General features: G+C 73.3%; 53 protein-coding genes and 1 pseudogene (2 of these 54 only partly in view). 27 read left to right on the top strand and 27 right to left on the bottom strand.

Annotation, left to right across the window (positions count from 1 at the left end; translation table 11 throughout):
• Nucleotides 1-638, bottom strand: partial view of a threonine--tRNA ligase gene (thrS, locus tag HA073_RS05920; protein WP_166455845.1) — the 5' portion only. Its footprint begins 577 nt before the window's first position; 638 of the gene's 1,215 nt are visible here — the first part of the coding sequence; it begins with the start codon at nt 636-638; its stop codon lies off the left edge, out of view.
• Nucleotides 639-1,134: 496 nt separating this feature from the next.
• Here thrS and HA073_RS05915 point away from each other — a divergent pair, with 496 nt between their 5' ends.
• From HA073_RS05915 to HA073_RS05905, 3 genes are all read left to right on the top strand, one after another.
• Nucleotides 1,135-1,758, top strand: a complete 624-nt coding sequence (locus HA073_RS05915; protein ID WP_166455844.1) for a DedA family protein — start codon at nt 1,135-1,137, stop codon at nt 1,756-1,758.
• On the top strand, nt 1,686-1,979 hold the full coding sequence (locus HA073_RS05910; RefSeq protein ID WP_124778836.1) for a hypothetical protein: 294 nt from the start codon (nt 1,686-1,688) through the stop codon (nt 1,977-1,979). The genes HA073_RS05915 and HA073_RS05910 overlap by 73 nt, the downstream gene beginning before the upstream one ends.
• 96 nt (nt 1,980-2,075) lie before the next feature.
• Nucleotides 2,076-2,729 (top strand): DUF998 domain-containing protein, encoded by a 654-nt coding sequence (locus HA073_RS05905; protein WP_166455843.1) that lies wholly within the window; start codon nt 2,076-2,078, stop codon nt 2,727-2,729.
• A 17-nt stretch (nt 2,730-2,746) separates the two neighbouring features.
• Here the strand turns inward: HA073_RS05905 and HA073_RS05900 are convergent.
• A pseudogene (locus tag HA073_RS05900) lies at nt 2,747-3,067 on the bottom strand (NAD(P)H-quinone dehydrogenase); the annotation flags it as partial.
• Between the two features lie 350 nt (nt 3,068-3,417).
• Here HA073_RS05900 and HA073_RS05895 point away from each other — a divergent pair.
• The 4 genes from HA073_RS05895 to HA073_RS05880 all read left to right on the top strand — a co-directional run bounded on the left by HA073_RS05895 (nt 3,418) and on the right by HA073_RS05880 (nt 7,482).
• Complete coding sequence (locus HA073_RS05895; RefSeq protein WP_069087155.1) at nt 3,418-4,563, top strand: fructose-bisphosphatase class II; 1,146 nt, start codon at nt 3,418-3,420, stop codon at nt 4,561-4,563.
• A 41-nt stretch (nt 4,564-4,604) separates the two neighbouring features.
• Nucleotides 4,605-6,002 (top strand): hypothetical protein, encoded by a 1,398-nt coding sequence (locus HA073_RS05890; RefSeq protein ID WP_069087156.1) that lies wholly within the window; start codon nt 4,605-4,607, stop codon nt 6,000-6,002.
• Nucleotides 5,999-6,547, top strand: a complete 549-nt coding sequence (locus tag HA073_RS05885; RefSeq protein WP_199744086.1) for an NUDIX hydrolase — start codon at nt 5,999-6,001, stop codon at nt 6,545-6,547. Before HA073_RS05890 ends, HA073_RS05885 begins: the two co-directional genes overlap by 4 nt.
• 89 nt (nt 6,548-6,636) lie before the next feature.
• Complete coding sequence (locus tag HA073_RS05880) at nt 6,637-7,482, top strand: LLM class flavin-dependent oxidoreductase (protein ID WP_083296900.1); 846 nt, start codon at nt 6,637-6,639, stop codon at nt 7,480-7,482.
• Here the strand turns inward: HA073_RS05880 and HA073_RS05875 are convergent.
• The 3 genes from HA073_RS05875 to HA073_RS05865 all read right to left on the bottom strand — a co-directional run bounded on the left by HA073_RS05875 (nt 7,479) and on the right by HA073_RS05865 (nt 11,005).
• A complete protein-coding gene (locus tag HA073_RS05875; protein ID WP_069087158.1) occupies nt 7,479-8,573 on the bottom strand; it encodes a DegT/DnrJ/EryC1/StrS aminotransferase family protein in 1,095 nt (364 codons plus the stop codon). The two genes, HA073_RS05880 and HA073_RS05875, sit on opposite strands and share 4 nt — an antisense overlap.
• On the bottom strand, nt 8,570-9,508 hold the full coding sequence (locus HA073_RS05870; RefSeq protein WP_166455842.1) for a GDP-mannose 4,6-dehydratase: 939 nt from the start codon (nt 9,506-9,508) through the stop codon (nt 8,570-8,572). Before HA073_RS05870 ends, HA073_RS05875 begins: the two co-directional genes overlap by 4 nt.
• A gap of 93 nt (nt 9,509-9,601) precedes the next feature.
• Complete coding sequence (locus HA073_RS05865) at nt 9,602-11,005, bottom strand: NAD(P)H-quinone dehydrogenase (RefSeq protein WP_043326713.1); 1,404 nt, start codon at nt 11,003-11,005, stop codon at nt 9,602-9,604.
• A 106-nt stretch (nt 11,006-11,111) separates the two neighbouring features.
• Here HA073_RS05865 and HA073_RS05860 point away from each other — a divergent pair, with 106 nt between their 5' ends.
• Nucleotides 11,112-11,567: a gamma-glutamylcyclotransferase gene (locus tag HA073_RS05860; RefSeq protein ID WP_030501227.1), complete on the top strand. Its 456-nt coding sequence runs from the start codon at nt 11,112-11,114 to the stop codon at nt 11,565-11,567.
• Between the two features lie 75 nt (nt 11,568-11,642).
• Here the strand turns inward: HA073_RS05860 and HA073_RS05855 are convergent, their stop codons facing one another.
• The 4 genes from HA073_RS05855 to HA073_RS05840 are packed head-to-tail and all read right to left on the bottom strand — an operon-like array spanning nt 11,643 to nt 14,984.
• A complete protein-coding gene (locus tag HA073_RS05855; RefSeq protein ID WP_166455841.1) occupies nt 11,643-12,605 on the bottom strand; it encodes a GNAT family N-acetyltransferase in 963 nt (320 codons plus the stop codon).
• Between the two features lie 42 nt (nt 12,606-12,647).
• Nucleotides 12,648-13,388, bottom strand: coding sequence for a hypothetical protein (locus HA073_RS05850; RefSeq protein WP_043326717.1), 741 nt, complete (start codon nt 13,386-13,388; stop codon nt 12,648-12,650).
• A 37-nt stretch (nt 13,389-13,425) separates the two neighbouring features.
• The gene (locus tag HA073_RS05845) at nt 13,426-14,352 is read right to left on the bottom strand and encodes a hypothetical protein (protein WP_166455840.1); all 927 of its coding nucleotides are present in this window, start codon (nt 14,350-14,352) and stop codon (nt 13,426-13,428) included.
• A 2-nt stretch (nt 14,353-14,354) separates the two neighbouring features.
• Nucleotides 14,355-14,984, bottom strand: coding sequence for an MBL fold metallo-hydrolase (locus tag HA073_RS05840; protein ID WP_043326720.1), 630 nt, complete (start codon nt 14,982-14,984; stop codon nt 14,355-14,357).
• Nucleotides 14,985-15,108: 124 nt separating this feature from the next.
• On the opposite strand from HA073_RS05840, the gene HA073_RS05835 reads away from it, so the two are divergent.
• Nucleotides 15,109-16,110 carry a DUF4349 domain-containing protein gene (locus HA073_RS05835; protein ID WP_166455839.1) on the top strand — a complete coding sequence of 334 codons (1,002 nt, stop codon included), beginning with the start codon at nt 15,109-15,111 and terminating at the stop codon, nt 16,108-16,110.
• Here HA073_RS05835 and HA073_RS05830 read toward each other — a convergent pair.
• Nucleotides 16,067-17,326: an amidohydrolase gene (locus tag HA073_RS05830; RefSeq protein WP_043326724.1), complete on the bottom strand. Its 1,260-nt coding sequence runs from the start codon at nt 17,324-17,326 to the stop codon at nt 16,067-16,069. The genes HA073_RS05835 and HA073_RS05830 overlap by 44 nt on opposite strands.
• Before the next feature lie 595 nt (nt 17,327-17,921).
• Nucleotides 17,922-19,505, bottom strand: a complete 1,584-nt coding sequence (locus HA073_RS05825; RefSeq protein WP_043326726.1) for a methylmalonyl-CoA mutase — start codon at nt 19,503-19,505, stop codon at nt 17,922-17,924.
• A gap of 203 nt (nt 19,506-19,708) precedes the next feature.
• Between HA073_RS05825 and HA073_RS05820 the strand changes: the two genes are divergently transcribed.
• Nucleotides 19,709-21,730: a serine/threonine-protein kinase gene (locus HA073_RS05820; RefSeq protein ID WP_043326728.1), complete on the top strand. Its 2,022-nt coding sequence runs from the start codon at nt 19,709-19,711 to the stop codon at nt 21,728-21,730.
• 49 nt (nt 21,731-21,779) lie between these two features.
• A complete protein-coding gene (locus HA073_RS05815; RefSeq protein WP_064447632.1) occupies nt 21,780-23,444 on the top strand; it encodes a phospho-sugar mutase in 1,665 nt (554 codons plus the stop codon).
• Between the two features lie 86 nt (nt 23,445-23,530).
• On the opposite strand, the gene HA073_RS05810 is transcribed toward HA073_RS05815, so the two are convergent.
• Together HA073_RS05810 and upp are read right to left on the bottom strand one after the other, a co-directional pair.
• Nucleotides 23,531-24,205, bottom strand: coding sequence for a GPP34 family phosphoprotein (locus HA073_RS05810; protein WP_069087165.1), 675 nt, complete (start codon nt 24,203-24,205; stop codon nt 23,531-23,533).
• Nucleotides 24,206-24,305: 100 nt separating this feature from the next.
• Nucleotides 24,306-24,938, bottom strand: coding sequence for a uracil phosphoribosyltransferase (gene upp, locus HA073_RS05805; RefSeq protein ID WP_043326733.1), 633 nt, complete (start codon nt 24,936-24,938; stop codon nt 24,306-24,308).
• Nucleotides 24,939-25,074: 136 nt separating this feature from the next.
• Between upp and deoC the strand changes: the two genes are divergently transcribed.
• From deoC to HA073_RS05755, 10 genes are all read left to right on the top strand, one after another.
• On the top strand, nt 25,075-26,034 hold the full coding sequence (deoC, locus tag HA073_RS05800) for a deoxyribose-phosphate aldolase (RefSeq protein ID WP_030501215.1): 960 nt from the start codon (nt 25,075-25,077) through the stop codon (nt 26,032-26,034).
• A 5-nt stretch (nt 26,035-26,039) separates the two neighbouring features.
• A complete protein-coding gene (locus HA073_RS05795; protein ID WP_166455838.1) occupies nt 26,040-27,470 on the top strand; it encodes an aldehyde dehydrogenase family protein in 1,431 nt (476 codons plus the stop codon).
• Nucleotides 27,463-28,287: an aldehyde dehydrogenase family protein gene (locus HA073_RS05790; RefSeq protein WP_064447630.1), complete on the top strand. Its 825-nt coding sequence runs from the start codon at nt 27,463-27,465 to the stop codon at nt 28,285-28,287. The genes HA073_RS05795 and HA073_RS05790 overlap by 8 nt, the downstream gene beginning before the upstream one ends.
• 735 nt (nt 28,288-29,022) lie before the next feature.
• Nucleotides 29,023-29,559, top strand: coding sequence for a BlaI/MecI/CopY family transcriptional regulator (locus tag HA073_RS05785; RefSeq protein ID WP_166455837.1), 537 nt, complete (start codon nt 29,023-29,025; stop codon nt 29,557-29,559).
• 9 nt (nt 29,560-29,568) lie between these two features.
• On the top strand, nt 29,569-30,474 hold the full coding sequence (locus HA073_RS05780) for a M56 family metallopeptidase (RefSeq protein ID WP_043326742.1): 906 nt from the start codon (nt 29,569-29,571) through the stop codon (nt 30,472-30,474).
• Between the two features lie 106 nt (nt 30,475-30,580).
• Nucleotides 30,581-31,828: a cytochrome ubiquinol oxidase subunit I gene (locus HA073_RS05775; protein WP_166455836.1), complete on the top strand. Its 1,248-nt coding sequence runs from the start codon at nt 30,581-30,583 to the stop codon at nt 31,826-31,828.
• 11 nt (nt 31,829-31,839) lie between these two features.
• A complete protein-coding gene (locus HA073_RS05770; RefSeq protein WP_166455835.1) occupies nt 31,840-32,847 on the top strand; it encodes a cytochrome d ubiquinol oxidase subunit II in 1,008 nt (335 codons plus the stop codon).
• Nucleotides 32,844-34,523: a thiol reductant ABC exporter subunit CydD gene (cydD, locus tag HA073_RS05765; RefSeq protein WP_166455834.1), complete on the top strand. Its 1,680-nt coding sequence runs from the start codon at nt 32,844-32,846 to the stop codon at nt 34,521-34,523. Before HA073_RS05770 ends, cydD begins: the two co-directional genes overlap by 4 nt.
• Nucleotides 34,520-36,259, top strand: a complete 1,740-nt coding sequence (gene cydC, locus HA073_RS05760) for a thiol reductant ABC exporter subunit CydC (protein ID WP_375336221.1) — start codon at nt 34,520-34,522, stop codon at nt 36,257-36,259. Before cydD ends, cydC begins: the two co-directional genes overlap by 4 nt.
• Before the next feature lie 68 nt (nt 36,260-36,327).
• Nucleotides 36,328-37,011, top strand: a complete 684-nt coding sequence (locus HA073_RS05755; RefSeq protein WP_043326744.1) for a permease prefix domain 1-containing protein — start codon at nt 36,328-36,330, stop codon at nt 37,009-37,011.
• 48 nt (nt 37,012-37,059) lie between these two features.
• Here HA073_RS05755 and HA073_RS05750 read toward each other — a convergent pair whose 3' ends face one another.
• On the bottom strand, nt 37,060-37,401 hold the full coding sequence (locus HA073_RS05750; protein ID WP_043326746.1) for a PadR family transcriptional regulator: 342 nt from the start codon (nt 37,399-37,401) through the stop codon (nt 37,060-37,062).
• A gap of 115 nt (nt 37,402-37,516) precedes the next feature.
• On the opposite strand from HA073_RS05750, the gene HA073_RS05745 reads away from it, so the two are divergent.
• The 3 genes from HA073_RS05745 (at nt 37,517) to HA073_RS05735 (ending at nt 42,304) form a co-directional block, all read left to right on the top strand.
• Nucleotides 37,517-38,506, top strand: a complete 990-nt coding sequence (locus HA073_RS05745; protein ID WP_113972057.1) for a DNA primase — start codon at nt 37,517-37,519, stop codon at nt 38,504-38,506.
• A 40-nt stretch (nt 38,507-38,546) separates the two neighbouring features.
• Nucleotides 38,547-40,949 (top strand): hypothetical protein, encoded by a 2,403-nt coding sequence (locus tag HA073_RS05740; protein WP_043326750.1) that lies wholly within the window; start codon nt 38,547-38,549, stop codon nt 40,947-40,949.
• A gap of 134 nt (nt 40,950-41,083) precedes the next feature.
• A complete protein-coding gene (locus HA073_RS05735) occupies nt 41,084-42,304 on the top strand; it encodes an ABC transporter substrate-binding protein (protein ID WP_043326752.1) in 1,221 nt (406 codons plus the stop codon).
• Nucleotides 42,305-42,424: 120 nt separating this feature from the next.
• On the opposite strand, the gene HA073_RS05730 is transcribed toward HA073_RS05735, so the two are convergent.
• The 4 genes from HA073_RS05730 to HA073_RS05715 all read right to left on the bottom strand — a co-directional run bounded on the left by HA073_RS05730 (nt 42,425) and on the right by HA073_RS05715 (nt 47,564).
• The gene (locus HA073_RS05730; RefSeq protein ID WP_030501201.1) at nt 42,425-43,018 is read right to left on the bottom strand and encodes an ATP/GTP-binding protein; all 594 of its coding nucleotides are present in this window, start codon (nt 43,016-43,018) and stop codon (nt 42,425-42,427) included.
• Nucleotide 43,019: 1 nt separating this feature from the next.
• A complete protein-coding gene (locus tag HA073_RS05725) occupies nt 43,020-43,397 on the bottom strand; it encodes a DUF742 domain-containing protein (protein WP_030501200.1) in 378 nt (125 codons plus the stop codon).
• A gap of 100 nt (nt 43,398-43,497) precedes the next feature.
• On the bottom strand, nt 43,498-43,902 hold the full coding sequence (locus HA073_RS05720) for a roadblock/LC7 domain-containing protein (protein ID WP_013283992.1): 405 nt from the start codon (nt 43,900-43,902) through the stop codon (nt 43,498-43,500).
• The gene (locus HA073_RS05715; RefSeq protein WP_140946432.1) at nt 43,899-47,564 is read right to left on the bottom strand and encodes a sensor histidine kinase; all 3,666 of its coding nucleotides are present in this window, start codon (nt 47,562-47,564) and stop codon (nt 43,899-43,901) included. Before HA073_RS05715 ends, HA073_RS05720 begins: the two co-directional genes overlap by 4 nt.
• 459 nt (nt 47,565-48,023) lie before the next feature.
• Here HA073_RS05715 and HA073_RS30515 point away from each other — a divergent pair, with 459 nt between their 5' ends.
• The gene (locus tag HA073_RS30515; RefSeq protein ID WP_223201242.1) at nt 48,024-48,362 is read left to right on the top strand and encodes a hypothetical protein; all 339 of its coding nucleotides are present in this window, start codon (nt 48,024-48,026) and stop codon (nt 48,360-48,362) included.
• On the opposite strand, the gene HA073_RS05705 is transcribed toward HA073_RS30515, so the two are convergent.
• From HA073_RS05705 to HA073_RS05690, 4 genes are read right to left on the bottom strand one after another with little or no spacing between them, the layout of a single operon-like run.
• The gene (locus HA073_RS05705; protein ID WP_043326756.1) at nt 48,363-49,439 is read right to left on the bottom strand and encodes an adenosine deaminase; all 1,077 of its coding nucleotides are present in this window, start codon (nt 49,437-49,439) and stop codon (nt 48,363-48,365) included.
• A 51-nt stretch (nt 49,440-49,490) separates the two neighbouring features.
• On the bottom strand, nt 49,491-49,904 hold the full coding sequence (locus HA073_RS05700) for a PPOX class F420-dependent oxidoreductase (protein WP_166455833.1): 414 nt from the start codon (nt 49,902-49,904) through the stop codon (nt 49,491-49,493).
• Nucleotides 49,901-50,470: an NADPH-dependent FMN reductase gene (locus HA073_RS05695; protein WP_064447622.1), complete on the bottom strand. Its 570-nt coding sequence runs from the start codon at nt 50,468-50,470 to the stop codon at nt 49,901-49,903. The genes HA073_RS05700 and HA073_RS05695 overlap by 4 nt, the downstream gene beginning before the upstream one ends.
• A complete protein-coding gene (locus HA073_RS05690) occupies nt 50,458-51,084 on the bottom strand; it encodes a YitT family protein (protein WP_104113223.1) in 627 nt (208 codons plus the stop codon). The genes HA073_RS05695 and HA073_RS05690 overlap by 13 nt, the downstream gene beginning before the upstream one ends.
• Before the next feature lie 57 nt (nt 51,085-51,141).
• Here HA073_RS05690 and HA073_RS05685 point away from each other — a divergent pair, with 57 nt between their 5' ends.
• Both HA073_RS05685 and HA073_RS05680 read left to right on the top strand, forming a co-directional pair.
• Nucleotides 51,142-51,627 (top strand): MarR family winged helix-turn-helix transcriptional regulator, encoded by a 486-nt coding sequence (locus tag HA073_RS05685; protein ID WP_043326762.1) that lies wholly within the window; start codon nt 51,142-51,144, stop codon nt 51,625-51,627.
• 3 nt (nt 51,628-51,630) lie between these two features.
• A complete protein-coding gene (locus tag HA073_RS05680; RefSeq protein WP_064447620.1) occupies nt 51,631-52,482 on the top strand; it encodes a putative RNA methyltransferase in 852 nt (283 codons plus the stop codon).
• 6 nt (nt 52,483-52,488) lie between these two features.
• Here HA073_RS05680 and HA073_RS05675 read toward each other — a convergent pair whose 3' ends face one another.
• From HA073_RS05675 to HA073_RS05655, 5 genes are all read right to left on the bottom strand, one after another.
• On the bottom strand, nt 52,489-53,169 hold the full coding sequence (locus HA073_RS05675; protein ID WP_166455832.1) for a DUF4272 domain-containing protein: 681 nt from the start codon (nt 53,167-53,169) through the stop codon (nt 52,489-52,491).
• An 88-nt stretch (nt 53,170-53,257) separates the two neighbouring features.
• Nucleotides 53,258-54,538 carry a thymidine phosphorylase gene (locus tag HA073_RS05670; protein ID WP_043326767.1) on the bottom strand — a complete coding sequence of 427 codons (1,281 nt, stop codon included), beginning with the start codon at nt 54,536-54,538 and terminating at the stop codon, nt 53,258-53,260.
• 142 nt (nt 54,539-54,680) lie between these two features.
• Nucleotides 54,681-55,382 (bottom strand): cytidine deaminase, encoded by a 702-nt coding sequence (locus tag HA073_RS05665; RefSeq protein WP_166455874.1) that lies wholly within the window; start codon nt 55,380-55,382, stop codon nt 54,681-54,683.
• A gap of 103 nt (nt 55,383-55,485) precedes the next feature.
• A complete protein-coding gene (locus HA073_RS05660; RefSeq protein ID WP_043326769.1) occupies nt 55,486-56,766 on the bottom strand; it encodes an ABC transporter permease in 1,281 nt (426 codons plus the stop codon).
• Nucleotides 56,767-56,768: 2 nt separating this feature from the next.
• A protein-coding gene (locus tag HA073_RS05655) for an ABC transporter permease (protein WP_369830096.1) crosses the window boundary here: on the bottom strand, nt 56,769-56,988 show its 3' end. 968 nt of this gene lie beyond the right edge of the window; the window shows 220 of its 1,188 coding nt (coding positions 969-1,188); its start codon lies off the right edge, out of view — the gene reads right to left on this strand; its stop codon occupies nt 56,769-56,771.

Genomic DNA, 56,988 nt, shown 5'->3' with positions numbered 1-56,988 from the left:
ACCCCGTCGAGCGCCGCGCGGAGCAGGTCCTCGGCCCGCGCCCAGCTCGCGTCGTCGCCCACGTACCGCTGGCCCGGCCCGCGCAACGACAGCCGCAACCCGGCGGGGCGGACGCCGAGCGCGGCGTGCGCCTCGCCGATCAGCCGCAGGACCTCGCGGACCTCGTCCCCGACCTGGTCCAGCGCGCAGAAGGTGTGCGCGTCGTTGAGCGAGATGGCGCGCACCCGGGACAGCCCGCCGAGCACCCCGGAACGCTCCGCCCGGTACATACCGCCCAGCTCGGCGATCCGCAGCGGCAGCTCCCGGTAGGAGCGCCCACGGGCGCGGAACACCAGCGCGTGATGCGGGCACAGCGCCGGACGCAGCACGAACTCGTCGTCGGCGCTCAGCCGCATCGGCGGGAACATGTCGTCGGCGAAGTAGCCGAGGTGCCCGGACAGCTCGAACAGCTCCCGTTTGCCCAGCGGCGGCGAGTAGACGTGCCGGTAGCCGGCCCGCCGCTCCAGCTCCCGCACGTACTCTTCGACGGCGTGCCGGGCGGCGGCGCCGTCCGGCAGCCAGATCGGCAGCCCGGCGCCCGCGAGCGGGTCGGAGACGAACAGCTCCAGGTCCCGGCCGAGCCTGCGGTGGTCGATCATGTCGCTCTCCTTGATCGGGTACGACCCGGAGGCGAGCAGGACCGGAACGCCGCGAAGCCCCGGAGCGGATCGCCCCGGGGCCTCGTCGACGGAAACGTCAGTGCGGCGCGCCGGGAACACCCGGCGTCGTGGTCACTACCGCGCTGCGCATGCCCCGACCGTAGACGCGCGGACGGCACCGGCGCACCTGGATTTCGGAGAGAGGGTGCGGGTCGCCGACACGGGACCTGCCGGCGACCCGCGGCGGCCCGGACATCGGGAACGGGGGACCCGACGGCTCCGGTGCCGCGTCCCGCCAACGGTACGCCGCGATCCGTCGATCCGCCGCCCCGCTCCGCGGCCCCGCCCATCCGTCACTTCCGGCCGGGTCGGCTCGTTCCACACCTACGGCCCGTCGGTGTCGCTGGTCACCGCCAGGTGGGGCCGGTGGTGGTGACGCCGGACATGGCGTCACCCTCGATCCGGTCGAACGGAGAACTCCGGCGAGGTGGCGGTCGTGGCCGAGCTCATCTCTGACGTCGCGTCGCCCATGTGGGCGTACGCGCTGCTGCTGACCCTGCTGATCGCCGACGCCTTCGTCCCGGTGGTGCCGACCCAGCTCGTCATGATCACCAGTGGGGCGCTGACCGTCTACGGCGGGCTCAGCCTGCCGGTCACCATCACTGTCGGCGCGGCCGGCGTCTTCATCGGCGACCTGACCTGCTACCTGATCGGCCGCACCACGCCGACCCGCCGGCCGGCACGGGCCACGCCACGCGGACGGGCACGCCGCGCCGTCACCCGGGTCACCCGCGGGCTGCGCGAGCCGGGGCCGCTGGTGATCCTGCTCTGCCGGTTCGTGCCCGGCGGCCGGATGGCGGCCTGCTTCTCGGCCGGCCGCAGCCGCTACCCGTACCGCCTCTTCCTGCCCTACGAGGCGGCGGCGGCGCTCGCCTGGTCCAGTTACGGGGCGCTCGTCGGCCATCTGGGCGGTACGGCGCTGACCCACTCGGCGTGGCGGCTGCTGCTGATCGGTGGGGTGGCGGCGGCCGGGTTCGCGCTGGCCGGGTGGGCGATGACCTGGATCAGCAGCGCCCGGCAGACCCGCGCCGAGGCCACCGCCGACTCGACCGGCAGCTGACCCCCGAGCACCTGATCGACGTGAAGGAAGAACAGGCCATGAGCGACACGGCGGCGTGGCACGACGTCAAGGCCAGGGCTCGGCGAATCGATCCCTCATGGGATGACGCCGAGCGCGTGACCCGGCGCGGGCAGCTCAGAGAACAGATGCTGGCCTCGATCAACGGCGCGCAGTCGACGGGAGACCCGGCAGACGATGCGCCTTCACCCGACGGGACCTGACGCCGTTCTCGGGGGTCCGGTAGGGGACGACCCGGGTAGCGAAGTGGGTGGTGGTCCCGGATCCGTCTGGGGCGGTTCCGGCGACAGGCTGACCGTATGCCTGGAACGCGGAGCAGCGGCCTGTTGGCCCTCGGCGGGATCGTCCTGGCGGCGGTGCTCGCGGTGATGGGTCACGTCGGGGTGAGCGACGATCTGGATCCCTGGTCGCTGACCGTCAGCGACTTCGCCGTCTCCGATCGGGGCGGCGTCATCGACACCGCGATGGCGGTGCTCGCGGCGGCCAGCGTGGTGCTGCTGCCGGCGCTGCGCCGGGCCGGTGCGGGCCGGGTGCCGCTCGCGCTGCTCACCGCCTGGTCGGCCGGGTTGCTGGCCGCGGCGGTGGTGCCCACTAACGAGCCGGGTACGCCGATGGACACCGCCGCGTACGTGCACCGGTACGCCTCGGTGCTGTCGTTCCTGGCCCTACCGGTGGCCGGCTGGCTGCTGGCCCGCCATCCACCAGCCGGAGCCGCGGCCTGGCTGCGCGGCCTGACCGTGGCCAGCCTGCTGCTGGCGGGCGCGATGATCTGGTCCGCCTACCCCGGCGACCGGGCCCTGCTGGGCCTGATCGAGCGCGCGCTCATCCTCACGGAGACGGCAGTCATCACCACCCTGGCCCTGCACCTCACCCTGACCAAAGTCGTCGATCATGCAGTTGTGACCCCGCACAGACCGGGCATACCGGTCGGGTCGGGGGCCGCAACTCCATGATCGACGAAAGAAGGGGGCTACTCCAGCTCGTGGAGCATGAGCTGGCGGGCGGCCTCGGTGATGGAGCCGGACAGGCTCGGGTAGATGGTGATGGTGTGGGCCAGCTCGTTGACGGTGAGGTTGTTCTCCACCGCCATCGTGATCGGCAGGATCAGCTCGCTGGCCTTCGGCGCCACCACCACGCCGCCGATCACCTGGCCGCTCGCGGGCCGGCAGAACAGCTTGACGAAGCCGTCGGCCAGGTCGTCCATCTTCGCCCGCGCGTTGCCGGACAGCGGCAGCATCACCTGGCGGGCCGGGGTCTTGCCGGCGTCCACCTCGTCCTGAGACACGCCGATCGGCTGGCCCGCTCGTCGGCCAACTGGGCGGCACGGCGCTCAACCAGTCGGCGTGGCGGCTGCTGCTGATCGGCGGCGTGGCCGCGAGCGGGTTCGCGGCGGCAGGCTGGGCGATCACCTGGACCGACGCCCGATATTCCGCCGCCGAGGCCGAGGCGCGCGTCACGGCTGACTGAGCGGCGCCGGTCCGGCTTCCGCCGTCGCGCGCGTCGGGCGCGGGGCGCCGAAAGCCGACCGTCCTGTCGCCGGCGTCGAGCCGGCATGTCACTGTGGACGTTGTGTCCGCCCTCCGCCGGCCGTCGCGCGGGACGGGCTCACCTTCGCACGACCATGACGAAACGAGGACGCTGATGGCGGAACCGCGTGAGGAACTGGAGCGGGCGATGCGGGCCCTCGACGACCGGGTCGTAGCGGTAAGCGTCAGCCGGGTTCGAGAGGCGACGGACGGGGCGCCGTTGCCGACCCCCGAGCGGGCGACCCTGATCGCGGCGATGTCGGCGGCCGCGCTCGCGGCGGCCGGCGTCGACACCGACCGGGCGCCGCTGCCCGAGACGAAGACACTGGTCGACGGGGCCGCGACAGAGGCGGCCGAGGCCGTCTTCCAGCGGTCCCCCGCGCGGATCAGGGTCACAGGCGGAGAGGGACAGCGCGACAGCAGCCCTGGCGCGCACAGCGGGCAGGTGCTGGGGCGCGGGGCGGCCGGAGTGCCCGTCCTCGACGGCATCTTCGACTACGTGGACGGCACGACGTTGGCGGCGACCGGCGAGCCGGGAGCCCTGGCGCTGGGCGGACTCGGCATCGATCTTCGCCCGGTGCCCGACCTGTCGGCGTACCTCGTGCTCGCACCGGCCTCCCTGCTCGGTCGCATCGACATCATGTCGCCTCCGGAGAAGCACGCGGAGGCGGTGCTCGGACAGCTCGCCCGTTCGCTCGGAAAGCCGGTCCCGGAACTCACCGTCTTCACCCATTCCCTCTCCGGGAAGCCGCTGCACCAGACGCTGGTGGAGCTGCTCCGTTCCCGCGCCGGCACCGTGATCGTGCCGCCCCTCGTGACAATCGAGCCGCCATATCTGGTAAGCCTCGCAGGGCTGGCCGAGCCGCGCATCGACACGATGATCGGCAGCATCGGCCTGTCCGAGCTGGCCTTCGCGGCGCTCCTGCTCGACCTCGTCGCACCCGACCACGGCTTCGCGTTCCGAGCCGCATCGATCGACGGGCCTCGGTCCCGGCCGACCTCGGTGACGCTCGATCCGATCTTCGACTTTTCACCGGACGAGGAGCGGGAGTTCGCGCGGTACGGCTGGCATACCGACCGCCAGTACACCAACACGGACGTCGTCCGGCCGGGCGGTGGCCGAGCCGCCGTGGTCTTCGCGGTCACCGACGAACCGATGCTCGGGCTCGCCGGGCCGGATCCACGCACTCGGCGTCGCACCCAGGGGCTGCTGTTCGAACCGGGCGGGCAGGTGACCCGCCTCGAGGTGTTTTACGGCTGATCCAGCTCTCGTCCGCGCCGACCATCAGGAAGGCAGGTAGCGTGGAAAACGGCAGCGTCATCCTCTCGTCCCTCGACGACGTGCCCGCCCCACCCGTCACCGACCGCCTGCTCATCAGCGGTTGCAGCGTGGTTAGCTATCACGCCCACCGGCTGGCCTCCCCGACCCGCCTGGCGGAGGCGTTCGAACTCGGCACCCTCGCCTCGATCGACGACGACCGGTCGTACGCGAGCAAGGTCCGGCCCGGCTCCGGACTTGAGTACTCGGCGTTCGTCGACGCCGGTCCGGTGCCGGCAGCCCTGACCCGCATCGTGCACAGCAACCACGCCGCCCGGCTCCAGCAGTCCGTGCTGTGGCTCGGCGAGGAGTACGTTGTATCGGCGATCCCGTTCTTCCTCTCGGTACGCCGACCGGACCGCGCGGGCATCGAACTGACTGCCCCGTTGACCGTGGACGGCCTGCTGCGGTTCCTCGGTCTCCTCGCCGAGCCGGCCATAGCGCGTTCTGTCGGAGAGCAGGCCGCCGCAGCCCTGGCGCGCAGGCTGGGCCTGCGGGTGGACGAGATCGAGCGGACCTGGCCCGTCACCGGATCGTTCGGCATCCAGATTTGGAACCTCGACGGAACGACAGGGCGGGACACCGCGAAGCTGTACGAGGGAAGCAAGGAGTCCGCGGAGTACTCGTGGGAGATCTCGGCGATCCTCTCCTACAGTTCGGACCACTTCAAGGAAGACGGGCTGTGGCGGCGACGGAGCCGGCAGCAGATCTACAGCACGGTGCGGTCGGGGTCCGGCTTCTTTGACGACCACATGGTCTTCGTCAACGCCGACTGCTGTCTGGAGATGGCCCACCTTCCCGCCTGGCTCCGGGACCGGTCCGACTTCCGCCTGACCAACTACGGATACGACTCCTCATCGATCTTCGTTTGGTCCATCAGCATGCTGCGCACCGCGATCGCCGAGGATCTCAGCCAGCGATACCGGGAAGCGGTGGTGGACCTGATCGCCCGTCGTCAGATCACCGTGGTCGAGCAGGCGGAGATGACGCGCCTCCACGTGCGGCACTCTCGGCTGCTCGACCGGATCGTCACCTTCCGCGATCAATTCGTCGAGGCTCGCAACCGGGCGCTGGACGAGCAGATCACGACCTACCGTTCGGGCAGTCGCGCCACGAGTGCACTGCTGCGCCACATTGACCGGTATAGCGCGTTGGCGATGAGCCTGTACCGCGTACACGAGGAGACCGAACGCTCCCGAAGGGACGCCCTAATCGCGATGCTCGCGGTGGTCCTCGCCGTCGTGCAGGTGCCCGGTTTCGTGGAGCAAATCGCGGACTGGGCCGACGCCGGGACATGGGTACGACTCGGCATCTCGGCCACCCTCATCGTGCTACCTCTGGTCCTGCTCTGGCGGGTGCTCCGACGGACGGCGAGCGGTTGAACCCCCGGCAGGGCTTGGCGCCCGTCGCCTGGCAGGAACTCGGCAGGCGCACCGTCTACGAGCGGTTCGGTCGTGCGGTGGTCGAGGTCGACTTCCGCCTGCCCTCCGGGCGGGAGGACACCTTCACGCTCCGAGCCGAGCGCGACAACGTCGGCGTGCTGGCACTGACCCCGGCGCAGGAGGTGATCCTGACGCGCCAGTTCCGTCCCGGTCCCGGACGGTTCGTGTACGAACTGGCCGGTGGCTACCTAAAGGACGGAGAGAGCCCTGCCGTCGCCGCCGAGCGGGAACTGTTGGAGGAGACCGGCTTCGCGGGGGTGATGGAGATCGTCGGCCAATGCTACGGCGATTCGTACGCCACAGCCAGGAAATACTGTGGAGTGGCCCGCGACTGCATCGTGGCTCGGGCGCCACGTCCAGACCCGGAGGAATTCATCGAGGTGCTGGTGGTCAGCCCGACGGCCTTCCGGCGCCTGCTCCGGACCGGTGACTTCGTGGATGTGGACATTGGCTACCTGGGGCTCGACGCACTTGCCATGTTATAGCGTTTCAGCAGGTTAGCACCTCACCGGTGGTGTCAGGAGGACCTATGCCGCCCAGGCACACGCCACTGCGGGGGCGATCGATCGGCGTCATGTTCGACCGCTCGCACCGACCCACCGCGCTGCCCGAGTTCGTCCGTGCCCTCGACAGGATGCCGGTCGACGACTGCTGGATCGTCGAGGACATCGGATGGGCGGGTTCGGTGGCCCTCACCGCGACCGCGCTAGCCAACAGCTCCCGGCTGCGGATCGGCATGGGCGTCTGCCCGGTGCCCCTGCGCAACCCGGTACTCCACGCCATGGAACTCGCCGCGCTGGCCGAGTTGCACCCGGGACGGTTGATCGCCGGGCTCGGGCACGGCTCACCGGCCCGGCTGCGACGGGTCGCGCCCCGTGGCGGATCGCAGCTTGCCCTCCTCGAAGCGACGCTCGCGGCCGTCCGTCGTCTGCTCGCGGGGGACCGGGTCACGCTCCGACGCGAGTCCGTCCACCTCGACGACGCGCGGTTGGAACACGTGCCTCCGGTACCGCCCGCGCTGTACGTCGGCGCCGTGGGACCCCGGACGCTCGCGCTCTCCGGCCGCATCGCGGACGGCACGGTCCTGGCCGAGGGATGCACACCGGACGTCCTCGGACGCGATCTCGCGTACCTCAGGGCGGGCGGCGCCGGGCCCCACGAGGTCGTGGTCTACCAGCACCTGCTGATCCATTCCGACAAGCGACATGTCGAGAAGGTGGGCGGACCCGTCATCGCCAAGTTCGCCGAGCTGCACCGGGTCGCGCCCGATCCCGCCATGATCGCGGCGGGCGATCCGGGAACGGCGGCGAAGCGCGTCACCTCGCTCTGGGATGCGGGCGCCGACACGGTGGTGCTCCGTCCGATCGGCGCCGATCCCCTGACCCAGGTGCGCCGCGTGCTCGAAGCGCTCGGTCGCTAGGCGCTCGCGCCGGCAACCGGCCTCAGCACCCGTTCCACCACCGTCTCGATCTCGACGTCAGTCAGGTCGGCCGACGTCGGCAGCCAGGCGGCCGATGCGGAGGCCCCGACCGCGACCGGACAGGGCCGGGGCGTTCGACCTGAGTACAGATCCAGGCTCGGCAGGGCCGGCCAGATGGCGCGGACGTCGATCCCGGCGTCGCGGCCCAACCGGATCATGCGGTTCCGGGTCTCCGGTGCCGTCACCACAGTGTGGAGCCAGCAGGACGGCGTCACGCCCCGGCGCGTCGGACGACTACCGAGCCCGAGTTCTCTCGCCTGGTCGACGTACCGGTCACCGATCCGACGTCGCGCGTCGACCAGTTCGTCCCACCGTTGCGCCTGCGCCAGCCCGAGCGCGGCCGTCAGGTTCGTCATCCGGCCATTGCGGCCGACGAGGTGGTGGACGTACGGCCGGTCCGGGCTCATCGCGTGGTTCGCGAGCAGTCGTATCCGGGCGGCCAGGTCCCCGTCGTCGGTCGCCACGCATCCGCCCTCGCCTGACGTGACCGCCTTGTTGGCGTGGAAGCTGAAGACGGACACCCGGCCGAAGCTGCCGGCCGGCGAGGCGCCGACCGCGGCGCCGTGAGACTGGGCGGCATCCTCGATCACGGGAATGCCTAGCCTGGCGAGTGCCCGATGGTCACAGGGATGGCCGAGGGTGTTCACGGCGATCATGGCACGGGTGCGGGACGTGACGAGGTCCCCAGCCCTCACCGGATCGATGGTCCAGTCGACCGGGGACACGTCGCACAGGACTGGAACCGCGCCGACCGTCAGCACCGCGGCTGCGGGGGCGACGAAGGTGAGGGCCGGGACGATGACCTCGTTGCCCGGCCCGATCCCAAGGGCGGCCAGCGTCAACTCCAGGGCGGTGGTGCCGCTGGACACTGCCACGACGTGCGAGCGTCGGACCCGTTCAGCGATGGCAGCCTCGAACCGCTCCAGGTAGGGACCGGTCCCGGAGATCCACCCGGAGGCCAGAGCGTCCTCGACGTACCTGCGTTCCAGGGGACCCAGGGCGGGGCGCGAGAGCGGGATCCTCGGTGTCATCTTCCGGCCTCCGTCGAGCAGTGGCCGCTGCGGGGACCGGGCACGACCGGCTCCTGAGCGGCGGCCAGCACGTCCGCGAGCGTGCGGGACAGCGGGGTCTCCCAGCGCCACCCGATTTCCCTGCCGGTCCGGGTGGGGTCACCCACCAGCCGCCGGGTGTCGGATCGCCGGTCGAGCGCCGGTTCCACCCGTACGTCCAGCCGGGCGCCGGCCAGTTCGCACAAGCGACGCGCCACGTCGCCGATCCTTGTGCCGACCCCGGTGCAGACGTTGTACACGCGATCTGGGCGGCCGCCTTCCATGATCGCGGCCAGTGCCCGGACGGCGTCCCGCACGTCGACGAAGTCCCGTTCGGATTCCACGTTACCCACATTGATCTGCGAAAGATTCGCCGACTGGGCGTGCAGGATGCGCCGGCAGAGGGCCGGCACCACGTAGGTGGCCGCCTGACCCGGCCCGATCACGTTGGTGGCACGGGCGAACATCACGTGCGTGCCGAAGGCGGAGAAGTACTGCCGACCGGCGGCCTCCGCCGCGGCCTTGCTGCTGCCGTAGGGCGAGAACGGCGCTACCGGTTGCTCCTCGGTGATCGGGTCGGCCACGTCGCCGCCGTCATGGACGCTCGCGGTGCTCATCAGCAGCACCCGGGCGCCCGGAGCGGCGGTCCGCACGGCATCGAGCACGGAGACGGTGCCGAGGACGTTGACCGACCAGGCGTCGAAGGGGCGCGTCCACGACTCGCTCACGCTGGCCAGGGCGGCGAGATGGTAGACGGCATCCGGGCTGGCGCCGGCGACGACGTCGCGCATCCCGTCGTGGTCCCGGATGTCACAGTCGGCTAGGTCCACGGCGATGACCGTCGCGCCGGACCGGGTCAGGTGCCGTCGCAGGTGGGTGCCGATGAATCCGGCAGCCCCGGTGATCAGGACCCGCATCCGACACGCTCCGCCGCTCGCCCTGGCCGCATCCTACGGACATCGACGGCACGCAGCCACCGGCGCATTCGAAGCCGGCCGCCGCTCGCCGGGTCACTCCAGCTCGTGGAGCATGAGCTGGCGGGCGGCCTCGGTGATGGAGCCGGACAGGCTCGGGTAGATGGTGATGGTGTGGGCCAGCTCGTTGACGGTGAGGTTGTTCTCCACCGCCATCGTGATCGGCAGGATCAGCTCGCTGGCCTTCGGCGCCACCACCACGCCGCCGATCACCTGGCCGCTCGCGGGCCGGCAGAACAGCTTGACGAAGCCGTCGGCCAGGTCGTCCATCTTCGCCCGCGCGTTGCCGGACAGCGGCAGCATCACCTGGCGGGCCGGGGTCTTGCCGGCGTCCACCTCGTCCTGGGAGACGCCGACGGTGGCCAGCTCCGGGTCGGTGAAGACGTTCGCCGCGACGGTACGCAGCCGCAGCGGCCGGACCGCCTCGCCCAGCGCGTGCCACATGGCGATCCGGCCCTGCATGGCCGCGACGCTCGCGAGCGGCAGCACGCCGGTGCAGTCGCCGGCCGCGTAGATGCCCGGCACGTTGGTACGGGACACCCGGTCGACAGTCACGTAACCGCCCCGGGCCAGCTCCACGCCGTACTCGGCCAGGCCCAGGTCGGCGGTGTTCGGGATCGAGCCGACGGCGATCAGCGCGTGCGAGCCGGTGACCTGGCGGCCGTCGGAGAGCACCACCTCCACCCCGTCGCCGACGCGGCGGACCGCCTCGGCGCGGGAGTTGTTCAGGATGCTCATGCCCCGGTTGCGGAACACCCGCTCGATCGCCATCGCGGCGTCGGCGTCCTCGTGCGGCATGACCCGGTCCCGGCTGGAGACCAGCGTGACCTTGACGCCCATGGCCAGGTACGCGCTGGCGAACTCGGCGCCGGTCACGCCGGAGCCGACCACGATCAGGTGCTCGGGCAGGTCGGGCAGGTCGTACACCTGACGCCAGGTCAGGATGCGCTCGCCGTCCGGTACGGCGGTGGGCAACTGGCGCGGGGTCGCGCCGGTCGCGACGAGCACCGTCGACGCGGCGATGGAGTACTCCTCGCCGCCGCCGGCCGGGGTGACGATCACGCGGTGGGTGTGGCCGAGCGTGTCCTCGCCCAGCCGGGCGGTGCCGGCCACGAACTCGACGCCGGCCTTGACCAGCTTGGTGTGGATGTCGGCGGACTGGGCCAGCGCGAGCCGCTTGACCCGCTCGTGCACCGCCCGGGCGTCGACGGTGACCGCCTCCAGGCCGTCGGAGTGCACGCCGAACTCCTCGGTGTCCCGGTAGCCGGTGACCACCTCCGAGCTGGCGATGAACGTCTTGGAGGGCACGCAGTCGGAGAGCACGCAGGCGCCGCCGGCCCCCTCCGCCTCGACCACTGTGACCTCGGCGTCCAACTGCGCGGCGACCAGGGCCGCCTCGTACCCGGCCGGCCCGCCGCCGATGATCACGATCTGGCTCACAGCATTAGCCCCTCGTCTGTGCTCACAGTGACTTTCTTCTCCCCGTCGGGTTCGACACGCACTGTCGTATTCTCCCCCACCCGCCAGCCGGGCTATCGTCGTCGCCGTGCGTCTCTACGCTGCTTACGGCTCAAACCTGGACCCGGCCCGCATGCGCGCCTACTGCCCGCATTCGCCGATGGTGGGTACCGGCTGGCTGGAGGGGTGGCGGCTCACCTTCGCCGGCGAGGACGTCATCGGATGGGAGGGCTCGGTCAGCACCGTTGTCGAGTCCCCGGGTGACCGGGTCTTCGTGGCGCTCTACGACATCCACCCGTACGACGCCGCGCAGCTCGACGAGATCGAGGGCGTGACCGCCGAGACGTACCGCAGGCTGACCGTGCGCGTGTCGACGCTCGACGGCGACGTGACCGCGTGGGTCTACGTGTTCGACGGTTACGAGGGCGGTCTGCCCACCGCGTGGTACCTGTCGGAGCTGGCGAACGCCGCGGAGAAGGCGGGCGCGCCGGACGACTACGTCACCGAGCTGCGGTCCCGCCCCACCGGCACCGCGTCCGCGTAGCGCGTCTCCCACACCCACAGTGTGCGCCGTGCGGCCGCACCCGCGCTCGGCGACCCCGGTACGAGGGGTGCCGGGTCACACCCGCGAGGCGGGCACGCTCCGCTCGTACATGTCGACCCAACGCTCCTCCACCAGCCCGACGGAGCGGTAGAGCGTGACCGGTGCGGTCGGGTTGGCCAGGTCGACGCCGAGCCCGGCCCCTTCGCGGCCCTTCGCCGCGTAGACCGCGAAGGCCCGGCGCAGCAGCGCCGCACCCACCCCGCGCCGCCGGTACGCGGGCAGCACCGACAGCGTCCGCACCCACCCCCGGTCCTGGTCGAGCGCCTGGTCGGAGGACTGGAGCGCGCCGGCCGGCTCGCCGTCGACCTCGGCCAGGAACCACTCGTCCCAGACCTTCCCGTACGAGGGCAGCAGGTCCCGCCACTGCTCGAAGTCGAGCGGGTCGTGGTCGGGCGTGTCCCGGAACGCGGTGTCGTAGATCCGGTGGAACAGCCGCAGGTCGCTCTCGTCGTCGGCGCGCAGCGGCCGCACCGTCACCCCGGGCGGGGGCGCCGGCTCGGCGGGCAGGTCGGCCAGCGAGCGGCTCATCCGGATGTAGCGCTTGATCCGGGTGAACCCGGCCTCGGCCAGCTCACCGGCCCAGCGGGTCTCCGGCGCGTACACGCCGGCGCGGGCGGTGAGCGCGGGCAGGCCGCGCTCGGCGGCACGTTCGGCGACCCGCTCCAGCAGCCGCGCCAGCAGCGGCGCACGCAGGTCGGCGCCACGGTCGGGGTCGACCAGGACGTCCACCCATTCCCGGCCGACACCGCTGGGGTTGGCCAGGATCGACCAGGCCACCGCCGTACCGTCCGGGTCGGTGACCAGCCAGGAGTCCCGCGCCGGGTCGACGAACGGCGCGATCAGCGCGGACCGCACATCCTCGGCGTCGAAGTCGGGGTAGCCCACGGCGAACGTGTCGGAGGCGTGCACCACAGCCAGGATCGCGGGCACGTCGTCGAGGGTCGGGCGGCGGGCCGACCAGCCGGCGGGGAGCGTCACGGGCCAGATCCTGGCAGCCGGACCGGCGGGGCCGCCTCCCATTTATCCGCGCCGGGCGCGCTTCCGCGCGGCGGCGAGCAGACCCAGCAGCTCCGCCCCCTCGGCGGTGCTGAGCGCGCGGAACGCCGCCGACGCCAGCCGGTCGGTCACCGCCTCGGCCCACAGTCGGCGTCGCACCAGCGGCCCGACCGGCGGGTACGGGGGCGCCCAGCCGCACGCCGCCGCGCCCGCCTCGCCCTCCGGCCCGGCCAGCACCGCCTCCAGCGGGGTCAGCCCGGCCGCGCGTACCGCCAGCAGGTACGCCCCGGCGAAGTGCTCGCGCAGCAGCAGCATGCCGACCGCCGCCCGGGCGCCCGGCGACGGATCGGGCACCGGCATGGCCCGCCAGGCGGCGAACAGCGGCATGCCGCTGCCGTCCGCCGCCTCGACCGCCCGGCCCAGCAGCGCGGCGAGCCGGGACGACTCGGCGCCGTCACCGAGCCGGGCGGTGCCCCACCGGCAGCACTCGGCCAGGTTGGCGGCGGCCACCTCCAGCGGCGGGACGGTGCGCGCGGCGGCGTCCCAGCCGTCGGTGACCGCCTCGGGGGCGATGAAGCCCAGCGCCGCGGCGACCGTCTCGGCGCGGACGTCACCGAGCGCACCGGCCCGTCCGGTGATGTAGAAGGCCCACCCGGAGATGCCCAGCAGCCGCGCCCGGCGCAGCGTGGACGGGCAGCGCGCGAACGCCTCCCCGAGTTCGAGCACCAGCGGTTTGCAGGCGGCGGCGAGCTGTTCCGGAGTCATCGGCCGCCCGTCACTCCACCGTAGCCATTCATCACGCTCAGTCTGCCCGGTCGTCACCGGTGTCGGCATCCCCCTCTTCGGCGTCGAGCGCCTCCAACACGGCCTCCACCTCACCGGCCCGGCGCCGTGCCGCGGTGACCGCCCGTTCCGCGCCCCGCCGGGCCAGCCGGGCCCGGCTCAGCTCCTGCTCGGCCACGGCCCGGCGACGCTCCAGCTCGGCCAGTTCGGTCTCGATCCGGTCCAGCGTCGCGGCGCCGTCCCGCTCGGCCGCGTCGGCCGCCGCCAGCTCCTTCTCGGCCCGGTCCAGGTCCGTCCGGGCCCGGGTCAGCTCCCGGGTCGCGGTCCGCCGCCGCCCGGCCCGTTCGGCCCGCGCCGCCCGCTCGTCGCGGGCCCGGCGCGCGTCGGCCCGCTCAACCGCCCGATCCGGTACGACAGGCGCCTCCTCGCCCCCTGTCACGAGCCGCAGCTGGGGGCGGGGCACCTCGCCGAACCCGGCGTAGTGGCTGGCCCGCAGCAGGCGTCCGGCGCGTACCTGTTCGGCCACCTCGGTGTCCGACAGCGCGGCGTTGAGTGTCGCCTCCACCTCGCCCAGCGGCAGCCGCCCGGCCGGTGGCGCGGCGGGTTCGGTGGCGGCGAGACGGCGTACCTCCGCCACCAGCGCGCCCACGACGGCGCGCCGCTGCGCGGACAGTTCCCGCAGCGTGCCGCCGCGCAGGTCGCGTTGCGCGGCGCGTAGCGACTCGGCCAGCTGGCTCAGGTCGGCGACCAGCTCGGGCCGGCGGATGGCGAGCAGGTTGACCAGCCAGGCCGCCACCGTGGGCCGGCGCAGCTTGGCGATCTCGCGGGCGGTACGCGGGTCGCCGGACTGCCGCGCCTGCGCGACGGCGGCGTCCCGGGCCGCGACGAACCGGTCCGGCGGCGTGGCGTAGAGCTGCCGGATCACCTCCGCGGGCACCTCGGCCATGCTCAGACGTCGATCCGGGTGCCCGGCTCCAGACGGCGGTAGTCGGTCTTGGACAACGCGGTGTACTGCCGGTCCAGCACGCCGAGGCCGTTGCCGTTGAGCAGCGCGTCGTGCAGCGCGTACGCCCGGCGCGGGGCGACCGCGCGGATGAAGTCGACCACCTCGGAGAACTTCGACCAGGGCGCGTGGATCGGGGCGAACAGCGTGTCCACCTGCACGTCGTCCGGGACGAACAGCGCGTCGCCCGGGTGGTAGAGGACGTCGGCGAACAGGTAGCCGATGTTCGGGATCACCGGGATGTCCGGGTGGATGACCGCGTGCTGCCCGCCGTACGTCCGCACCGGCACTCCGGCGACGGTGAGCGACTGCCCCGGCGAGACGGTGACGAGCGCCTCGGCGGCGTCGCCGAGCACCCCGGCGAGCGAGGCCGGGCCGTGCACCGGCACCGGCCGCCGCTCCAGCGCCCGGGTGAGCGCGGCTACGTCCACATGGTCCGGGTGTTCGTGGGTGACGAGCACCGCGTCCGCCCCGTCCAGCGCCTCCGGCTCGCTGAAGCCACCCGGGTCGACGACCAGCACCGCCCCGTCGTGCTCCAGCCGGAGACAGGAGTGCGAGTACTTGGTGACGTGCATCGTGACTCCTCGCATACCGAATCGTGATGTCCTCAGCGCAGTCTGCCGGAACCGGCGCGACCACGCGCCACGTCCGAGGTATCGGTCCCGGTGGGCGGGGCCGCCGACGATCGGAGTACGGGGAATGGGTGGACGACGGTTCCGGGGCCTTGCCCTGGTGGCGGTGGGCCTGGTCGCGGCGCTCGCCGTGGGCGCCTGCGGCGCGGACGAGGACAGCGGCGGCGACGCGGCCGCGCCGGCCATGGACGGAGGCGCGGCGCGCGAGCAGCCCGCCGCGGGCGGCGCGGATCGCGACCAGGCGGCTCCCGGCGGCACCGGCGGCGCGGACCTGCGGGTCGACCAGCGGTCCATCATCTACACCGGGACGATGCAGATCCGGGTGGACGATGTGGAGGCCGCGTCGCGGGAGGCGGTCACCGCGGTGACAGCGGCCGGTGGGTTCGTCGGCGGCGACCGGCGGTCGAGCCGCTCCGCCGAGGCCCGGGCGGTGCTGACCCTGCGGGTGCCGGCGGACAAGTTCGCCGGTGTGATCGACCAGCTCGCCGGCCTCGGCCGCCAGGAGCGCCGGGAGATCCGCACCGAGGACGTCACCGAGCAGGTGGTCGACCTGGACGCCCGGATCGCCACCCAGCGGGCGCGGGTGGAGAGCGCCCGCAAGCTGCTCGCCCAGGCGAGTTCGGTGGACGAGCTGGTCCGGCTGGAGAACCAGGTGGGCAGCCGTCAGGCGGACCTGGCCGCGCTGGAGGCGCGCAAGCGCCGGCTGGCGGACCTGACCGCGCTCTCCACCATCACCGTGACGTTGCTCGGGCAGGACGCCAGCACCGCCGAGGAGGAGGCGGATCTGGGCTTCCGCAGCGGGCTGGACGGCGGGTGGACGGCGTTCCGGGCCTCGGCCCGCATCGCGCTGACCGTGCTCGGGGCGGTGCTGCCCTTCGCGGTGGTGATCGGCGTACCGCTGTGGTTGCTGCTCCTGTGGCGGCGCCGGCGGGCCCGGCGTACGCCGCCGCCCGGCCCGGGCGCGATGCCGCAGCCGGGCCTGGGCCCGATGCCGCCGGGCCCGGCCGGTCCGGCCGACGCTCCGGTCAGCGCGCCGCCGCCAGTGCCCGCAGCGCGGTCTGGACCATGAGGCGTACGCCCGCCTCGATGGCGCGCTCGTCCACGTCGAACGAGGCCCGGTGCAGGTCCACATTGGGCCCGCTGCGGCCCACGCCGAGGCGGGCGAGCGCGCCGGGGACGTGCTCCAGGTACCAGGAGAAGTCCTCGCCGCCCATGCTCTGCGGCGTCTCGGCGATGCCGTCGGGGCCGAGCGCGGCGGCGGTGGCGGCGGTGAGCACGCCGATCGCGCCGGCGTCGTTCGTCACCGGCGGCCGGCCGCGCAGGTATTCCAGATCGACAGTGGCGCCGGTGGGCGCGAGCACGTCCCGCACCACCTGAGCCACGATCTTGGGCGCCTCGTCCCAGGTGTCGCGGTCCATCACCCGCAGCGTGCCGGCCGCGCACGCCTCGGAGGGGATGACGTTGTAACGGGTGCCGGCCGAGGCGTGGCCGAACACCAGCAGCAGCCCGCTGTTGGCCGGCACCCGGCGGCTGATCAGGGTCGGGACCTCGGTCACCAGCCGGCCGAGCGCGTCCACCAGGTCGACTGTCAGGTGCGGGCGGGCGGTGTGTCCGCCCGGCCCGGTGAGCCGGACGGTGACGTTGTCGGCGGCGGCGGTGATCGGGCCGACCCGCAGGCCGACCTTGCCCACCGGCAGGTTCGGGTCGCAGTGCAGCGCGAAGATCTGCACCACGTCCTCCAGACCGCCGGCCTCGATGACCTCCAGCGAGCCGCAGGGCAGGATCTCCTCGGCCGGCTGGAAGATCAGCCGTACCCGGCCGTCGAGCTGGCCGATGTCGGCGAGTTGGGCCAGCAGCATGCCGACGCCGAGCATCACCGACGTGTGCACGTCGTGGCCGCAGGCGTGGCAGACGCCCTCCACCGTCGAGCGGTACGGCACGTCCTTCGGGTCGTCCAGCGGGAGCGCGTCGATGTCGGCGCGCAGCGCGATCACCGGGCCGTCCGGGCGTCCGTCGATGTCGCAGATGACGCCGTTGCCCTTCGGCAGCAGGCGCGGCTTCAGCCCGGCGAGGGACAGCTCGCGGTGCACCAGGGCGGCGGTCTCGAACTCCTCGCCGGACAGTTCCGGGTGGGAGTGGAGGTGCCGGCGGGTCGCGATCAGGCCGGGCACGCGCAGCGCGAGGAGATGGTCGAGCTCGAAGGGCAGGGGCTGGGAACCGGTCGGCGCCTCGGGCCGGGACGACGCCAGCGGGCCGCCGGAAGGCAGCGTCAACGCACTCGTCACGTCGAATTCTCGATCACTAGAGATGGATGGATCATCGGGCAGAACAGCAGACAGCCTAGACCTCCGGCGGTGACGCTGCGCAACATCTTTCGCGTAGCGGTCGGACCGCGCAGCGTCACGAATGCCCTGGTGAGAGTGCTCGAATATCTGCGGGACAGCAGGTAGATCACGGTCGGAGCCCGTCATCCGCCTCCCACCTCCTACAACGCGTAACCGTTTCAACGGCCACTAATATCCGGGCCGCTGTTCCGAATTGTCGCATTAGTCGCGGCAATTAACTGCCGCTCGGACAATTGCGCGACAACTGTCGGCTGCCGGAAGACTCCCGACGGTGACATGACCGCCCGGCCGTCGACCGCACAGGCTGTCCGTCCCGTTCATCCGATCCGGTTACCCGAATCGCCGAATCGCACACGCGCGGCACCGGGCGCCACCGCCCGGCCACCCGCCGTGACCGGCCGGGCGCCGTCGCCCGGGAGGGGACCAACGGTACGCCTCAGCGGCCCCGTTTGCCCAGTTCAGACCACTACCGGACGCACGACGGCGGCCCGCGCCGGGCACCTGCGTGCGCCGACGGGACCGCCGCCTGAAAACGTCAGAACCGATCGCTCGGCCGGTAGATCCCCCACACCTCGCGCAGCGTGCCGCACACCTCGCCGACGGTGGCCCGGGCGCGCAGCGCCTCCTTCATCGGATAGAGCACGTTGGCGTCGCCCTCGGCTGCGGAACGCAGCTCGGCCAGTGCGCGCTCCACCGCGCCGGAGTCCCGCTCGGCGCGCAGCCGGGCCAGCCGCTCCCCCTGCGCCGCCTCGATCGCCGGGTCCACCCGCAGCGGCTCGTACGGCTCCTCCTCGTCGATCTGGAACCGGTTGAGGCCGACCACCACCCGCTCACCCGAGTCGATCTCCTGGGCGATCCGGTACGCCGACTGCTCGATCTCGCGCTTCTGGAAACCGGCCTCGATCGCGTCCACCGCCGAACCGTGGTCGAACACGCGGTCCATCAGCTCGGTGGCCGCCGCCTCCACCTCGGCGGTCATCGCCTCCACCACGTACGACCCGGCGAACGGGTCGACGGTGGCGGTCAGGTCCGTCTCGTACGCCAGCACCTGCTGGGTGCGCAGCGCCAGCCGGGCCGCCTTCTCGGTGGGCAGCGCGATCGCCTCGTCGAAGCTGTTCGTGTGCAGCGACTGGGTGCCACCGAGCACCGCGCCGAGACCCTGCACCGCCACCCGGACCAGGTTCACCTCCGGCTGCTGGGCAGTGAGCTGCACGCCGGCGGTCTGGGTGTGGAACCGCAGCATCATCGACTTCGGGTTCTTCGCGCCGAACTCGTCACGCATCAGCCGGGCCCAGATGCGCCGGGCCGCGCGGAACTTTGCGACCTCCTCCAGCAGCGTGGTGCGGGCCACGAAGAAGAACGACAGGCGGGGCGCGAAGTCGTCCACTGCGAGCCCGGCGGCGAGCGCCGCGCGGACGTACTCCACGCCGTTCGCCAGCGTGAACGCGACCTCCTGCGCGGGCGAGGCGCCGGCCTCGGCCATGTGGTAGCCGGAGATCGAGATGGTGTTCCACTTGGGCACCTCGGCCCGGCAGTAGGCGAACGTGTCGGCGACCAGCCGCAGCGAGGGCTTCGGCGGGAAGATGTACGTCCCCCGGGCGATGTACTCCTTGAGGATGTCGTTCTGGATGGTGCCGTTGAGCGCCGCCCCCGGCACGCCGTTCTCCTCGGCCACGAGCTGGTAGAGCAGCAGCAGCACCGAGCCGGGCGCGTTGATCGTCATCGAGGTGGAGACCTTGTCCAGCGGGATGCCGCCGAACAGCGTGCGCATGTCCTCGATGGAGTCGATGGCGACACCGACCTTGCCCACCTCGCCGTGCGCGATCGGGTCGTCCGAGTCATACCCCATCTGGGTGGGCAGGTCGAACGCGACGGACAGGCCCATCGTCCCGGCGCGCAGCAACTGGTGGTACCGCGCGTTGCTCTCGGTCGCGGTGCCGAAGCCGGCGTACTGTCGCATCGTCCAGGGCCGGGAGGTGTACATCGTCGGGTAGACCCCGCGGGTGTACGGGAATTCGCCCGGCTCGCCCAGCCGGGCCTCCAGGTCCGCCGGAAGGTCTGCCGCCGTGTAGACGCCCTGGATCGGGAAACCCGACTCGCTTGACCGCGCATCGCTCATTACCGGATGGTAGGACGCGCTGACCGCCTGGTGGGTGAGGGATACCGCACACCTGGCCACGGCACACCACCGAAGGTGAGCAACCGGCCACATACCGTCGAGTAGGTAAACGCCCGCCGCGTCGGGTTTCGCATCGGGCGTCGGAACCAGCAAGATAGAGGGGTTGTGTCCCAGCCCCCTCGATATCCCCCGGTGGCTTTTCTGTGACTCAGATTCCGACGTGGAGCGGCGGACCGGCCAGTCCCCCCACTGGACGCGCGGCGCCCGGCACCACCATCGGTGGTCGCTACTCGCTGCGCTCCCCGGTGGGCAACGGAGGCATGGGCACGGTCTGGCGGGCCACAGACACATTGCTGCGCCGCGACGTGGCGGTCAAGGAGGTCGTCCTCCCGCCGGGGCTCGCCCCGAGCGACCGCGACGCGCTCTACGAACGGACGCTGCGGGAGGCCCGCGCCGCCGCCGCGATCCAGCACCCGGCCGTGGTGCAGGTCTACGACGTGGTCACCGAGGGCGGCCGGCCGTGGATCGTGATGGAACTGCTGGACGCCCGCAGCCTCGCCGACATGGTGATCGAGGACGGGCCGGTCGCACCGCGCGCCGTCGCCAAGATCGGCATCGCGCTGCTCGGCGCGCTGGAGGTGGCGCACGCCATCGGTGTGCTGCACCGCGACGTCAAGCCGGCCAACGTGCTGATCTGCTCCGACGGCCGCTGCGTGCTCACCGACTTCGGCGTCGCCCGGATGCCCACCGACGTGCAGCTCACCACGCCGGGCATGGTGCTCGGCTCGCCGCACTTCATCTCCCCCGAGCGGGCCATGGGCCAGGAGTTCGGGCCGCCCAGCGATCTGTTCTCGCTCGGCGTGACGCTCTACACGGCGGTCGAGGGCCGTCCCCCGTTCGACAAGGGCGACCCGATCGAGACCATGCATGCCGTGGTCGAGGACCCGCCCGCCACGCCGCAGCGCAGCGGCCCGCTCACCGGCGTGCTGATGGGGCTGCTGGAGAAGGACCCGGCCCGCCGGATGGACGTGCACCGGGCCCGCGCCAACCTGCGCGAACTGCTCGCCGGGCCGCTGACCAGCACCGCCACCGCGGTCAACTCGGTCACCGACCCGTACGCGGTGGTGCCGGTGCCGCGCCCGACCACGCCGCCGGCCATCGCGGCCGAGCCGAAGCCGAGCGGCCAGATCGGCGGTCGGGCCATGATCGGTCCGGACGAGTCGCTGACCGACCGGCTCGCCGCGCTGCGCCGCGGGGAGCGGCCCGCCGGCGAGAAGCCGGCGGCGGGCGACGCCGCGCTGGACGAGACCAGCGCGGACGCGCTGGCCGGCCCGCTGCACACCCCGACCGGCGCGATGTCCGGGCCCGCGCCCGAGGCCACCCAGCGCATCTCGCCGGACGCCACGGTCCGGCTCGGCCAGGGCGCCGGCGCGGACGCCACCCAGCAGGTGCCGACCACCCAGCCGGTCTACGGCCGTGCCGCCGACGCCACCCAGCCGGTGTACGGCGGCGGCAACCAGTGGTCGGTGCCCGGCACCGGCCAGCCGTGGACCACGCCGGCCACCGCTCCGGCCGCCGGTGGTGGCGGCGCGCTCGGCTCGGCCAAGGGCCTGCTCGGCCGGATCAAGGCGTGGCCGCGCAAGGTCCAGCTCGCCGCCGCCGGTGGCCTCGCCGTGGTGCTGCTGGTGAGCGTGATCGCGCTGACCAGCGGCGGCGACGACACGCCACCGCCGATCGTGGGCACGCTGCCGTCGAACTCGGCCGCCGCCGCGCCCGAGATGCAGGAGCAGACCGTCAAGGGCGTGACCATCCAGGTGCCGAAGGGCTGGCAGCGGCAGACCGGCGGCCTCTACGTCGACTACGTCGACCCCGAGGACGAGGGCCGCAAGGTGCGGGTGATCGCCGAGCCGTGGGGCGGCACCTCGATCAGCTGGGCCGAGTTCGCCTCGCGGAACCTGAACAAGAACAGCGCCAAGAGCAAGACCTGTCCCGCCCCCTACACCGAGGTGTCGGTTTCCGAGCAGCCGCTCGCCGGGCAGACCGCGGGCCAGCTCGAATACACCTGCGGCGAGGGTGAGTCCATGCGTCACGGCATCTGGCGGGGCGTGGTCAAGGACGGCAAGGTCTACTCGTTCTACCTCTCCTCGACCGACGCGCGGTTCGCGGAGAGCAAGCCGATCTTCGACGCGATGGTCGGCTCGTTCCAGCTCACCGAGGCGAACTGAGTCGAGGCCGACGGCCAGTGGTGATCCGCCGCCGTGCTATCAAGAGGCAATGGCGGCGGAAACCACTGACCTAGACGACCTTCGCGTCCGAGCCGAGCGCTGGCTCGCCGACGACCCGGACCCGGCCGACCGCGACGAGCTGCGCGCCGTCCTGGACGGGCTGCCCGGCACGGCGACCGACCTGGCCGACCGGTTCGCCGGCCCGCTGACGTTCGGCACCGCCGGACTGCGCGGCCCGCTGCGCGCCGGGCCGAACGGCATGAACCTCGCCGTGGTCACCCAGGCCGCCGCCGGGCTCGTGCGCTGGCTCGCCGCCCAGGGCGGCGAGGGCCCGCTGGTGATCGGGTACGACGCCCGGCGCGGCTCGCTGGCCTTCGCCGAGCGCACCGCCCAGGTGGCCACCGGGGCGGGCCGTCCGGCGCTGCTGCTGCCCCGGCCGTTGCCCACGCCGGTGCTGGCGTTCGCGGTCCGGCAGCTCGGCGCGGTCGCCGGGGTGATGGTGACCGCCAGCCACAACCCGCCGCAGGACAACGGCTACAAGGTCTACCTGGGCGCGCAGCTCGGCGGTGAGCTGGGCGCCGGCGCGCAGATCGTGCCGCCCGCCGACGCCGGCATCGAGGCGGCCATCCGGGCCGTCGGCCCGCTCGCCGAGGTGCCGCTCGGCCCGGCCGGGCAGGTGCTCGGCGACGACCTGGTGGCCGCGTACGTGGAACGGGCCGCCGCCGTGGTGGACCCGACCGGGCCACGCGACCTGAAGGTGGCGTACACGCCGCTGCACGGGGTGGGCGGCGCGGTGCTGACCGCCGCGTTCGCGCACGCCGGGTTCGGCGTGCCGGGCGTGGTGCCGGAGCAGGCCGAGCCGGACCCGGCGTTCCCGACCGTCAGCTTCCCCAACCCGGAGGAGCCGGGCGCGGTGGACCTGCTCGTCGCGCTCGCCGACCGCACCGGCGCGGATCTCGCCATCGCCAACGATCCGGATGCGGACCGCTGCGCGGTGGCCGTACGCGACGCCGGGTCCTGGCGGATGCTGCGCGGCGACGAGGTGGGCGCGCTGCTCGCCGACCACCTGATGCGACGCGGCGTGACCGGCCTGTACGCCACCACGATCGTGTCCTCGGCGCTGCTGCGGGCCATGGCGGCGGCCCGGGGTCTGCCCTACGACGAGACGCTCACCGGGTTCAAGTGGATCGTCCGGGCCGGCGGCGGCCGGGAGCCGCTCGTGTACGGCTACGAGGAGGCGCTCGGCTACTGCGTCGCGCCGGAGCACGTACGCGACAAGGACGGCATCACCGCCGCGCTGACCGTCGCCGAGCTGGCCGCCGGTCTGAAGGCCGAGGGCCGTACGCTCCTCGACCGGCTGGACGAGCTGGCCGCCGAGTTCGGCGTGCACCACACCGAGCAGCTCTCGGTCCGGGTGGAGGACCTGCGGGTCATCGCGGACTCGATGGCCCGGATCCGGGCGGCCACCCCGACCGCGCTGCTCGGTCAGCCGGTGACCGAGGCCACCGACCTGCTCCCCGACGCGGACGTGGTGATCCTGCGCACCGGCGCGGCCCGGGTGGTGATCCGGCCGTCCGGCACCGAGCCGAAGCTCAAGGCGTACCTGGAGGTGGTGGAGCCGGTGACCGGCGGCGACGTGCCGGCGGCCCGGCAGCGCGCGCGTGCCGCCGTGACCGAGCTGCGCAACGAGATCGCCGCCGCCCTCGGCCTCTGACCGGGTGTAAGGAAGGGCCCCTTATTAACGCCTCGCGTTAATAAGGGGCCCTTCCTCTACCGGAGGCGTTAAGAGGGGGCCCTTCCTTACCGCTTGCCCAGGGCGGCGTCGACGGCCTGGCCCAGCGCGGCGATGACCAGACTGATCGACGGGCGCACCACGCTGTCGTCCAGGCTCACCGAGCCGGAGAACCCGGCGCCGGCGGCGATCTCCTCCAGGCGGCGCCCGGCATCCTCGGCGGCCGGGCCGGTGAGCCCGAGCGCCGGCTCCATGCGCAGCACCGCGACGAGCGTGGCGAGCGCGGCGGTCCGCTCGTCGGGGAGCTGCCCGCTGGTCAGCGCGTCGGCCAGACGCTGCCGGATGTCCGCCTCGACCGAGGGGTCCGCCACCGGGTAGCGGTGCACGTGGATGAAGTCCAGCTCGGTCTCCTCCACGTCCCGGACCACGCCCCGCCCGCAGAGGTCGGTGAGGATCCGGTCGCGCAGCCCGTGCCGCAGCCGCTGCACCCAGGACGAGGGTGTATGCGGGGTCTCCGCGGCGATCTTGGCGAGTACGGCGTCGGCGATCGGCTCACCGGTCGGCGCCGGATCGATCACCGCCAGGTTCCCGTCCGCGTACGCGAGCCGTCCGGCCAGGGCCAGCTCGACCAGCACCGCCGCGGCCATGCCCAGGTCAAGGCTGATCCGCGGCATGGTGGCCTTGCCGGTTTCGTCGTCGTACGCGAGGAGCAGCAGCTCTTCGGCGAGCGCAACACCAGTCATGGCCCGGAACGCTAGCGCCTCCCCGCACCCCCGCGCACCAACTCGCCGGGGCAGTCCGGTTCCCGGTGCGGAGGGCCGACCCTCCGCACCGGGACCGGCCTCAGAAACGGGGCATGCCGCCGAACTGGCGGTCGCCGGCGTCACCCAGGCCGGGGACGATGAACTTCGAGTCGTTCAGGCCCTCGTCGATCGAGGCGGTGACCAGGCGCAACGGCAGGCCGGAGCGCTCCAGCCGCTCGATGCCGACCGGCGCGGCCAGCACGCAGAGCACGGTGATGTCGGTGCAGCCGCGGTCGGCGAGCAGCCGGCAGCAGTGCTCCAGCGAGCCGCCGGTGGCGAGCATCGGGTCGAGCACCAGCACCGGCAGGCCGCTGAGGTCGCGGGGCAGCGACTCCATGTACGCGCGGGGCTCGTACGTCTCCTCGTCGCGGGCCAGGCCGACGAAGCCCATCGACGACTCGGGCAGCAGGCCGAGCGCGGCGTCGGCCATGCCGAGGCCGGCCCGCAGCACCGGCACCAGCAGCGGCGGGTTCGCCAGCCGACTGCCTTCGGTGGCGGTGACCGGGGTCTGGATCGAGTACTTCTCGACCGGGAAGGAGCGCGCGGCCTCGTACACCAGCATGGTGGTGAGTTCGCGCAGCGCGGCCCGGAACGACGACGAGTCGGTCCGGGCGTCCCGCATGGCGGTCAGCCGCGTCTGGGCGAGCGGATGGTCAATGACGGTTACGTCCACGATCGCTCAACCTACCGCTCCGTGGACCGGCGCACGGTGGGTGCGGCCCGACCAGCGACCCCGCTCACGTACGACGCTCGCAACCCGTTCACCGTGACCAAGATCACAGGACTCGCGAGTGCGTACTATTCGGGGCATGACGGCGACAACGACGTCGGCCCGGTCGGATCTCTCCGAGCTGGGACGATCCGAGACCGCTCTGCGGACCTTCCTGCACGGCCTGCCCGGCGTGGACCAGGTCGGCGCGGAGCAGCGGGCGGCGCAGCTCGGCACCCGCTCCATCAAGACCACGGCGAAGGCCGAGGCGATCGACCTGGCGATCCGGATGGTCGACCTGACCACCCTGGAAGGCGCGGACACGCCCGGCAAGGTGCGGGCGCTGGCCGCGAAGGCGCTGCGCCCCGACCCGGCCGACCCGAGCTGCCCGCACGTGGGCGCCGTCTGCGTCTACCCGTCGATGGTCCCGTACGTGGCCGAGGTGCTGCGCGGCAGCGGCGTGCACCTGGCCAGCGTGGCGACCGCGTTCCCGTCCGGTCAGGCCCCACTGGAGATCAAGCTTGCCGACGTACGGGCGGCGGTCGAGGCCGGCGCGGACGAGATCGACATGGTGATCAACCGGGGCGCGTTCCTGGCCGGGCGCTACGCCGAGGTCTACGACGAGATCGTGGCCACCAAGGAAGCCTGCGGGGACGCCCACCTCAAGGTGATCCTGGAGACCGGCGAGCTGGCCACGTACGACAACGTGCGGCGGGCGTCCTGGCTCGCCATGCTCGCGGGCGGCGACTTCATCAAGACCTCCACCGGCAAGGTCCCGGTCGCGGCCACCCTGCCGGTGACGCTGGTGATGCTGGAGGCGGTCCGCGACTTCCGCGCCGCCACCGGGCGTCAGGTCGGCGTCAAGCCGGCCGGTGGCATCAAGACCACCAAGGACGCGATCAAGTACCTGGTCATGGTCAACGAGACGGTCGGCGCCGACTGGCTGAGCCCGGACTGGTTCCGGTTCGGCGCGTCGAGCCTGCTCAACGACCTGCTCATGCAGCGCACCAAGCTGACGACCGGCGTCTACGCCGGCCCCGACTACTTCACCCTGGACTGAACGCGATGTTCGAATACGCACCCGCCCCCGAGTCCCGCTCGGTGGTGGACATCAAGCCCTCGTACGGGCTCTTCGTCGACGGCGCGTTCGTCGACCCGGCCTCCGGCGGCAGCTTCAAGTCGGTGAACCCGGCCTCCGAGGAGGTGCTGGCCGAGATCGCCGAGGCCGGCGCCGACGACGTGGACCGCGCGGTGCGCGCCGCCCGGACCGCGTACGAGAAGGTCTGGGGTCCGATGCCGGGCCGGGACCGGGCCAAGTACCTGTTCCGGATCGCCCGGCTCATTCAGGAACGCTCGCGCGAGCTGGCGGTGCTGGAGTCGCTGGACAACGGCAAGCCGATCAAGGAGTCCCGCGACGTCGACCTGCCGCTGGTCGCCGCGCACTTCTTCTACTACGCGGGCTGGGCCGACAAGCTTCCGCACGCGGGCTTCGGCCCGGACCCGAAGCCGCTCGGCGTGGCGGCGCAGGTCATCCCGTGGAACTTCCCGCTGCTCATGCTGGCGTGGAAGATCGCCCCGGCGCTGGCCGCCGGCAACACGGTCGTGCTCAAGCCCGCCGAGACCACCCCGCTGACCGCACTGCTGTTCGCCGAGATCTGCCAGCAGGCCGACCTGCCCGCCGGCGTGGTCAACATCGTCACCGGTGCCGGCGACACCGGCCGGGCGCTGGTCGAGCACCCGGGCGTAAACAAGGTCGCGTTCACCGGCTCCACCGAGGTGGGCCGGGCCATCGCCCGCTCGGTCGCCGGCACCCGCAAGAAGCTCACGCTGGAACTGGGCGGCAAGGCCGCGAACATCGTCTTCGACGACGCGCCGATCGACCAGGCCGTCGAGGGCATCGTCAACGGCATCTTCTTCAACCAGGGGCACGTCTGCTGCGCCGGGTCCCGGCTGCTGGTCCAGGAGTCGGTGGCCGACCGGGTGCTGGAGTCGCTCAAGCGCCGGATGGCCCAGCTCCGGGTCGGTGACCCGCTGGACAAGAACACCGACATCGGCGCGATCAACTCGGCCGAGCAGCTCGCCCGCATCCGGGAGCTGTCCGACGCCGGGTCCGCCGAGGGTGCGGAGCGCTGGTCGCCGCCGTGCGAGCTGCCCGAGCGCGGCTTCTGGTTCGCGCCGACCATCTTCACCGGCGTCACCCAGGCCCACCGGATCGCCCGCGAGGAGATCTTCGGCCCGGTGCTGTCCGTGCTCACGTTCCGCACCCCGGCGGAGGCCGTCGAAAAGGCCAACAACACGCCGTACGGGCTGTCGGCCGGAATCTGGACCGACAAGGGTTCCCGGATCCTGTGGCTGGCCGACCGGCTGCGCGCAGGAGTGGTGTGGGCGAACACGTTCAACAAGTTCGACCCGACGTCGCCGTTCGGCGGCTACAAGGAGTCGGGCTACGGTCGCGAGGGCGGCCGGCACGGGCTGGAGGGGTACCTCAATGTCTGAGCGGGTCGCGGTACGCAAGACGTACAAGCTCTTCATAGGCGGGAAGTTCCCGCGCAGCGAGTCGGGACGGTCGTATCTCGTGCAATCCGCGAACGTGTCTCTTGCCTCCCGGAAGGATGCGCGGGACGCGGTAGTGGCCGCCCGCGCCGCGGTGAAGGGCTGGGCCGGGGCGACCGCGTACAACAGGGGTCAGATCCTCTACCGGGTCGCCGAGATGCTGGAGGGCCGGCGCGAGCAGTTCGTCGCCCTGGGCGTACCGGCCGACGAGGTGGACGCCGCGATCGACCGCTGGGTCTGGTACGCGGGCTGGTCCGACAAGCTGTCCCAGGTGTACGGCGGCGCGAACCCGGTGGCCGGCCCGTACTTCAACCTGTCCGCGCCGGAGCCCACCGGCGTGGTGGCGGTGGCCGCCCCCGAGGAGCCCGCGCTGCTCGGCCTGGTGAGCGTGATCGCCCCGGCGATCGTCACCGGCAACACGGTCGTGGTGGCCGCCTCCCCGGCGGCGCCGCTGGCGGCGGTGACGCTGGCCGAGGTGCTCGCCACCTCCGACCTGCCCGGCGGGGTGGTCAACATCCTCACCGGCCGGCTGACCGAGACCGTGCCGACGCTCGCCGCGCACATGGACGTCAACGCGATCGACCTGACCGGCGTCACCGACGCCGAGCTGGCCGCCGACCTGGAGATCAAGGCCGCGGAGAACCTCAAGCGGGTGCTCCGGCCGGCCCCGGCCGACCACGACTGGTACGCCGATCCCGGCATCACCCGGATGACCACGCTGCTGGAGACCAAGACGGTCTGGCACCCCAAGGGCGTCTGACAGACGGCAGTCCGGTCCCGGCCCGAAGTGGCGGCACACCCTCCCGGGTTGCCGCCACTTCCCGTCCCCGCTCTTCCCGCGAACGGTCGTCGACCGCACCCGCAGCCGAGCAAGATCGACACCAGCACGGCGAAGTGGGCCGATCAACCCGCCTCGGATGCCACCACCTCCCCGAACTGGCGTTGATCTTGTCGAAGGCCCCGCAGGAGGCCGACAGGATCAACACCAAAACCTCCGAAGTGACCCGAGCCGCGCCCCGACACTCACCCGGCCGCCCAGCAAGATCAACACCACTTCCCCGGAGTGACCACATCAACCAGCCCGGGACTGCACCACCTCCCCGAACTGGCGCTGACCCTGCCCTCCCACGCACCAAAATCGACACCAGTACGGCGAAGTGGTCACATCAGCCCGCCTCGAATGCCACCACCTCCCCGAACTGGCGTTGATCTTGCCGAGGGGCCCACCCCGAGGCCAGCACGATCAAGACCAGATCCCCGAGAGGGCCGCATCCACCGCCCCCGGACTGCACCACTTCCCCGAGGCGGAGTGGATCTTGGCGGGGCCATCCGAGGAGAGCTAGATCGACACCAGTACGGCGAGGTGGCTGCATCGAGCCGCCTCAGACCACACCACCTCCCCGAGCTGGTGTTGATCTTCGGGAGGGAGGGGCGGGGACCGGAACCGGGGACCGGGGCGGCGGAGGGGATCTACTACCGGGGGTAGGATTGGTGGGTGACTCGGCTGGGGGACCTTGAGCGTGCGGTGATGGACGTGCTGTGGGACGCGGCACCAGCCGCCTCGGGCGGTGTGACGGTGCGCGAGGTCGCCGACGCCCTGGACGGCCGCGAACTGGCCTACACCACCGTCATGACCGTGCTCGACCGGCTCGCCGGCAAGGGCATGGTGCAGCGCGAGCGGGAGGGCCGCGCCTGGCGTTACCGCCCCGCCGCCACCCGCGAGGCGCACATCGCCCAGCTCATGCTCGAAGCCCTCGATCTCGGCGGCAGCCGGGACGCCGCGCTGGTGCGCTTCGCCCGCTCGGTGACCGGCACGGAGGCGGACGTGCTCCGCGCCGCGCTCAGCGCCGAGGCCGGGGCGACCCGACCCGCGACCACCGAGGCCGGGACGACAGGCCCCGCGACCGGAGCGACCGCCCAGACCGCCGAGGCCGGGACGACCGCGCCCGCGACCGTCGAGGACGGACCGACCGGCCGGATCGAGGACCCGCGGCCCGGTCGGCCGGCGCTCGACGAGGCAACGGACCGGTAGGCGGCCGCCGTGGCGTACGCCCTGCACTTCGCCGCGACCATTCTGGCCTGCTGGCTGACCGCGCAGGTCCTCGCCGCCGCGCGCTGGACGTGGCGCGCGCCCCGGGTGGCGATCCTGTGCTGGCAGGCGGTCGGGCTGGCGCTCGGCCTGTCGGCCATGGGGTTGCCGATGGCGCTGGGCCTCGACGTCTACGACCGGGCGACCGGGTGGGCGCTGCTGGCGCTGGCCGACGACCTGGCCCACGGCACGCTTCCGGCCGGTGTGGGCGCGGTGCACCTCAGCCTGGTCGGCGTCGGTCTCGGCATCGGCGTGGTGCTGCTCACCACGACGGTACGCAGCCTGCACGGCGCGGTACGCGCCCAGCGCCGGCACCGGGAGCTGCTGCACCTGGTGGCCCGGCGTGACCCGACTGTGCCCGGCGCGCTGGTGCTGGACCACCCGAGCGCTGCGGCGTACTGCCTGCCGGGGGTGCGGCCCCGGGTGGTGGTGAGCGCGGGCACGCTCGACCTGCTCGACCCGGCCGAGCTGGCGGCGGTGCTCACGCACGAGCGGGCGCACGCCCAGGAGCGGCACGATCTGGTGCTGCTGCCGTTCACCGCGTTGTGCCGGGCGCTGCCCTGGTTCCAGTGGGTGCGGGACGCGCACGCGCGGGTGGCGCTGCTGGTCGAGATGCGCGCCGACGACAAGGCCCGGGAGCTGCACGCGGACGCGCCGCTGGCGGGCGCGCTGCGGCGGTTCGCCGCCGCCGAGCACCGGGTGCAACCGGCGGGCACGCTCGGTCTCGGCGACCGCGATCTGGACGTACGGGTGCAGCGGCTGCTCGTCGCGGACCGCCCGCCGCGGGTGCTCGGCGCGATGGCGCTCGCCGTCGCGGGCACGCTCGTCTCCCTGCCGTTCGCCCTGTTCCTGAGCTGATCTCGCCCCCCCCTAAGGGACTTCTCCGGGTTCGCACACCCCTATAGGTAGTGAAGCTACGTGTAGGTTGACTACGACAAGAGAGTCGACCCATGGGAGGACGACAGTGGATCCGCTGCTCCTCGCCCGCCTCCAGTTCGCCACCACCACCTCGATCCATTTCCTGTTCGTGGCGGTCACGCTCGGCCTGGTCACGCTGCTGGTCGGGTTGCAGACGGCCGGCTTCCTCACCGGCAAACCGGTGTACGAGCGGCTGACCCGGTTCTGGGGCCAGCTCTACGTGATCAACTACGTGCTCGGCATCGCCACCGGCATCGTGATGGAGTTCCAGTTCGGGCTGAACTGGAGCGGGCTGTCGCGCTACGTCGGCAACGTGTTCGGGGCGCCGCTGGCCATCGAGACGCTGGTGGCGTTCTTCCTGGAGTCCACGTTCCTCGGCATGTGGATCTTCGGGTGGCACCGGCTGCGGCGCGGCGTACACCTGGCGCTGCTCTGGGGCGTGGCGATCACCGCGTACGCCTCGGCGTTCTGGATCATGGTGGCGAACGCCTGGCTGCAGAACCCGGTCGGGTACGAGGTCCGCGACGGCATCGCCCACCTCACCGACTTCGGCGCGCTGCTCACCAATCCCACGTTCGGCATGGCGTTCGGCCACGTGATCTCGGCGAGCCTGGTCACCGGCGGCCTGCTGATGGCCGCGGTGAGCGCGTGGCACCTGCTGCGGCGCACCAGCGACTACGCGCTGTTCCGCACCTCGCTGCGCCTCGGCCTGGTCACCGCGGCGCTAGCGGTCAGCACACTCCAGGGCTTCGGCTTCGCCCAGTTCGGCCCGGTCGCGCAGCTCCAGCCGACAAAGTTCGGCGGCGGGCCGGAGCGCGACGCGCTCGTCGCCGACTGGACCGCGCGGTTCGGCCCCGGCGACTGGGATCCGCCGGTGCTCTCCAACGTCGGCCTCGGCTTCATGATCCTGATCGGCTTCACGCTCGGCGCCCTCTGGCTCCTGCTGCCGCTGCTCTGGCGCGACTGGATCATCCGGTTGCGGTTCCCACTCTGGCTGATCCTGCTCGGCCTGCCGCTGCCGTTCGTGGCGATGCTGCTCGGCTGGATCGCCCGCGAGGTCGGCCGCCAGCCCTGGGCCGCGTACGGGCTGCTGCCCACCGCGCAGGCCGTCTCCCCGGTCTCGCCGGGGCTGATGCTCGCCTCGCTGATCGGGTTCAGCCTGCTGCTCGGCGCGCTCGCGGTGACCAACTGGACGCTGCTGGCCCGGCACGCCGCGCGCGGCGCGCACGACCCCGCCCTCGGCCGCCCGCCCGCGCCCGACACCGACCCCCACCACCAGCCAGTGCTCGTCTGAGGGAGCCCGCCGTGGAACTCGCCTGGTACGCCCTGCTCGGCCTCTTCTTCGCCACCTACCTCGTGCTCGGCGGCTACGACTACGGCGTCGGCTTGCTGCTGGCCCGGCGCGGCCCGGCGCCGGGCAGCCGGGCCACGCTCGCCGCGCTCGGGCCGTTCTTCCTCGGCAACGAGGTCTGGCTGGTGGCGGCCGTCGGCATCCTGTTCGGCGCGTTCCCCCGGCTGGAGGGCGAGCTGCTCTCCGGCTTCTACCCGGCGGTGCTCGCCGCGCTGGCCGGGGTGGTGCTGGTGACCGCCGGGGTGCAGTTGCGCAGCCGCCCGGTCTCCGGAACGGCGCGCGCCGGCTGGGACCGGGTGGTGGTGGTCGGCAGCGTGCTCGCCGCGCTGGGCTGGGGCGCGGTGCTCGGCGGGCTGCTCCAGGGCGTGCCGCTGAGCGCCGACGGGCACGTGGTCGGTGTCGGTCATCTCGCCACCCCGTTCGTCGCCGCCGCGGGGCTGGCCCTGCTGGCGCTGGTGGCGGTGCACGGTGCGACGTTCCTCACGCTCCGGCTGCCCTCCGCCGACGCCCCGGCGCTCGTCCGGCTCGCGACCGCCCTGATACCCGCCGCACTCGTCGCCGTCGGCGCGGCCACCGTCCTGGGCGTGCTCTCCGATCGGGTACGCGCCGCGGTGGCGCGCCCGGCTGTGGCCGTACTCCTGCCGTTGGCGCTCGTGGCCGCGCTGCTGACGGCCCGCGCGGCGCTGCGGCGGGGCCGGGCCGGTGTGGCCTTCGCCGCGACCGCGACGGCGCTGGCGCTGCCCGCGCCGCTGGTCGGGGCCGCGCTCTGGCCCCGGATCCTGGTCTCCACGGCCGACCCGGCAGCCTCGCTGACGGTGGCCGAGGCGGCCGCCGGCCGTCCGACGCTGGCACTGTTGGGATGGCTCGCGTTACCGCTCGTGCCGGCCCTACTAGGCTTTCAGGCGATGTGCTGGTGGGTGTTCCGGGGACGGATCGACGGCAGGGCACCGGTGTACTGGTGAACCGCCGCCCGTTCGACCCGCGTCTGCTGCGTCGGGTCCCCGCGGCCCGGCGCGACCTCGCCGTGCTCGCGGCGCTGGGCGGGCTGACCGCGCTGCTGGTGATCGCCCAGGCGACCGCGCTGGCGACGCTGCTGGCCACCGCGTTCGACGGGCGGCTGCACCGGCCGGCGCTGGCCGGTCTCGTGGCGGCGGTCGCCGGGCGGGCGCTGGTGAGCTGGGCGCAGGGCACAGTGGCGGCGCGGGCCGCCGCGACGGTCAAGGCTGCGCTGCGCGCCGACCTGCTGGGCGCGGTCGGCCGGCACGGTCCCACCTGGGTCGCCGGGCAGCGGGCCGGGCAGCTCGCCACGCTGGCCGGGCGCGGGCTGGACGCGCTGGACCCCTACTTCACCGGCTACCTGCCGCAGCTCGTGCTGAGCGTCACGGTGCCGGTGGCGGTGCTGGCCCGGATCGTGTTCGCCGACTGGAGCTCGGCGCTGATCATCGCGCTCACCATCCCGCTCATCCCGATCTTCGGCGCGCTGCTCGGCTGGCAGGCGCAGGCCGCCACCGAACGGCAGTGGCGCCGGTTGTCGCTGCTCGGCGGGCACTTCCTCGACATGGTGGCCGGGCTGCCCACGCTGCGCGCGTTCGGCCGGTCCAAGGGGCAGGTCGACGTGGTACGCCGGATGGCCGACGGCCACCGCCAGGCCACCATGAAGACGCTGCGCATCGCGTTCCTGTCCGCGCTGGTGCTGGAACTGGTCGCCACGCTCTCCGTCGCGCTCGTCGCGGTGCCGGTCGGCATCCGGCTGCTCGGCGGCGGCCTCACGCTCTCCACCGCGCTGCTGGTGCTGCTGCTCACCCCGGAGGCGTACCTGCCGTTGCGTGCGGCGGGCAGCCGGTTCCACGCCAGCATGGAAGGGCTCACCGCGCTGGACGAGGCGCTGACGCTCTCCGCCACCGACGCGCCCGCCACCACCGAACCCCGCCGTCCCACGCCGGGCGGCCGGGGCGAGATCCGCTTCGAGGGCGTGAGCGTCGCGTACGACCGGACCACAGCGCTGCGCGACGTCACGCTGACCATCCGGCCCGGCGACCGGATCGCCGTCATCGGGCCCAGCGGCGCGGGCAAGAGCACGCTGCTAAACCTGCTGCTCGGTTTCGTCGCACCGACCTCCGGCCGGGTCACCGTCGACGGCGTGGACCTGGCCGGAGTCGACCTGGACGCCTGGCGGCGCGAACTGGCGTGGGTGCCGCAGCGGGCGCACCTGTTCGCCGGGTCGCTCGCCGACAACATCCGCCTCGGCGCGCCGGACACCCCGGACGACGTGCTCGCCGCCGCGGTCGCCGACGCCGCGCTGGACGAGGTGGTCGACGCCCTGCCCGACGGGCTGGACACCCGCCTCGGTGAACGCGGCCACGGCCTGTCCAGCGGTCAGCGGCAGCGGGTCGCGCTCGCCCGCGCGTTCCTGCGGGACGCGCCGATCGTGCTGCTCGACGAGCCGACCGCGCGGCTCGACAGCGCCAGCGAGGCGGTCGTGCTGGACGCCACCCGGCGGCTGGTCGCCGGACGTACCGCGCTGCTCGTCGCGCACCGGCCCGCGCTGCTCGCCGACGCCGACCGGATCCTGCGCGTCGAGGACGGCCGGGTCACCGAACTGCACCCGACCGCCACCGGGCCGGGAGTGGCCCGGTGATCCCCGGCGCGGAACGGGCGGTGCTGCGCCTGGCCCGGCCGTACCTGAGCCGGCTGCTCGGCGCCGGGCTGCTCGCCGCCGCCACCGAGTTCGCCGGCCTGGCGCTGATGGCCACCGCCACCTGGCTGCTGATGAGCGCGGCGGGCCGCCCGCCGCTGGACCGGCTGACGGTGGCCATCGTCGCGGTCCGGGCGCTGGCGGTCAGCCGGGGCGTGCTGCGGTACACCGAACGGCTCGCCGGGCACGACGCCGTGCTCCGCATGATCACCGACGTACGGGCCCGGGTGTTCGCCACGCTCGCCGCCCGGCGCGACGCCGGCCGGCGTACCGGGGACGCGCTGAGCCGGCTGGTGTCGGACGTGGAGGCGGCCCAGGACCTGCTCCTGCGCGTGCTTGTGCCGGGCGCGGCCGCGGCGGTGGTCAGCGTGCTCGCGGTCGGCGTCGCCGCGCTGATCTCACCGCCGGCCGCCGGTGTGCTCGCGATCGGCCTGCTGGTGGCCGGCGCGGCGCTGCCCGCGCTGGCCACCCGACTCACCCGCCGCGCCGCCGACGAGGTCGCCCCGCTGCGCGGCGCGCTCGCGGTGGACGCGGTCGACCTCACCCACGGCGCCGCCGACCTGGCCGCGTTCGGGGCCACCGGCGCCGCGCTCGCCGCCGCCGAGAACCGGGGCGCGCGGCTGGCGAAGCTGGAACGCCGGCTCGCCGCTACCGGCTTCGCGGTGGACGCGACGGGCGTACTCGTGGGTGGCCTCACCGCCGCCGCGGTGGTGGCCGTCGCGCTGCGGGCCGGGGTCGGCGGGGTGCTCGTCGGCGTCCTCGCGGTCGGGTCGCTCGCCGCCGTGGAGGTGGCGCTCGCGCTGGTCGCGGCGGCCCGCCAGCGCGCCCAGCTCCGGACCGGGCTGGCCCGGGTGGCCGACATGCTCACCGAACCCGACACGACGCCGCCGGCGAGCGCGCCGGAGCCCGCGATCGACGGGCACGACGTACGGTTCGCCGACGTGACGGTCCGCTACCGGACCGGGGCCGCCCCCGCGCTGGCCGATTTCGACCTCGACCTGCCGGCCGGTCGGCGGGTGGCGGTGGTCGGGCCGAGCGGCGCCGGCAAGAGCACGCTCGCCGCCGTGCTCACCGGCGCGGTACGCCCCGACACCGGCCGGGTCACCGTCGGCGGCGTGCCGGTGGCCGGGATCCCGGACGAGCACCTGCCCCGGGTGGTCGGCGGCCTGCTCGCCGAGGCGTACGTCTTCCACGCCACGGTCAAGGAGAACCTGCTCCTCGGCCGTCCGGACGCCACCGAGGCGGACCTGGTCGCCGCGACCCGGGCGGCCGGCCTGCTCGACTGGGTACGCGAACAGCCCGACGGCTGGGACACAGTGGTCGGCGAGCAGGGCGGGCAGCTCTCCGGCGGGCAGCGGCAGCGCCTCGCGCTGGCCCGCGCGCTGCTGGCCGCCCCGCCGGTGCTGGTGCTCGACGAGCCGACCGAAGGGCTCGACCCGTCCGCCGCCGACGCGGTGCTGGACTCCACGCTCGCCGCCACCCCGGCCGGGCACTCGGTGCTGCTGATCAGCCACCGGCTCAGCGGCCTGGCCGGGCTGGACGAGATCGTGGTGCTCGACGGCGGCCGGGTGGTACAGCGCGGCCGGCACGACGAACTGGTGGCGCGTCCGGGCTGGTACCGGGAGCAGTGGCTGCGGCAGCAGACGGCCGAACGCGGCTACCTGGCGGTCACGCCGTAGCGCGCACTGAATCCGATCGGGGTTTTCCCTGACGCGGTAGCCCGTCCCCCGATGGCAGGCTTGTGCGCATGCGGGTCCATGACGAGGCGGTGGTCGACCGCCGGCTGCGCGAGCTGTCCGGACGGTTGTACGGGCCGGACCGGCTCAAGGCCGACCTGCTGACCGAGACGCGGCACGCGCTGGAGGACGCCGTCGAGGCGTACCGGGAGGAGGGCCTGCCGCGCGCGGAGGCGGAGCGGCGGGCGGTCGCCGAGTTCGGCAGCGACCGGCAGCTCGTGCCAGAGTTCCAGGCCGAGCTGGCCACCGGCGCGCTGCGCGGGCTGGCGCTGCGCACGCTCCTGATCTCGGTGGTGCTGATCGCCGCCGGTGACCTGACCTGGCAGGGGTCGAGCTGGAGCGGCGGTCCCCCGCCGCCGGCGAGCTACCTGCTGCTCTCCGCCGGGCTGAACGTCATCTGGGGCGTGATCGCCGCGCTGGCGCTGGCCGCGTTGCTCGTCGGCCCGCTCACCGCCCGGTGGGGGTCGCCCCGGCTCGTCCGTCCGGCCCGGCTGATCGGTTTCGGTCTGACCGGCGCCCTGGCGCTCGGCGTGACCGCCGGCGGCGCGCTGTTCGGCTGGTCGGTCGGGCTGTGGGACGCCGCGCTCACCTGGCCCCCGATGATCATCGGGGCGACGGTGGTGTCCGCGGCCTGGTTCGCACTGGTCCGGGCCGCCCGCTGCTGGGTGCTCGCCGAGCGGCGGTTGGCCGGCTGAGCCGGTCGGCCGCCCGAGCGGCCGGCCCACCGGTCCGGCCGGCGGGGTTCAGGCCGGGGCCGTGGGCGGCTCGTCCGCCCCGAGGAACCGGCCGACGGTGGCGCTGAACTCGCGCCAGCCGGCCCGCTCCCCCACCAGCGCCCGGCCACCGGCCTCGGTCAGCTCATAGGTGCGGCGCTCCCGGCCGTTGACTGTGCTCCACGTGCTCGCCACCAGCCCGGCCCGCTCCAGCCGGCGCAGCGCCGGATAGATGGTGCCGGTGGGCAGATCCAGCGTCCCGCCGCTGCGGGCACGCAACGCCTCGATGATCGCGTAGCCGTGTCGCGGGCCCTGTTCCAGCACGGCGAGCAGCAGCGCGTCGAGGTGTCCGTGCAGCGCCTGCGCCTTCATGCGTAGCAACGCTACTTGTCGATCCTCCGGAACGCCAAGGGGTGCGGCTCCCGGCCGCAACGGTTCGCCCACTAGGGTATGTGCGCAGAGTCACTCGGCGGCGCGACGCCGCCGGGTGGGCAACCGAACGCACACGGAGGTCAGCGTGGCCCGCCAGTCGCCCCAACGGCCCGACGCCGACGAGCCCGAGCTCGACGACACCGACGCGCCCGCCGCAGCCGACGAGGTCGAGGCGGACCGCCCGCCGGCGGACCGCGCGCTCTGGGACGAGGTGCGGATCGACCCGGTGGAGATCGCGCTGCCCGCCGGCACCGGCTTCACGCTGCGGGCGTACCGGCCGGCGCGCGAGCTGACCCCGACCGACGTCGCCGAGCGCGACCAGGACGACCCCTTCCTGGCCCGCCGCCAGGTCGTCGAGACCGAGGACGACGAGGAGGTGGTGATCCTCGACGAGGAGTTCGCCGCCCTCTCCGCCGAGGAGGACGACGAGGACGACGACAAGGCCGAGAAGGCCGCCAAGGGGCGCCGCAAGGGCGAGGCGGACGACGACGCGACCGAGGACAAGACCGAGTCCGAGGACGAAGAGGACGACGACGAGGACGAGGACGCCGCGGGCGACGAGGAGGTGCCGGTCTTCCTCACCCACAAGGGCCGGCTCCTGCTGTTCAAGACCCCGGAGTCATTGGTCTCTTTCATCCGTTCCGGCGCGCCCAACGACCTGTCCCAACTGGACAGCTGGAATGAATTGTCCGAACGGCTGGAACCGGCCGACATCGCCCCGCTGGACGAGGACACCTACGAACTCGACCTGGTGGTGGAGAACCTGCGCGGCGGCCACGACGCATGGGACCACGAGCTACTCATCGAAGCTGGTGAGATCGCCCGTGACCTGGCGTACGCGCTGCGGCTACCGGCCGTGCTGGACATGCTCTCCGCCGGCTCGAGCCTGGACGATCTGGACGAGGCGCTGCGGGCTTCCGTCAACGGCGGAATCGGTGGTTTCCTGGGTCGGCGCCGGCTGAAGAAAATCGGGGCACAAACCGCAAGTTTGGGTTGGCGCACCATTGTCGGCAAGATCTCTGCGGTTGTGGACTGGCGCGACTGACCCGGAGCGGGGAGCATCAGTCTCTGGCAGAGCAAGACCTGTGTCCCGGGAGGAGGACGACGCCGTGGCGCTCGTGCGCGTGTACTGCGGTCTGGCCTCGGCAGATCCGGCCGACCGAACGGCTTCGGCCGGAACGACGCTGACGTCCGCTGTGGTCGACGACGCAGGCCGTCTGCTGCACGTCTGTGAGATCGCCGACGAGGCCGCCGGGTACGCCCAGCTGGTCGCGCTGCTGGTGGAGCGGTCCGGCGGTCCGAGCGGCGCGGCCATCGCCGCGGACAGCGACGACCACATCGTCACCTCGCTGCTGAGCGCCGCCGGCCGTCCGCTGGCGATCGCCGACGACGACTCGGTCGACGACTTCGCCGAGCGCTTCGCCGACGACGACTCCCTGGAGGAGATGCAGTCCCCGCCCGCCGAGCGCCGCGCGGTCGGGCTGGCCCGCGCGCTGCAGGCCGGCGCGCTCTCCGCGGTGACCCTCCCGGCGCCGCGTGAGCTAGCCGGATACACGCAGGTCCTGGCCGCGCACGCGGCGCTGGCGAGCGGCCGGCACTCGGCCGCGGTGACGCTGCGCGAGGTGCTCCGCGAGCTCTACCCGGCCGCGCTGCGCGCGTATCCGGACCCGGCGGACCGGGTCGCCCTCGCGGTTCTCGACGCGCTGCCCGAGCCGGGGATGCTCACCGGTTCCGCGGCCCGTGGCCGCGACGGCGGGCTGACCGCCGACGCGGTGGTCGCGCAGCTGGCCGCCGAGGGTCTGGCGGACGCGGGCGACATCTCCGACGCGGTGACTGCGCTGCGGGTCGCCATCTCCGAGACACCCCGGCGGGCCACCGTCAACCGGACGCTCACCGCCGCCGTCGCCGAGACGGTACGGCAGGCGGTCGCCTCGGTCCGGACCTGTGACGCCGGATGCGACGCGCTCGTGGGCGCGCTCGCCGAACGCACCGCTCCCGCGCCCGCCACCGGCCGCCGGGCCGCCGCCCGACGCGGTGAGCAGGTCGACGAGCTGGCCCCGGCCACCGACCTGCGCGCGGTGCGGCCGGTCCAGCCGGAGCCGGCCGCCGAGCCGGCACACCGTGGTCGTCCCGAGCCGGCCGGCGCACCCGAGCCGGCCGGACGGCGCAGCCGCCCGGAGCCGATTCCCGGCGGGCGCCGCGGCCGGCCCGAGCCGGTCTCCGGCCCGGCCGCCACGACGACGCCCCGGCCGCTCGCCCCGCCACCCGTCGCTCCCGCCCCGGTCACGCCTCCGCCGGTCGCTCCGGCCCCGGTGACTCCCGTGGCTCCGGCTGCCTCGCTGGGCCGTCCGGCCTCCGCGCCGCCGTCCCGGCCCGAGCCGACCGGCGCGCCGCTGCCGTCGCGGGTGGACGGACCCACCAACCGGCCCATCTCCGCGCCGCCTCCGCCGCCGCCCGGCATCACCCCGATCGCCCCGTCGCCGCGCGGCGCCGTGCCGCCGGCCGAGGCCGGCGAGCCGTTCCGGCCGACGCTGACCACCGCGGCGATCAACAAGGCGCGGGCGGAGCGGCAGCGCACCGTCATCCCGCCCCGCCCGAAGACCAATCCGCACCAGGAACCGCCGACCGGCGGGTTCAGCGCCACCGACCTGAGCATCCCGGTGCCGGCCCCGCGCCCGCCGGCGCCGGAGGCAGCCCCGCCGGGTTCCCGGGCGAACTGGCCGCTCGTGAACAACGAGGACGACACCGCCCGGGAGCGGGAGGGCACCACCTACCCGTACGGACGGGGCGTGGACGCGCCGAGCGACCCGGGCCGGGTCACGCCGCCGTGGCTCGCCGACGACCTTCCGCAGGAGCCGCCGATGCTGCGGCTGGTGGAGCCTCCGCCGCTGGCCGACCGGGCGCTGCGCGACGAGATGAGCCGGCAGGCCGATCCCGGGCTGGACACGCCGCCGTTGCGCCTCGTCGACCAGGGCGACCCGGGCCGCGTGCCCATGACCGCCCCGCCCGAGCGGCGTCCGGCGCCGAAGGAGCACCGCCCGCCGCCGGTCTCCGACGACGGCGACGGTGACCTGCTGATCTTCGCGCAGGCCAAGTCCGCCTGGTTCGTCGGGCACGGGGACGAGGCCGACCTGGAGTGGTCCAGCACCGCTGACACCGGCTGGCAGGCGGCCGAACAGGCCGCCCGCCCGTCCGTCGGCGCGGAGACCAAGGCCGGCCTGCCGAAGCGGGTGCCGCAGGCCAACCTGGTGCCGGGCTCCCCGCTGCGCGAGGAGCGTCCCCTGCGGATCGTCCGGAACGCGGCGAGCCTGGCCGAGAACACCACCGGATACTTCCGGGGCTGGCGGCGTGGCCAGGAGATCGGCGGCTTCGCCGTGGGCGGCCGTCCGGGCCGTGAGGCGGCCGGCGGCTGGGACTTCACCCGCGACACCGGGGACCGCGAGGACGACCGGGAGTACGAGTACCGCTCGGCCGGTTACCGCTCCTGATCAGAGTCCGCCAGGCCCACGAGTGGGGTGTTTCATCCCACACCTGGGCGATTTGACGCTGAGCTGGACCGGCCGGGAACATACCCGGCGGACCAGCGGCGGCGCCTGTTCGCCGGGGTGGGAAGGCGATTCCAATGGCGACACCGGCGTTCGACTCCACTGTGCTCACCCGGCGGGGCGTCCTCGCCGCCGCGGCCGGGAGCGTGCTGCTGGCAGGCTGCGCGCCGCAGGGCCAGCGGCCGGAGGACGGCCCGTCCAGCAGCGCGCCGAGCGACCAGGATCTGATCGTCGGGGCGAGCCTGGAGCTGACCGGCGCGGGGTCGGTGCTCGGCGTCGCCCAGCGGCAGGCCCTGCAGCTCACCGCCGACTCGCTCAACCGCACCGGCCTCCCGGTCGGGAACCTGGTCCGGTCGGTCCGGCTCCAGATCCTGGACAACGGCAGCAATCCTGAGGTCGCGGCCCGCCACGCCGCCGAGCTGACCCGGGCCGGGGCGCAGGCCCTGATCGGCGGCGTGCTCGGCGAGACCTCCGTGGCCCTGGCGACGGCCGCCCAGCAGGTCAAGACGCCCTTCCTTTCGCTCGGTTACGGTGACCGCATCGTGCTGCCGCTCGACGAGCGCACGTTCACCTACAAGCTCACGCCGGACGCCGTGGACATGGCACGCCGCCTGGTGGAGCTGTTCGAGTCCATGAAGGTCCGGAAGGTGTCCCTGCTGGCCGCCGACGGGCTGCACGGCGACTCGGGTGTGCGGGCGATGCGGGAGGCCCTCGCGGACAGCAGCACCGACCTGGCCCGCACGGTGCGCCTGCCGGCGACCGGCCGGCGCTTCCGTGCCGCCGCCGAGCGCGTCGCGGGTGGCGAGCGGGACGGCGTTGTCGTCTGGGCCACCGCGCCGGACTCCGGCGCCGCGGCACGGGAGCTGCGCGCCGCCGGGCACCGCGGCCCGATCTTCTTCGACGCCGGCGCGGTCGCCGACGACACCGTGCAGGGGGCCAACGCCGCCGCCGTGGAGGGCGCATACGCCGTGCACCCGGCCTGCCTGGACATCTCCGCGGTGACCGCCACCACCACGGCGCAGCTGGCCCGGCGGGACTTCGCCACCCGCTACACCCAGCGGCACGGCGGCAGCCCCGGCTTCGCCCCGTACGCCTCGGACGCCCTCCAGCTCCTCGCGTGGTCGGCGCGGATGGCGACAAGCCTGGACCGGGGCCGCCTGCGGGCGCTGCTCCAGGCGCAGGCGGTCCAGGGCATCGCGGGCGGGTACGCGTTCACCGCCGCGCGGCACGGTGGCATGGAACCCGACTCGCTCGCCGTCTACCAGGTCTACCGGGGCGGCTGGACGCGTCTCGGCTGACCCGGAGCGCCGCCCGGCGATTCCTTCCTGGAGGTCACCGGGCGACCGCGTACCGTGTCCGTCCCCGGACGGCAAGAAGCGCCCGGTGGCCTCAGGCCGCCGGGCGCTTCCGCGCGTCGGTCAGGCGGGTGCGACGGCCCGCGAGCGCCGCATGGTGAGCACGTACTCGACCAGCGAGATCAGCACGTGCTTCGTGGACTCCCGGTTACGGGCGTCGCACGGCACCACCGGCACGTCGCGGGAGATCGCCAGCGCGTCCCGGACGTCCTGCGGATCGTGGTACTGCATGCCGTCGAAGCAGTTGATGGCCACCAGGTACGGCAGCCGCCGGTGCTCGAAGAAGTCGATGGCGGCGAAGCAGTCGGCGAGCCGCCGGGTGTCGACCAGCACCACAGCGCCGATCGCACCCCGGACCAACTCGTCCCACATGAACCAGAACCGCGTCTGACCCGGCGTACCGAACAGGTACAGGATCAGATCCCGGTCGATCGAGATACGACCGAAGTCCATCGCCACCGTGGTCGTCGTCTTGCCCGGCACCTGCCGGGTGTCGTCGACGCCGACACCGGCGGAGGTCATGATCGCCTCGGTGGTCAGCGGCGTGATCTCGGAGACCGAGCCGACCAGCGTCGTCTTGCCGACGCCGAACCCACCGGCGATAACGATCTTCGCCGACGTCACTCGGCCGCTCGGGGCCGGCGGCCGGTGCGACATGTCAGAGCCTGCGAAGTCCACTCAGCACCCTCTCCAGCAGTTCAGTGCCCACCGCGTCGTCGGAGTCGTCCAAAATGGTCGGCTCGTGGACCGCGACCAGGCCGTCCGTCGCCATGTCGGCGATGAGCACCCGGGCCACGCCGAGCGGAAGCTGCATCCGCGCCGCGATTTCGGCGAGCGACTGCACACGTCCGTCACACAACGCGGCGATGTACTGGTGTTCACGACCGTGGCCACCATTGCCAGTGGCAACCGCTCGGCCGCGCACCGTCGTCTCGACGAGCGCCTCCAGGGCGATGTCGAGCCGGGGACGGGTACGACCACGGGTGACGGCGTACGGCCGGACCAATGCGCCGGTCGGCTCGTCACGATCCGCCATGTCGCCGCTCACCTCCCTCGTACCCGGCACCGGCTCGCCCCGGTGACATCCGTCGCTGTCGTTGTTGTTCCCGCACCTGACCCACCGGCCAGCGCGTCATTCAGCCCATCATCCCCACAGCCGTGCGCGGCTGCGGCGTCAGGGCATCGCCCACCCGGTCCACGAGCAGGGCCATCTCGTACCCGACCTGACCCACGTCGCAGCTCCGCGCCGCCAGCACCGCGAACGACGAACCGTCGGAGATGGACATCAGGAACAGGAATCCGTTGTCCATCTCGACGACTGTCTGCAACACCGCTCCGCCCTCGAAGCAGCGGGCCGCGCCCTGGGTCAGGCTGACCAGACCGGACGCGATCGCGGCGAGCTGGTCGGCGCGGTCCCGCGGAAGGTCACGGGACGAGGCGAGAAGCAGGCCGTCGGCCGAGACCGCGACCGCGTGCGCCACACCGGGCACCCGGTCGGCGAAGTTGGCGAGCAGCCATCCGAGATCCTGCGTAGTAGTCATCCTTGTTGCTCCTTCTGCCCGCTCCCGGCCACCGGGCCTGAGCCAGACTGCGAGGACTGCTGCCCGCCCGGAGTGCCCTCCGGGCCGGTCGTGTTGCTGTCGGTGTTACGCCCGCGCTGCACGCCCCGATGGTAGGCCGACAGCAGGCCCCGGACGCCTTCCGGCGTCCGCCGCTGCACCGAGGCAGAAGGCTTGTCGATGCTGCCGGGCACGAGCTGCGCCATCGGCTTCCGCTTCGGCAGGCCCTTCTGGGTGGTCTCCGCGACCGGCACCTCGGTGGCCGCCGAGGCGGCGCGCCAGCCGTCGTCGGCCGCGGTCTGCCAGGGCGAGGACTGCGGCGACGCGGTCGGCTGCCGGGTGGGCAGCCCTCCGCCGTACGCGGGACGGGTGTTCCCGTTCGCCGCGCCGTTGTCACGCGGTGCTCCGCCGGCCGTCGGAGTGTGTGCCATCGGTGCGTTACCTGTCGTTGCGGGTGTCGGCTGCGGCACGGGCCGGCCGGCGGTGTCCACCTTGGCGAACTGCTGGGTGGCGTCGCCGCCGTTCGTCGTCGGGGCCGGGGCCGCCGCCTCCTCGTGGGGCCCGGGCCGGCGGGTACGGAACCACGCCGACTCGAGCTCCCGGAAGATCGGCAGCTCCATCGTCTCGTCGGCGTACCGCTGGCGGTTGCCCTGCTGCTGCGCTGCCGGGCCCGGTCGCGCCGCCGGGGCGGCAGCCGGCCGGTTGGTCGCCGGGGTGGTAGCCGGCTGGTTCGTCGCCGGGCCGGCGGCCGACGGCTGGCCGGTCGCGGGCTGCGCGGTGGCCGGCATCTCCGTGCGCGGCACCCGGGGCAGCTCGGTGGTCATGTCCATGCCGCTGGTGGGCCGTTCCGGCGCCGCGGGGGCCGGGGCCGGAGTGACCGGCGGCCAGACCGGCGGCGCACCGACGCCCGGCCCGGGCGTCACCGGTCGCGCCGGCAGCTGGTTCGCCGGCGGCGCGGAGACCTGGTAACCGGCGGCCGGCTGGCCGGAGACCGGCGCGGCCGACGTGGGCTGCCCGGAGACCGGCGTGGCGGAGACCGGACGGCCCGTGTACGGGTCGCCGGAGACCGGCGCCGCGGAGACCGGACGGCCGGAGAACGGGTCGCCGGAGACCGGAGCGGCCGAGACCGGACGGTACGGCAGCGGGTTGCCGGCGGCCGGGGCGCCGGAGACCGGCGGCAGCGGCGGCGCCGACACCGGCGGGACCGGCGGCGCGGAGACCGGCGGCGGGCTGTAGGGCCGCGCCTCGGGGCTGCTCGGCAGCTGGCGCGGGATCGCCGGCTGCTGGCCGCTGGTGCCCGGGTCGCCCTCGGCCGGGTTGCGCCGCTGGGGCAGCGGCTCGAATCCGGAGCCGGACGAGGGCCGGGAGCCGAACCCGCCGTCCCCGTCGCCCGGGTTGGCGCCGGTCAGGTCGGACCAGGCCGGCATGGCGCGAGCGCCACCGGCGTTCGCCGGGGTGCCCGAGCCGTTGCGCGGCGCCGGGTCGAAGGCGCGTCCGCCGAGCGTGACCTGGTTGCCGGAGGCGCCCGGGTGCGGGGCCGGCGGCAGGCTCTGCGGGTTGTTGTTGCCGAAAGCGGCCAGGGCGCCGAAGGCGGGCGTCGGTCCGCTCTGCTGCGGGGCGGCGGGCGGCAGGGCCGGCGCGCCCGGACCACGGCCGGCCAGGGCACGCGGCACCAGGACCGTGGTGGGCAGCGTCACGTCGGCGACGGTGCCCCGGTCGGTGCCCGGTCGCAGCTCGACCCGGACGCCGTGGCGGGCGGCCAGCCGCGCCACCACGACCAGACCCATCATCCGGGAGACCGCGACGTCCACCTGCGGCGGCGTGGCCAGCCGCTCGTTGAGGTCACGGAGCTGCTCCGGGCTGATGCCGATGCCCCGGTCCTCCACGTAGAGGGAGGCACGGTCGCCGACCCGGCGGGCCTCCACCATGACCTGGGAGTCGGGCGGGGAGAACGCGGTCGCGTTGTCGAACAGCTCGGCGACCAGGTGCACGAGGTCGTTCACCGCGTGGGCGGCGACCTCGATGTCCCGGTCGATCACCCCGAACTCGATCCGGGTGTAGTGCTCGACCTCGGACTGGGCGGCGCGGAGCACGTCGATCAGGGCGGCGGGCTCGCGCTGCACACGCGTGGAGTCCGCGCCGGCGAGCACCAGCAGGTTCTCGTCGTTGCGGCGCATCCGGGTGGCGAGGTGGTCGAGCTGGAACAGCTCGGCCAGCCGGTCCGGGTCCTCCTCGCCGCGCTCCAGCCGGTCGAGGTGGCCGATCAGCCGGTCGACCAGGATCTGCGAGCGGCGGGCCAGGTTGACGAACATGGTCGCGACGGACGCCCGCAGGGCGGCCTGCTCGGCGGCGGTCCGGACGGCCTCCAGGTGGACGGCGTTGAACGCCTCGGTCACCTGGCCGAACTCGTCCTTGCTGCGCACCGGCAGCGGCTCGGCGATCTGGTTGGCCAGCTGCACCGGGGTGAGCTGGCCGGTCACCTGCGGGTCACGCAGCCGGGCGACGGCCTGCGGCAGCCCGTACTGGGCCACCGCCAGGGCGCCCTGGCGCAGGTCGCGCAGCGAGCGGGCCATCGAGCGGGCGACCAGGTACGCGAACAGGATGGCCAGCAGCAGCATGGTGAGCAGCAGGCCGGTCTCCAGGAACACCTGGCGCTGGGTGTCCGAGCGCAGCGCGTCGGCCTGCCGGACCACGTTGCCGTCGAGGCGGGACTCCACCGTCCGCATCAGCTTCGCGTTGGCGACCATGGCCTGGTCCCACTGGTCCGCGCCGAACTGGGCGTTCTCCATCGAGCCGCTGTTGTTGCCCGAGATGAAACTCGTGTAGAGCTCCGCCCGGCGCAGGTCCGGCCCGGAGACGGTCTGGTCGTAGAACAGCTTGTCCGGGTCGGTGGCTACCGCCTGGAACGTCGCGAACGCCTGCGACTGGCCGGTGCCGCTGGCGATGAACTGCTCGCGCAGCGCGGGGGTGTACTGGTTCTGGGTGATCGCCTGGTGGACGACCACGCGGCGCTGGGTCAGGAATTCCTTCTGCCGGGCGACAGCGGCCGCCGCGCGCATCCGGTCACTCAGGTCGTTGTCGCCGGCGAGCTGGGTGGCGGAGTCGCGGATCGCGAGCAAGTCCTCGATCAGCTGCCGGTAGGTCAGGTCGGCGTCATTGATCTTGAGCTTGCCGTTCAGCACCTGGCTGCGCGTCGCCGGGAGGTCCTTCAGCTGGGTGTCGATCGCGTCCAGCAGCCCGACGAAGTTGCGCGGCAGGTCGTCGATCTCGCCACGCTGCCGCAGGTACGGCGACTTCGCCTGGTCCACCCGCTGGTTGGCCCGGTTGTAGCCCTCCTGGTACTGCGCCCGGGTCTGGAACTCCTTCGCGCCGAGGAAGAGCACGGCGCCGACCCGCTCGTCCTGCACCGTGTCGATCAGGTCACCCGAGTAGCCGATCAGATTGGCCAGGTCCCCCGCACGGTTGGCATTGTTGAGCGTCTCCAGGTGGTCGACCAGACCACTGGTGCCCACCACGACCGTGGCGATGGTCGGCACGATCATGATCAGACCGAGCTTGGACCAGATCGGCATGTCGCGCAGCCGACTCATCGGCCGGCGCAGCCGCGACAGGAAGGAGCCCGCCGTCGTTGGCCGTTTGCTCACGTCACCGCCCTCGCATTACCGCGCCCGACGTCACCTGAGGGCAACGCCGAGCGACCGACCCGGCGGGTCGGACCTCCGAGATTCCATCACGCCGCCCCGCAAAGAGAAAGACCAGGTTGTCCCTCACCGGAGGTGTGATGAGATGTTGATGCAATTTGATAGCTATCCGTCTGGCCGGAGTCACTGAAGGTAATGGAACACCCGCATCGCGTTGTCCTGCTCGCTGGCCCCTCCGGGTCAGGAAAGTCATACATAGCGCAGCGAACCGGACTTCCGGTGCTCTGCCTGGACGACTTCTACAAGGACGGCGACGACCCTACGTGTCCGCGTCGGAACGGACAGGTGGATTGGGAGTCCCCACTGTCCTGGGATGCGGACATGGCGGTGCAAACAATCACCCGACTGGCTCGGGAGGGCAAGGCCGAAGTGCCGGTTTATGCGATCGGCGCGGACCGCAGGGTGGCCACCCGGCCATTCGACATCGACGGATCGCCAATCTTTGTCGCCGAGGGGATCTTCGCCGCCGAGATCGTGGCCGAGTGCCGCCGGCAGGGCGTGCTCGCCGGCGCGTACGCGCTGCGCCGCCCACGCGGCGCGACGTTCCTGCGCCGCCTCGCCCGGGACCTCGCCGAGCAGCGCAAGGCGCCCCGGGTGCTGCTCCGGCGCGGGGTCGCGCTGCTGCGTGCCGAGCCGGCCGTGCTGCGCCGGCAGACCGGGCTCGGTGCCGAGGCGGCCCGGGCCGGTCAGGTGCTGCGCGGGGTGGCCGCACTGCTCTCCGGCCACCCCCGCCAGTCGTGATCAGCCGATCAGCTCGGCGTACGCCGGCTTGATCACCTCGTCGATGATCCGCAGCCGCTCGTCGAACGGGATGAACGCGCTCTTCATCGCGTTGATGGTGAACCACTGGAGTTCCTTCCAGCCGTAGCCGAAGGCCTCCACCAGCAGCGCCATCTCCCGCGACATCGAGGTGCCGCTCATCAGCCGGTTGTCGGTGTTCACAGTCACCCGGAACCGCAGGTCGCGCAGCAGCCCGATCGGGTGGTCGGCGATCGAGGCCGCGGCACCGGTCTGCACGTTCGACGACGGGCACAGCTCCAGCGGGATGCGCTTGTCCCGCACGTACGCGGCCAGCCGGCCCAGCACCGGCGGGTTGCCGGGGGTGATGTCGTCGACGATGCGTACGCCGTGGCCGAGCCGGTCGGCGCCGCACCACTGGATCGCCTGCCAGATGGACGGCAGGCCGAACGCCTCACCGGCGTGGATGGTGAAGTGGAAGTTCTCCCGCTGGAGGTACTCGAACGCGTCCAGGTGCCGGGTGGGCGGGAAGCCCGCCTCGGCGCCGGCGATGTCGAAGCCGACCACCCCGGTGTCGCGGTGCCGCACGGCCAGCTCGGCGATCTCCTGCGACCGGGCGGCGTGCCGCATCGCGGTGAGCAGCGTGCCGATCCGGATCGGGGTGCCCGCCTCGGCGGCCAGCGCGCTGCCCTCCCGGAACCCGGTGACCACCGCGTCGACCACCTCGTCCAGCGTCAGGTTCTGCTCCAGGTGCTGTTCCGGGGCGAACCGCACCTCGGCGTAGACCACGCCGTCGGCGGCCAGGTCCAGCGCGCACTCGCGGGCGACCCGGCGCAACGCGCCGGCGGTCTGCATGACCGCCACCGTGTGCGCGAACGTCTCCAGGTAGCGCTCCAGCGAGCCGGAGTTCGCCGCCTCGGTGAACCAGACACCGAGCGCCGCCGGGTCGGTGGTGGGCAGTTCGTGGCCGACCTCGGCGGCCAGCTCGACGATCGTCGCGGGCCGCAGGCCGCCGTCGAGGTGATCGTGCAGCAGCGCCTTCGGGACCTTGACGATGTCCTCGTACGAGATTGCGACCATGCTCCGACCCTAGTCACCCCCGGTACGGGCGCGACGGTGGACCGGGCCGGTTCAGGGCCGCCAGCCGTACACCCGCTCCACCGCCAGCCGCAGGACCACCCGCCCGTCGGCCACCATGGCGGCCCGGTACTCGGCCCAGTCCGGGTGCTCGCCGCGGATGCGCCGGTACACCTCGACCAGCTCGTCGACCGTCGCGTCGTCGATGGCGGCGGCCGGCGGGGTGAGCGTCACGGTGCCCTCGGCCACCGCGTACGCCCCGCCGTCGGCGGTGGCCACGTGGAAGCTGGCCCGGGGATCGCGGCGCAGGTTGCGCACCTTCGCCCGGCCGTCGGTGGTGGAGCAGCGGATCAGGCCGGGCTCGGCCAGGTAGTCGAGGTTGGACAGCTGGGGCCGGCCGTCGCGGCGCAGGGTGACGAGCACCCCGCGCCCGCGCTCGCCGAACAGCTCCCACAGCCGGGCGCTCATGCGGTCACCCGCAGCGGGGCGAGCGCGGCGGCCAGCCGGGCGAGCTGATCCAGCATGAGCGCGGCGGCCTCCTCACGGCCAGGGTCGGGTCGCAGCTCGCCCGACTCGTCCAGCGACTGCCGGAGGAAGACGACCACCTGGTCGTTGACCGGGGTCATGTTCAGCGTCGTCACCACCTGCTTGATCATCTGCACCGCGCGCAGGCCCCCGGAGGTCATGCCGTAGCTGACGAAGCCCACCGGCTTGTGCTGCCACTCGTGGTAGAGGTAGTCGATCGCGTTCTTCAGCGGCGCGCTGAAGCCGTAGTTGTACTCCGGCATCACCAGCACGAAGGCGTCCCCGGCGTCGATCTCGGCGCTCCAGGCGCGGGTGTGCTCGTGCACGTAGTTCCGCTCGGACGGGTGGTGCGGCTCGTCGTGAAAGGGCAGCCCGACCTCGGCCAGGTCGAGCAGGCGCACCTCGTCGAAGCCGGCGTGGCGGACGGCGGCGGCGGTGAACCAGTCACCGATGCGACGGCCGACCCGGCCGGGGCGGGTGCTGGCGACGACGACGTTCAGGCGGGGCATGGTGAGGTCACTCCTGTCGGGGCGGCGGCCGGGGCCGGCGCGGTGAGCCGGGGAACGAGCCAGGCGACGATCGGCCCGATGCCGATCGCGTAGAGCAGGGTGCCGGGGCCGACGACGCCGCCGAGCAGCCAGCCGACGGCCAGCACCGTCACCTCGATCGCGGTGCGGGCCGGGCCGAGCGGCAGGCCGCGGGCGGCCAGGCCGGTCATCAGCCCGTCCCGCGGGCCGGGGCCGAGGCGGGCGCCGAGGTAGAGCGCGGTGGCGAGGCCGTTGAGCAGGACGCCCGCGACCAGCAGACCGATCCGGCCGGCGAGCGGGGCGACCGGCGGCAGGAGCGCCAGCGTCGCGTCGAGGGCCAGGCCGACGAGCGCGACGTTCGCCACGGTGCCGACGCCCGGGCGCTGCCGCAGCGGGATCCACAGCAGCAGCACCAGCAGCGCCACGCCGTTGACCAGCACGCCCATCGGCAGGCCGGTGCGCTCGGCGAGCCCCTGGTGCAGCACGTCCCAGGACGCGAGCCCGAGGTCGGCGCGGACCATCAGCGCGACGCTGACGCCGAACAGGGCCAGGCCGGCGAACAGCCGCACCAGCCGCGACGGCAGTTTGGTTGACATGTCATCAAGCTAGACCGCAACTTGGTGACATGTCAACAAAACCGGTAGGATCGGTCCGTGGACGAACCGCGTTGGCTGGACGAGCAGGAGGACCGCGCGTGGCGCGGCTACCGCCGCATGCGACGCCTGCTCGACCTGGAACTGGCCCGGGAACTGATGCAGGACGCCGGCCTCTCCGAGCCGGACTACGACGTCCTGAGCGACCTGTCCGAGACCCCGGAGCAGCGGCTGCGGCTCAGCGAGCTGGCCGACCGCATGCTCTGGTCCCGCAGCCGCCTGTCCCACCACATCTCCCGGATGCAGCAGCGTGGCCTGGTCACCCGGGAGGAGTGCGCCACCGACGGCCGCGGCTCGGTCGTCACGCTCACCCCGGCCGGGCGCCAGGCCGTCGAGGCCGCCGCGCCCGGGCACGTCGCCGCCGTACGCCGGCACCTGATCGACCTGCTCACCCCGGCGGAGCTGGCCGCGCTCGGCACGCTCAGCCACCGGGTGGTCGACCACCTCACCGGCCGCCCCACCGGCCGCCCGGAAGCGAAGGACTGAGGCGTGGACGACCGCATCCTCGCCCGGCTGCGCTGCCCGGTCTGCGCCGAACCGCTGACCGCCGCCACCGCCGGCACCACCCGCGCCCTGCGCTGCCCCCGCGGGCACAGCTTCGACACCGCCCGGCAGGGGTACGTCAACCTGCTCGCCGGCCGCTCCCCGCACACCGGGGACAGCGCCGAGATGGTCGCCGCCCGCGCCGACTTCCTCGCCGCCGGCCACTACGACGCCGTCGCCGCCGCGCTCGCGACCACAGCGGTACGCGTCGCGGGCGTCGACCCGTACCCCCTGGTGGTCGAGCCCGGCGCCGGGACCGGGCATTACCTCGCGGCGGTGCTGGCGGCGCTGCCGGAGGCCGCCGGCCTGGCCCTGGACGTCTCCAAGCCGGCGCTGCGCCGCGCGGCCCGCGCCCACCCGCGGGCCGCCGCCGCGCTCGCCGACACCTGGCAGCGCCTGCCGCTGGCCGACCGGTCGGTGGCCGTGCTGCTGAACGTGTTCGCGCCGCGCAACGGCCCGGAGTTCCACCGGGTGCTCGACCCCGGCGGCGCGTTGCTCGTCGTCACCCCGGCCGCCGACCACCTGGCCGAACTGGTCGAGGCGCTGGACCTGCTGCGGGTGGACCCGGCCAAAGCCGACCGGGTCGCGGGCAGCCTCGGCGCCCACTTCGCCGAGGAGTCCGCGACCGGGCACCGGGCCCGCCTCGCGCTGACCCGCGCCGAGGTCACCACGCTCGTCGGGATGGGACCGAGCGCCTGGCACGCCGAACCGGAACGGCTCGCCGCGCGCGTCGCCGCGCTGCCCGAGCCGGTCCCGGTCACGCTCTCGGTCCGGCTCGGCGTGCACCGCCCGCGCTGACCCGGCTCAGGTGGAGAGGTCGACCTCTTCCCAGCCCGGCGGCTCGTCGTGGTACGGCCCGCACAGCACCACCGCCCACTCCAGCGCCCACCGGCGCTGACCGATCGCGTTGGCGTCCACCAGGCCCGGCAGCGCGCCGCCGGCCTTCTCCGTCTCCAGGTACGCCCAGTCCAGGCAGTAGTGCAGGTCGAGCAGCGCGGCGGCGTCCCCGGGGTGCTGCGGCGCGGCCAGGATCCGGGCCTGCCACTGGGCGAACGTCTCCCCCGCCACCAGGTTCGGCATCCGCTCGACCAGCCGCTCGTCCACCGGCACCGTCGGGTCCAGCTCCTTGGCCAGCCCGAGCACCCAGGCCAGCGAGAACAGCGCGTCGTGGTGCAGCACGAACGACCTGTGGTCACCCCGGCCGCCCATCACGAACTGCCACTCCGGCGGCGTCACCGAATCGACCAGGTGCGACTCCAGCAGCCAGCTCATCGCCGCCTGCGCGGGCATGCCGAAGCAGCGGGCCAGGATCACGTGCAGCACCGCGATCCGGGCCTCGACCTCCGGCGTCGGACGCAGCTCGATCTCGTCGCCCGGCTCCCAGACCAGCGGGAACTGCGGCGGGGGCAGCGGCAGGCCCAGCCGGGACAGCTCGTCCAGGCTCGCCTCCCGGACGGCCCGGGGGTCGGGGGCGGATACGCGCACGGTCAGTCCCTGTCTGTTCGGGTCCTCGCCGGTCGGTCCCCCCTGGCCTGGGAGGATAGCGACTCCGACCGGCCCGGCACCATGGCCCTCAGCCGATCCGCTCGATGACGAGCGGCGTCGCCTCCGGCGCGTCCGGCGCGATCCGCACCGCCTCGCGCGCCTCGGCCAGCGCGGCCGGGATCCGCTCGGCGTGCTCGGCGCGCAGCTCGAACAACGGGTCGCCGACACGTACCCGGTCACCCCGTCGCTTGTGCAGCACCACGCCGGACGGGATGCTCACCGGGTCCTCCTTGCGGGCCCGGCCCGCGCCGAGCCGCCAGGCGGCCACCCCGATCGCGTACGCGTCCAGCTCCGCGACCCAGCCGTCCTCGGCCGCGGTGACCACCTCGACCTCGTTCGCGGTGGGCATCGGCGCGTCCGGGTCGCCGCCCTGCGCCCGGATCATCGTCCGCCAGGCGTCCATCGCCCGGCCGTCGCGCAGCGCCGCCTCCGGGTCGGCGTCGGGCAGCCCGGCCGCGTGGAGCATCTCCCGGGCCAGCGCCAGCGTCAGCTCCACCACGTCGGCCGGGCCGCCACCGGCCAGCACCTCCACCGACTCGGTCACCTCGACCGCGTTGCCGACGGCCAGGCCGAGCGGCGTGGACATGTCGGTGAGCAGGGCGACGGTCCGTACGCCGTGCGCGCCGCCCAGCTCGACCATGGTGCGGGCCAGCTCGCGGGCGTCGTCGGCGTTCTTCATGAACGCGCCGGAGCCGACCTTCACGTCGAGCACCAGCGCGCCCGTGCCCTCGGCGATCTTCTTGCTCATGATCGAGCTGGCGATCAGCGGGATCGCCTCGACGGTGCCGGTGACGTCGCGCAGCGCGTACAGCTTGCGGTCGGCCGGGGCGAGCCCGTCGCCGGCCGCGCAGATCACCGCGCCCACGTCGCGGAGCTGCGCGATGAACTCGTCGTTCGTGAGCGCCGCCCGCCAGCCCGGGATCGACTCCAGCTTGTCCAGCGTGCCGCCGGTGTGACCCAGGCCCCGGCCGGACAGTTGCGGGACGGCCGCGCCGCAGGCGGCGACCAGCGGGGTCAGCGGCAGGGTGATCTTGTCGCCGACACCGCCGGTGGAGTGCTTGTCCACTGTCGGGCGGGCCACCGGCGACAGGTCGAGCCGCTCGCCGCTGGCGATCATGGCGGCGGTCCACCGGGCGATCTCCGGCGCGGTCATGCCGCGCAGCAGGATCGCCATGGCCAGCGCGGACATCTGCTCGTCGGCGACCAGACCCTTCGTGTACGCGTCGACCACCCAGTCGATCTGCCCCTCGCTCAGCACACCCCCGTCCCGCTTGGCCCGAATGACGTCAACCGCCGTAAAAGCACTCACTTACAAGATCCAATCAGTTTGATCGCGCGTGGCCACACCGACCCGCGAACGGTGACCAGGTCCGGCCGGGGCCGACCGTGCCCGGCGGAGGGATCAAGCCTGACCGCCCGGAGCCGGGCACGGTCGGCCCCGGCCCACAACCTCAACCCCAGCGAACCGGAATCTCCGTAGGAGGCTCACCCTCACCGGCCCAGAAGACAGTGCCCGAAGCATCCACCACCACCACGCGCGGCGTACGCGCCAACCCCCACTCGATCGCGCTCGCCGGGTCGTCCCAGGTCGAGCCCTCCTCCAGCACGCCGGTCTCGGCGTCCTCGGCGCCGCCGGAGGACCGCTCCCAGTACGCCGTCCAGACCTGCTGCCCGGCCGAGAGGTCGGGGTGCACGAACACGGTGCCCCGGCCCCGCCAGGCGGCCAGCCGGTCCGGCACCACCGGCACCGGGTGCTCGCCGGTCACCGCCTCGATGTCGGCCACGTCGAAGGCGTGCGGCAGCAGCTCGGCCATCCGCAGCGGCCCGCCCTTCGACTCGACCAGGCACTCCGGCCCGCCCTGCTCCCACAGCAACTGCCGGCACCTGCCGCACGGCATCAGCGGCTCGCCGGTGGCGTCGACGCAGGACAGCGCCACGATCCGGCCCCCGCCGGTCGCGTGCAGCTGCGACACCACGCCGCACTCGGCGCAGAGCGTCACACCGTATCCGGCGTTCTCCACGTTGCAGCCGACCACGACGCGGCCGTCGTCGACGAGCGCGGCGGCGCCCACCGGGAACTTCGAGTACGGCACGTAGGCGTGCCGCATGACCTCGGTGGCGGCGGCCCGCAGCCGCTCCCAGTCGATCTCCATCACGACTCCCATTCTGCCCAATTTGCGCCGATCGGTCGCGGCGCGGCCGGAGACGACGATGCCCGGCGGGTCGCCCCGCCGGGCACGGTGTCGCGGCGGGCGGTCAGCCCTTGATGTACGGCTTGCCGTCGGCGGCCGGCGCCCGGACCTTGCCGACCAGCCCGGCCACGGCCAGGATCGTCGCCAGGTACGGCAGCATCGCCAGGAACTGGCTCGGGATGCTGCTGCCGATCGCGCCCAGGTAGGTGGCGAGCTGGTCGGCGAAGCCGAAGAAGAGCGCCGCGAGCAGCGCGCCGGTCGGGCTCCACCGGCCGAAGATCAGCGCGGCCAGGGCGATGAAGCCCTTACCGCCGATCATGTTCTTGGTGAACGAGTAGAGCGCCAGCGTGTACGAGGCGCCGCCGACACCGGCCACCAGACCGGCCAGGATCACGTTGCGGTAGCGCAGCCGCAGCACCTTCACGCCCAGCGTGTCGGCGGCGGTCGGGTGCTCGCCGACCGAGCGGGTCCGCAGGCCCCACCGGGTACGGAACAGCGCCAGGTGGATGACCAGCACCAGCAGCAGGCCGAGGTAGAGGAAGATGTTGCCCCGGAACAGCGCCGGACCGATCAGCGGGATGTCGGACAGCAGCGGGATCTCCCAGTTGCCGAACCGGGGCGCGCTGTTGTACTTCGCCGCGTCGGTCTGCATCAGCCGCTCGTAGAGGAAGCCGGTGATGCCGACCGCGAGCAGGTTGAGCACGATGCCCATGACCACCTGGTCGACCAGGTAGCGGATGGAGAACACGGCCAGCAGGAACGAGATGAACGCGCCGCCGATGGCGGCGGCCACCAGGCCGACCCAGACGCTGCCGGACATGCTGCCGAACAGCGCGCCGGAGAACGCGCCCATCAGGAGCTGACCCTCGATCGCCACGTTCACCACGCCGGAGCGCTCGCAGAGCACACCGGCGAGCGCGCCGAAGATCAGCGGCAGGGCCAGGATGAACGTGCCGCGCACGACGTTGACCAGCGGCATGAAGTTGCGGCCCTCGGGCGCGGCGGAGACCTGCCAGCACAGGAAGCTCAGCACGAAGGCGACCAGCCCGGCGCCGAGCAGCAGCGCGAACCAGCGCTTCGGCACACCGGCCAGCAGCGCGCCTCCGGCCGCGGCGGTGATCAGCCCGAACAGGATCGCGCCGACCGTACCGTTGATCTCCAGGGCGGCGCCGCCCTCGGTCTCGCTGAGCGTGAACCGGGCGTGCTGGTCGGTCGCGAGCGCGCCGAACAGCACCGCCGCGAGCACGCCGAGCGCCAGCAGGACCACGCCGATCTTCCGGTTACGGGTCCAGAAACCCTCGTCGACCGCGGTAACGGCGACCTCGGGGACAGCGGTGGTGGACATGCTCACCAGCCCTTCGCGAGGCTCGTCTGCAACCGGGCGGCGCGGGCCGCCCGGAGCTGGAAGATCGTCTTCACCAGGGCAGGCGCGGCGATGAAGATGACGATGAGCGCCTGGAGCACGGTGACCAGTTCCAGCGAGATGCCGGAGTACGACTGCATCCGGTTGCCACCGGCCTGGAGCGCGCCGAACAGCAGCGCGGCCAGCAGCACGCCCCACGGCTTC

Source organism: Micromonospora sp. CMU55-4, assembly GCF_011602315.1.
GTDB lineage: Bacteria > Actinomycetota > Actinomycetes > Mycobacteriales > Micromonosporaceae > Micromonospora > Micromonospora chalcea.
Note: the sequence above shows the minus strand (reverse complement) of the source record. Positions and strands in the feature narration are given on the sequence as shown.

Coding starts and splice junctions, on each gene's coding strand:
- HA073_RS05905 (WP_166455843.1), top strand. CDS start 2,076: ATGCCTGGAACGCGGAGCAGCGGCCTGTTGGCCCTCGGCGGGATCGTC.
- HA073_RS05895 (WP_069087155.1), top strand. CDS start 3,418: ATGGCGGAACCGCGTGAGGAACTGGAGCGGGCGATGCGGGCCCTCGAC.
- HA073_RS05880 (WP_083296900.1), top strand. CDS start 6,637: ATGTTCGACCGCTCGCACCGACCCACCGCGCTGCCCGAGTTCGTCCGT.
- HA073_RS05875 (WP_069087158.1), bottom strand. CDS start 8,573: ATGACACCGAGGATCCCGCTCTCGCGCCCCGCCCTGGGTCCCCTGGAA.
- HA073_RS05870 (WP_166455842.1), bottom strand. CDS start 9,508: ATGCGGGTCCTGATCACCGGGGCTGCCGGATTCATCGGCACCCACCTG.
- HA073_RS05850 (WP_043326717.1), bottom strand. CDS start 13,388: ATGACTCCGGAACAGCTCGCCGCCGCCTGCAAACCGCTGGTGCTCGAA.
- HA073_RS05845 (WP_166455840.1), bottom strand. CDS start 14,352: ATGGCCGAGGTGCCCGCGGAGGTGATCCGGCAGCTCTACGCCACGCCG.
- HA073_RS05840 (WP_043326720.1), bottom strand. CDS start 14,984: ATGCACGTCACCAAGTACTCGCACTCCTGTCTCCGGCTGGAGCACGAC.
- HA073_RS05835 (WP_166455839.1), top strand. CDS start 15,109: ATGGGTGGACGACGGTTCCGGGGCCTTGCCCTGGTGGCGGTGGGCCTG.
- HA073_RS05825 (WP_043326726.1), bottom strand. CDS start 19,505: ATGAGCGATGCGCGGTCAAGCGAGTCGGGTTTCCCGATCCAGGGCGTC.
- HA073_RS05815 (WP_064447632.1), top strand. CDS start 21,780: ATGGCGGCGGAAACCACTGACCTAGACGACCTTCGCGTCCGAGCCGAG.
- HA073_RS05810 (WP_069087165.1), bottom strand. CDS start 24,205: ATGACTGGTGTTGCGCTCGCCGAAGAGCTGCTGCTCCTCGCGTACGAC.
- deoC (WP_030501215.1), top strand. CDS start 25,075: ATGACGGCGACAACGACGTCGGCCCGGTCGGATCTCTCCGAGCTGGGA.
- HA073_RS05795 (WP_166455838.1), top strand. CDS start 26,040: ATGTTCGAATACGCACCCGCCCCCGAGTCCCGCTCGGTGGTGGACATC.
- HA073_RS05790 (WP_064447630.1), top strand. CDS start 27,463: ATGTCTGAGCGGGTCGCGGTACGCAAGACGTACAAGCTCTTCATAGGC.
- HA073_RS05755 (WP_043326744.1), top strand. CDS start 36,328: ATGCGGGTCCATGACGAGGCGGTGGTCGACCGCCGGCTGCGCGAGCTG.
- HA073_RS05750 (WP_043326746.1), bottom strand. CDS start 37,401: ATGAAGGCGCAGGCGCTGCACGGACACCTCGACGCGCTGCTGCTCGCC.
- HA073_RS05735 (WP_043326752.1), top strand. CDS start 41,084: ATGGCGACACCGGCGTTCGACTCCACTGTGCTCACCCGGCGGGGCGTC.
- HA073_RS05730 (WP_030501201.1), bottom strand. CDS start 43,018: ATGTCGCACCGGCCGCCGGCCCCGAGCGGCCGAGTGACGTCGGCGAAG.
- HA073_RS05725 (WP_030501200.1), bottom strand. CDS start 43,397: ATGGCGGATCGTGACGAGCCGACCGGCGCATTGGTCCGGCCGTACGCC.
- HA073_RS05720 (WP_013283992.1), bottom strand. CDS start 43,902: ATGACTACTACGCAGGATCTCGGATGGCTGCTCGCCAACTTCGCCGAC.
- HA073_RS05705 (WP_043326756.1), bottom strand. CDS start 49,439: ATGGTCGCAATCTCGTACGAGGACATCGTCAAGGTCCCGAAGGCGCTG.
- HA073_RS05700 (WP_166455833.1), bottom strand. CDS start 49,904: ATGAGCGCCCGGCTGTGGGAGCTGTTCGGCGAGCGCGGGCGCGGGGTG.
- HA073_RS05695 (WP_064447622.1), bottom strand. CDS start 50,470: ATGCCCCGCCTGAACGTCGTCGTCGCCAGCACCCGCCCCGGCCGGGTC.
- HA073_RS05690 (WP_104113223.1), bottom strand. CDS start 51,084: ATGTCAACCAAACTGCCGTCGCGGCTGGTGCGGCTGTTCGCCGGCCTG.
- HA073_RS05665 (WP_166455874.1), bottom strand. CDS start 55,382: ATGGAGATCGACTGGGAGCGGCTGCGGGCCGCCGCCACCGAGGTCATG.
- HA073_RS05660 (WP_043326769.1), bottom strand. CDS start 56,766: ATGTCCACCACCGCTGTCCCCGAGGTCGCCGTTACCGCGGTCGACGAG.